The following is a 57,671-nucleotide window of genomic DNA, read 5'->3' as shown; positions in this document are numbered from 1 at the left end:
CCAGTGTGTAGTTGACGATCTGCCCACTCCCGTTCACTTCAATCAACGCGCTGGCCGGGGCTTGCGTGGTTGTACCCGGCAGCACGCAGATTCCTCCTACGAAGTCATATTTGGTGATGTCACAGTAGAAGCCGGCGGGTAAGCTGGTTTGGTAGGTGGTGGTGGCTGCCGTTGTAGTGTTGTTGATTGCGACAAAGCCTTTGTTCCCACGTCCAAACGCGATGTGGTTGCTCGGTGTGCCGCCGATGTTTTGCCAGTTGGAAATCGGCTCACCTGCGGTTGTCTGACGGAATTGCACCATGTTGGCAATCGCCGGGTGGCGATGCTCGCAGACCCACGTGCCGAGGTCGGCGCTTGTTACCGGGTTGGGGTAGTTACCTGAACAGTTGGCTGGGTATGCGCCTGCCACCTGTCCCGGTCCGTAGACCGGGCGAGTGTCGGCTCCGAGTCCCGGCCCCCACGTGATACCGCCGTCGTTACTGCTCGGCGGGCCAAGGCTGTCGCCGGCGTTACTATTGGGGTTGGTTGTCCAGTAGTAGCTCGACATCACCGATGGGTGACCGTAGGGTTGGGCCAAGGTGAAGATGTTGGCCAGCAGGTGAGTGCGGCCATCACGGTGATCAACGACGCATGCGCCGCCGGGGCCGTGACCACGTTGGTTGTCGTGGTTATCAACGAAGATTTGGGCAAAGCGCGATGGCAAGAGGCCACTCGTAAAAGATTGGAGACTGCTGAGTGAGCCGCCGCAGTTGAAGTTGTTACCAATAACGCTGATGCTGTAGGCGAATTCGGTTACGTCGCCGTAAGGGGTGTATTCCCAGTCGCGGATGCGTTCCGCCGGATCCATTCGATCACTTCGCTGAAGATGTAGGGTTGCCCACCGCCGGGTAGGGTGAGGCCGTTGAGGATCGCGCCGACGTCGTGGGCGGCCATGTGCTTGGCAGCATCGATACGGAAGCCGCGCACGCCGGCGTTGAGCAAGGCCTGCAGGTAGTTACGCAGCTTGGTCTGAACTGCCGCTTTGCCGGTGTCAAGATCGGGTAGCCCGGCCAGTTGGCAGCGTTGTACCTGATAGCGGTCTTGATAGTTGGTAATCAGACAATCAGGATGGAAGTCGTCAGGTGTGTATTGGGTGCCGTAGAATCGGTTGGCTGCCGGTTGTGATTTGTATTGAGTGCCTGCCGTGCCGGTTGGTGGGCTATCCACTTCGATGTCGGCCATGTGATTGATCACCGCGTCAACGATCACAGCGACGCCGGCGCTGTTACAGGTGTTCACCATCTGTTGGAACTCGGCCCACGTACCGCTGCGGCTGGTGAAGCGGGTAGTGTCGTGGGTAACCGGCTGGTAGCGTGCCCACCATGGGAAATCGTTGGCCGGGTTACCACCAAGATCGGCGGTGGGCACAATGTGTTCGTTCGGTGGTGAGACCTGTACACCAGTGTAGCCCTTCTGACCGAGGAAAGTGCATTCTTTAGCAACATCAGCCCAGCGCCATTCAAACAAGTGAACGAAGACGCCGCCATTTGGTTCGAGAGCTGGATCGGTAGTTGGGATGATCGTGAGCAGGCCGTCGCCTTGATCGTCATCGGCTGGATTGCCGTTAATGTCGTAGCTGTCGGCTTTCCATTTGCGTCCGGTTTCGACTGTCTTCTTACAATACGCGGTAAAGCCATATGAGCCGGGGGTGAGACTCTCGATCACCGTTTTCGGAATCGTCGCCTTATACTCATCATTATTACCGATGTCAGTATTGTAGGTCATCGGAAGGTCGGTCCACGGTTGCCCGTAACGACCCCAATGCAAGAAACACTCGATTCCGGCACCTTGCCCGGCCCCTGGCGTCACTCCCGCTTCGTAGACTTGCACGAAGACATCAAAGCCGGCGGGTGCAAAGCTGCCCTGGTCAATGGCGTGTGCTACACCGCCGCGCGGGAACATCAGCCCCACCCAGTCAATCGTGCTTGGCGGTTCGAGGGCTTGGGTCGAGACGAAGACCACCGTGGTGCGCGGCGGGATGCTGAAAGTGTCGGTGGCGTCGTTGAAACTGGCCGTCGCGATCACCGGGTCGTCATCCACGCCGTTAGTGTGCAATGGGTGCAGGGTGAAGCCGTTGGCGTTGGGGATAGTGATTGTCTGGGTGATCGTGTTGGCGTTGAAGAAGACGAGAATATTCTCCCAATTCGGGTCGAGATCGGGATCGATCTCGTCCGATAACCGCATGACAATCAGCGCATCGCGGCTGTTGTCGGTGTTGTAGTGGCTAACGCGGGCATTGATCGCCGCTTCGGTAGTGAGACGGAAGAGCGGTGAACTCATGCGCAGGCGTAGCGTCTCACGCATATGAGCTGCGGCGAAGTTCATATCGGCAGGAGCGGGGTCAAGCGCGGTGTTGTTCAGCAACGGCGTCATAATCCCCCAGCGTGAGTTGTTGTCCCACGTTGGCGGCAGGCCGCGGCCAAAGTTGTTGGCGCTGCGATCCCAATAGACCCGGTTGAACCAGTCGCCCGAGTCGTAGCTGTTGCGGTCAAGCGATTTCGAGCGCAAGATATCTTGGCCCATATGGAAGAAGGGAATACCCTGCGCCAGCCCGATCAAGCTCACCCCCATATTTTGGCTGCGTACCCGGTCAGCCATGGTCGTGGTAGCGATGCTGCTGCCGCCGATCCAGCCCGGATTACCGCTGCCGTTACCGTTGGGCAGCTTGAAGACGTTCTGGTCAAAGAGGGTTTCGTTGTCGTGTTTCTCAACGTAATTGATCGACTCTTGCGGGTCATCGGTGAACGGATTACCTTGCCCATTCCAGTCGGTGCCGCTGCCGCGTAACGCCGAGCGCAGCGTGTCCATTACTATGTGTAAATCACTTTGGAAGCGGTTGGGATAGGCATAGCCGTTCCAGTCGTAGCTGAGGCCATTGATGAAACCTTGCCGCCGGATACCAACCGTGTCGGTGCTATAGCCACCGTGGGCCGCGTCACGGATAATATCGTTGAAGACGCCAATCCCACTACCGGTCATATTGTATTTGTGCGCATAGCAGTGCGGACAGACGGTGAGTCCTTTATCTTTGGCCGAGCCGAAATCCCAACCTTCACCGTACAGATAAATCTTGCTACCGTCGACGCCATGAGTTGCTGGGGTGAGCGCCTGCAGCGCCGCCTGCACATTGAGCATATTCTGGCGGGTGTGCAGGTTCATCAGGTCAAAGCGGAAGCCATCGATCTTATACGCCGTCGCGAAGCGCACGACCGTATCGATCATGAGCTTCTCCATCATCGCGTACTCGGTGGCGGTGTCGGCGCAGCACGAGGATTGGTAAAGAGTGCCGGCGGCGTCGTAGCGGTAGTAATAGCCGGGCACAATCCGATCCAGCACCGATTTGTCATCTTGGCCGCTGGCTGCGGTGTGATTGTAGACCACATCCATCACTACGCGCAACCCATTCTGGTTGAGTGCCTGCACCATCTCGCGGAATTCAAGAATGCGGGTAACGCCATCGGGGTTGGTGCTGTACGAGCCTTCCGGCGCGCCGTAGTGGTAGGGATCATATCCCCAGTTGAAGCTGTCGGTCTGGCGAGCCGCGCCGACTGCCGCTTGCGGGCCAATGGCGGCGCGGTCGGTGGCGGGGTTGAACGAGATGGTCGGTTCGGTGCGGTCGGTCGGCTTTTCGATCACGGAAGCTATATCAAACGCGGGCAAGAGGTGGATATGGGTGAGACCAGCTTGCCGCAATTGCAGCAGGTGGTTCATTCCATCAGAAAGTGTTGTGTTAGGATGTGGGCCGCTTCCATCGTAAGTAAAGGCGCGGTAGGTGCCGCGATCCGCTGCCGCAACCGTGCTATCGTTGGCACTGAAGTCGCGGATATGCACCTCGTAGATGACGATGTCTTCTGGATTAACCAGCGCCGGCTTGCTCAGCGTATCCCACCCTGCCGGCTTCAGATCGGCATCGTCCAGATTGACGAACTGGCTGCGCACATCACCGGCGGCGCCGTCTTGCGACAGGCTTACCGCATAAGGGTCGGTGACAAGGTTAGTGACGACTGCATCGAGCGCCGGCACATACACCTCAACCGCAAACAAATAAAATTGGCGATCCCACGATGCATCACCGGTGACGCTCCAAACGCCGCTTGCCGGGTCGAGCGTCATCGGGTGGTCGGTGTAGGAAGTAGCGGTAGAGGTGGCGAAGCGGCGGAGGGTCACCGTTTTCGCCGTCGGCGCCCACAACCGTACCGTCGGTACGCCACCACTGTAGCTGACACCGAGGGTTTGCGTGGTCGCATTCGCCGCATACAGATTATCAAGCACGCCCTGAATCTGGACGCGAGTAGTATCGATGCGGTTGCCGTTACCATCATACGCCGCAACGACCACTTGGCCGCGTAGTAGGTGACCAGCGTTAGCTGCACTCAAGCCGGTGAGCAGTCGGGTGAGGCCGGTCGCGTTCGGATTCTTGACAAAGCCGCTTACCGTACCGCTGATCGTCAACGGCACATAACACGGCGCTGCTGGGCTGGGAAAGTTACAAACCGTCGCCTCGGCAGCGGTGGTCATACCGCCGTCGGGATCGTAGAGCAGGCGGAAGCTCGCCGCCGGGCCGCCATTCCATGCGATGGTGCTCAGATCAAGCCACAGCGCACGGGCTTGGGCAGATGTAATCGCACTCGTACCACTGCTGACGGTATAGCTATAGTTACTGCCACCATTCGTATCCGCGTTGATCGTCATCAGATCGGCATCGTTGCCGTCAATCGAACCCACATTTCCTGAACTAAAGACGTAGTAACTGACGATCGTGCCGGCGGTTTGGGCCGGTATGGTTGCACTAAACGACGTGCCACTGCCGGTCATCTTCACCACCGTGGAGGCTGCCCAATTCCCGTTGACGGCATAACGTAGCCAGAGTGCCTGTGCTGCTGGTGGGGTAACGTTCGTGGTAGCAGTGACCGTCACTGCTTGCCCGGCGGACGGCGCAGCCGGGCTACGATTCACACCGCTAATCGTTGCCGGGGCCGAACTGAATTGGAATACCACACCTCTTGCGGCGCCATCCCACTTAAAAGCGTAGTAGCTGCCGCTGATATGGTTAAAGGACAGGTTCGGTTCACTGCCGTAGGAGCTTAAGCCGGTAAAGATTTGACCAAAGGTGATGGTAGTAGCCGGATTCCTACCAAACCATTGATTCGTCTCTTTGTAGAACTTGAACTCACTTGTCGGGTCGTCTGTTGCGTTAATCTGGCCACTCACGTACACAAATGTACCGCCGAGACTCGCCGACATATTCCACGGCGAACTTGCCCAATTGGTCAATTCGCCACGCACCTGTTCACCGGCAGCAGCTACCGGTCGCGGTACTGCGAGCATGATGAAACCAAAGACCGTCGCAAGGGTGAGGAGTAAGCGTAAGCTACGGTGATGCACAGCACGACCTCGTTTCTCGTGATAGAGCTTTCTACCTTATGTTTACCGAATTATGGGGATGATGGTAGTAGTATACCACAATACTGTTCTTTATGCAACTGTATTGTTAACAACAAAGATACCGCCGTCTTGGTCTTTTAGCCGACTTTGTTTTGGTATAATTATTGCAAAGCATCAAACAAGTTTATAGAGCGCAATATCTATGTTTCATCCCCAAACACCTGATTGGGAACTGCGCGTGCGGCCAGTTTTGCCCGGCAAGGTTTGATGCATGCCCTGAACGCTGCCATTGAGCACATCCGTCCTGGTGAGTTGTCCATCACCATTCCGTTCAATCCGGCCTACGGACAGCAACATGGCTATGTACACGGCGGTGTCATTGCCAGTCTACTCGATAGTGCCTGTGGGTATGCAGCGCTCACATTGATGCCTGCCGATCGCGAAGTTTTGACCGTTGAGTTCAAGGTTAACTTCGTTAGTCCGGCGCAGGGGAGCCGTTTTGTGGCGACGGGACGAGTTATACGTTCTGGACGCACATTTAGCGTCTGTACCGGTGAGGCGGTCGCAATTAATGGTGACCGACGCACAACAATTGCGATTATGCAGGCGACAATGTTTGCCATGCACGTGTCGCAGATGTAGATAGGCCTCCAGTAGCACCGCACTGCCGTGCAGCACTCGGCGTGTACCGCACCGCAGTACGGTTCATACCTCTACGAATTGTTGGTGGTAGGTAACCCAGAGCACGCCGTGGTGTACTCGCTATGGAATGAATAGGGTTGGAGGCGATGTTTCGATGCAACGAGCGGTTTGAGCAAAGGACTGCGGTAGCGACAACGGGCGATAACGTAATCGGTTGTGGCAAAGGTTCGCTTGTACTGCATCACTCCCTCGATGCACTCGTGTTGAGGTCATAGTAGCGGAAGCCACGTGCTGCGGCGTCACGTGCAATCTCGACATCTAGCACGACCATCGCCCGCCGCTTGAGCGCCTCACGAGTTACCGTGCCACGCGGTCACATGCTGGTTCCAATTCCAATAAAACGCGACCGTTCCACCTACCACCACACCGTCGAGTTCTACGACCCAGAGTGCTATCTCGTGTGGGTATTGGCGTTCCAATGCAAACAACCTGCTTAACAACTCCCACGAATAGCCATACGTATGGTCGTACCCCACCGTTGCACGGCATCACGATAGGCAAGATAATAGGCTTCGTAATCGACAGGTGATGTCGCGCGGCGGATACGTACCCCTTCGCGTATATTGCGTCGGTAGTTGGTACGAGCGCTTTTATCAAAGTGGATAAAGATCGTATCAAAATCACCGTCCAAATGGAAAACGTGGGCTATTTCGTCACCAAACCGGTAGGTGGTGTCGATGGTCTCTGGCGGGGCAATCGGATTGGCAAGATAGTAAAAATTGCTAATGTTCCAGCGGTAAACCTGCCGATACAGACGGTCGGCGTCACGTGTATCGACCGGACCATCGGCGATGATACCGCCGTAACAACCTTCAAAGATTGACATCAGGGCAGCAAAAGGGCCATAGCACCGAATTTCGAGTAACGGCAATACTGCGCGCGTACCGTTGGCAAAGATGGCAGCGATGGTACGATCACGTACCGTTTGATTAAGTCGGCAAGCAATCTCTGCCCAGCGTGGGGTATGAAAGAAGGTTGCTTACGGACAAGCGCGGGCTATTTCCCACCAGAGTTGTTGATCGACCGGTTGGATGATTCGCACTTTGTGTTCCCTCTAAAGCAGGTAGTCTCTCTGTTTCGTATTGGTTGTAACATGCGATGCTTTCTCATGCGCAGGGCAATATTTCCTTGTGCTGATGAAAGTGTTGTTATGGTGCGAAAATATCAAACTGCTCTTCCACAATCTGAGGAAGAGCCGTTGAGTAATGATGGCTCAGACAGGTGATTGCTAAATTGTATCGTTTACATACCCCTGTAATTGTGGATAGAGCGACGGATCACGCAGTTTACGCAACGCCTCGCACTCCAACTGGCGCACTCGCTCACGGGTAAGGTGTAATCGCTGACCGATCTGTTCCAGCGTATGTGTTGGCTCACCGTCAAGCCCATACCGCAAACGCAAGATGTTGCGTTCACGCGGCGAGAGCTGGCTGAGGGCGGCTTGTACATCGGCCTGTAACATACTCTCACTGACCTCATCGAACGGCGTTGGTTGCAAAGGATCGGTGAGTATCTCGGACAGCGCGCCGCCACCGTCTTCAGTATGCGCTTCGTCGAGCGAGGTCGGTGCTAGTCCGGCTTGTTCGGCACGCTCAACTTGCTCGACGCTCAGACCGGCGGCGTTCGCTAGCTCTTCCAGCGTCGGTTCGCGGTCGAGTTGTTGGGTCAGCTCTTGGCGTAGGCGCGCAAGACGACTGAGTCGTTCGCCTAAATGTACCGGCAAACGCACGGTACGGCTATGGTCGGCAATCGCTCGTCCAATACTCTGCCGGATCCAATAGGTCGCGTAGGTCGAAAATTTCAGGCCGCGGCTAGCATCAAATTTATCAACCGCTCGCATTAAGCCAACGCTGCCCTCTTGGATCAGATCAAGCAGGGCGAGACCGTGGCCTTGATAGCGACGAGCAATACTTACTACCAAGCGTAAGTTTGAGTTGATCAGTTGCGCGCGCGCTTGATCACCGGCAGCAACTTGTGCGGCGAGCCGCTTTTTTTCGGCGCTGGGCAACGACGGCTCATTGGTCAAGCGTTCGGCGGCACGTCGCCCTTGGGCAATCGTCTGGGCCAACTGCTGCTCTTGCTCGAAGGTTAGTAACGGCTCTGCCCCGATTTCATTCAGATAGAGCACAATCGTATCAGATGCGCTACGACCAATTGTGGTGGGGTTACTCATTGTACCTCCTTGAGTACCGGTGAATGCTCCGGTACCTGTAATGTGAACCGCCGAGGTTATCGATGAGACGCTCGTTCTGACCCCTGCGGTTCCCGACGGCAGTAGGATTCAGCCGCGGAGGATGTGGTTTGTGAGTAGCGGAATCATAGGAGCAAATCCACTACCCGCCGAAACATAGTATCGGCGGGTAGCTTAAAGAGAAGGTTAAAGAAAAATGAGAAGAAGATAAGGATTTTAGCGCTCGCTCATCGCGAGTTCGCGACGCTTCTTCTCACGGCGTCGGTCGTCGGCACTGAGCAACTTCTTCCGAATACGCCAGCCTTTGGGTGTCACCTCAACCAGCTCGTCGTCGCCGATGTACTCAATCGCATCATCGAGCGAGAGCTGGCGCGGTGCGTCGAGCCGTATCGTTTCGGCGCCGCGATTATTGCGCATATTCGTAAGGTGTTTCTCTTTACAGACGTTCACTTCGAGGTCGTTATCGCGGATGTGCTGACCAACCACCATTCCTTCGTAGACCGCTTGGCCGGGAGTGATAAAGAAGACGCCGCGGTCTTGCAAGGCGTGGATGGCGTAGGTTGTCGCAACTCCGCTTTCGGCGGCGATCAGGCTGCCGTTGGTTCGTACCTCGATTTCGCCGACAAACGGCTCGTATCCGAAGAAGATGCTATTCATAATCCCGGTGCCGCGGGTGGCGGTGAGGAAGAGCTGGCGGAAGCCGAGCAGGCCGCGCGTCGGTACGAGATAGACGTAATGCACTGAGCCATCTTCGCTGATGCGCATATCGCGCATCTGACCCTGCCGCTTACCCATCAACTCGACCACAACGCCCTGATACTCGCTCGCCACCTCGATCTCGACCAGCTCCATCGGTTCGAGCCGGGTACCATCGGCTGCTTCCCGGAAAATGACTTCCGGTTTCGAGACCTGAAACTCGTATCCCTCGCGGCGCATCGTCTCAATCAAGATACCGAGATGTAGCTCGCCTCTTCCGGCGACGACAAATACGTCAGGGCTTTCGGTCTCTTCTACCCGCAGCGCTACATCGCGTTCCATCTCTTGGAATAGGCGTTCACGCAGCTTGCGCGAGGTGACGTAGGTGCCTTCGCCTCCAGCAAAGGGGCTGGTATTGACACCGAAGGTCATACGGACCGTTGGCTCTTCGACCTTGATCGGTGGGAGCGCTTCGGGGGCCTGGGCATCGGCAATAGTGTCGCCGATGGCGGCGTCAGGAATGCCGGCAATGGCGATGATGTCACCGGCTTGGGCCTGTTCAACCTCTTGCTGTTCAAGCCCGTTATAGATGAAGATTTGACTTACTTTGGCCGGTGTGATGGTACCATCGCGGGCGATGCGCACCAACGGTTGACCTTTGCGGATGGTGCCCCGCACCAAGCGCCCGGTCAGAATCTTGCCCTTGTACTCGTCGTAGGTACTGGTGGTGACGAGAAACTGTACCGGCCCCTCAACATCAACCGTCGGTGGTGGAATACGGTCGAGAATGCACTCGAAGAGCGGTTCGAGCGAATCGTGTAACTTAAGCGGTGAGCGCCCGGCGTGACCGAGGAGTGCGTTGGTATAGATGGTTGCGAACTCGGCCTGTTCATCGGTAGCACCCAAATCAACAAACAGGTCAAACGTTTCGTTGACGACATGGTTGGGGCGAGCCTGTGGTCGGTCGATCTTGTTGACAACCACGATTGCCTGATGGCCGGCTTGCAATGCTTTACGCAAAACGAATTTAGTTTGTGGCATCGGGCCATCGACGGCATCGACGAGCAACAAGACGCCATCTACCATGTTCATCACCCGTTCGACCTCACCACCGAAGTCGGCGTGACCGGGTGTATCTACGATATTAATCTTGACACCGCGATACGTGACGGCGGTATTTTTGGCGAGAATGGTAATACCTCGCTCACGTTCGAGTGCATTACTGTCGAGCACGCGCTCTTCCACTTGCTGATTTTGGCGGAAGATGCGGCTCTGCTTGAGCATGGCATCAACGAGTGTCGTCTTTCCGTGATCAACGTGAGCGATAATTGCAATATTTCGCAGATCGGTGCGCTGTATCATACCTTGTTCCGTGATGTGGGCCGCCGAGCGGCGTGAAAAACGCTCAGGTTGAACCTGAGCGCAATAGGATTATCTCTATTATAGCACGTTAGGGTGAGGTATGCCTCGCTCTATCACATCAAATACTTGGTATAATACCATCACCATTGCTCTTTCAACCCCAAAGGAGACGAGACCGTGACTACCGGCCGTCGTGCTGTGTTATTTGCAACCTGTATTGTCGATCAACTATACCCGACTGTAGGCCTGGCTGCCGCCGAGTTGCTCGAGCAACACGGGGTCACCGTTGAGGTACCGTCCAATTTGCTGTGTTGTGGTCAAATGGCGTTTAATGCCGGCTTTCGTGATGACGCTTACACCGTGGCCGGTCGCACGCTTGAGGTGCTGCGCGGTAAAGGTGATGTGGTGCTGCCATCAGGTTCATGTGCAGCGATGATTCGTCATCTCTACCACGAGCTGTTTGCGCACACTCCATTTGCCGGAATGGCCGCAGACTTGGCCCATCGCACCTACGAACTCAGTGAGTACCTGGTTGATGTGTTGGGGGTCACCGATACCGGTGCGCGCTTCAACGGTCGCATTACCTACCACGATGCGTGCCATGGGTTGCGCTTCCTCGGTCTTGGTGCGCAGGCACGCACGTTACTCGGTCATGTCCAAGGGGCTGAAGTGGTTCCTCTCCCCGGCTGTGACCAATGTTGTGGGTTTGGCGGTCTGTTTGCCGTTAAGCAGCATAGTATCTCGGCGGCAATGCTCGACCACAAGATCAAGGCGATTGCTGCTACCGAAGCCGATCTGGTCGTGACCGGTGATGTATCGTGTATGACCCAAATTGCCGGTGGTTTATCGCGTCGCAACAGTCCAATCCGCGCTCGTCATTTGGCCGAAGTGTTGGCGAACATGGTAGATGCTCGGTAACCTCGGCGAATTCGTGCCCTCATCGCGAAATGGCCACTCGTTAGTTATTCTGGAATATCGTATCGTCTAGAAGATACCGCTATGCCGCAAACGATAGCCTTTTACGACCGCGTTGATCACGCCCTGCACGATGATTCGTTGCAGACGGCGCTACACCGCGCAACGACACGCTTTATCGGCAACCGAGCCGGCGCGATCGGCGCACTCTGTGATCCTGATCGGTTACGTGATCAGGCGCGCGCTATCCGAGCCTACGCGCTGGCCCATCTCGATGAGTTGTTGCCGCAGTTGGCCGCCAATGTTGAAGCGCGCGGTGGTCATGTGTGTTGGGCGAGTGATGGCGAAGAGGCCCGGCGCTACATCGTTGAACTGGCCCGCGCTCGTGGGGTACGCAGCATTGTGAAATCAAAATCGATGGCCTCCGAAGAGATTCATCTTAACGAGGCCCTCGAACATGCCGGTTTCGAGGTAGTCGAGACCGATCTTGGCGAGTACATTATTCAGCTTGCCGGCGAAACACCATCGCACATCATTGCGCCCGCCATTCACAAAACCCGCGAGCAGGTGAGTGAGCTGTTTCAGCAGCATCTCGGTATGTTGCCGACCAATGAGGTGCCGCCGATGATTCGCACGGCCCGGCAGGCGCTGCGTCAGCGCTTTTTGCAGGCTGATATGGGGATCAGTGGTGTGAATTTTGGCGTAGCCGACAGCGGTGCCATTGTGATAGTTGAAAATGAGGGGAATGCACGCCTCTCAACTACGGTACCACGTATTCATGTAGCGATTATGGGTATCGAGCGGATCGTCGCTCGGCTCGCCGATCTTGGGGTGATGTTGCAAGTGTTGGCTCGCTCGGCTACCGGCCAAAAGCTGAGTGTCTATACTAGCTTGATCAGTGGCCCGGCGCGCCCCGGTGAGGAGGATGGTCCCGAAGAGTTTCATCTTGTCTTACTCGACAATGGTCGGTCGCGGATTTTGGGTGGGCAGTACGCCGAGTCGCTGCTCTGCATTCGCTGTGGGGCTTGTCTGAACGCTTGTCCGGTGTATCAGGCGATTGGTGGTCATGCGTATGGCGGTGTCTATTCCGGCCCGATTGGTGCGATTCTGACTCCATTGTTGCAACCCGATTTACCTGATGCCTATCTGTTGCCGCAGGCTAGCTCGCTGTGCGGGGCGTGTCAGGAAGTCTGTCCGGTGCGGATTGCCATTCCCGATATGTTACTCCGTCATCGTGCTGATGCTGTTAAAGCCGGTAAGTTCAATCCGGTTGAGAAGGCAGCGATTACCGGTTATACCATGACGATGACCCATCCGGCGATCTATGACACTGCCGGTAAGGCGGGTCGCTTCTTTAGCCGTATCCTGGCCCGTAAGGGACGTTTCCGTCGTTTGCCGCCGCCGCTCCATTTGTGGACGAAAGAGCGCGATTTTCCGGCGCTACCGCCTAAGTCGTTCCGTGAGTTGTGGGCCGAGCGGAAGAAACGAGCACGCAACGGATAACGCAAAGGCGCAGAGGGGTAACGCAAAGGCGCAGAGGGGTAACGCAAAGGCGCAGAGGGGGTAACGCAAAGGCGCAGAGGGGGTAACGCAAAGGCGCAGAGGAATGACTATGAGCCGCGAACAGATTCTAGCAAACCTGCGCACCAGTCTCAACGTCAGCCGGCCTTGGCTGTTGGCTGAAGCTGAACGAATGCCGCACGAACCACCACCTTTTGTGTTGCCGGCACAAGATGATCTTGTTGGTCAGTTTATCGATGAACTAACCAAGCTTGAGGGCAAGGCATACCGGGTAGGGAGTGCTGATGCAGCGTTAGCGATTGTTGACCGCTTGATCGAAGAGACGCAGGCGACGAGTGTGATCGGCTGGGATCTCGACCAGATAGGTCTTCCCGGCTTGCTTGAATTGTTGACCGCACGTGGTGTGAAGCCGGCTGTGGCTGATGTGCGTGGTGAAGGGCGCAAGGACCGTTTCCAAGAGCTAGAACCGATCCCAGTCTGTTTGTCGGGAGCGGAGTTAGTGATTGCCGAGAGCGGTACACTGCTCTTGCGTCACGGTCCCGGTAGACCACGTATTGCTTCGTTGTTGGCGCCATGCCATATTGCCGTTGTGTTTCGACACCAAGTGGTGCGCGGTCTTGGTGAGGCGCTAGCCCTGTTGGCGCAACGCTATGGCAGTGATATCTTTGGACCAACGAGTAATCTGACCTTCATCACCGGACCCTCACGCACCGCTGATATCGAGATGACACTCTCGCTCGGTATTCATGGCCCGCCACAGATTCATGTGATTGTGGTGGAGAATTAATGTCACATAGGCAGCGGTAAGCGCTCGTGAAGCGCGATGTGCATGTGGTTATCTTGTATTTGACAATTCAAGACAATGAAGATAAAACCGCCTATCTTTGTCACTCGTCAGTTACCCGATCCGGCGATGGCAATCCTCGCCGAACACTGCACTGTCTCGTGGTGGGACCAAGTTGAGACGCCCATCCCGCGTGACGAGTTGTTGCATAGGGTTGCTGCTGCTGAAGGGCTACTCTGCCTGATCACCGACCGTATCGACGCCGAAGTTATCGCTGCGGCGCCGCGTTTGCGCGCCGTGTCGATCATGGCGGTTGGCTATGACAACATTGACCGCGCAGCGCTGGCGGCGCGTGGGATTACACTTACTCATACGCCTGATGTACTGACCGAAACTACCGCCGATCTGGCGTGGGCGTTGTTGTTAGCTGCGGCCCGTCGCGTCGTGGAGGGCCACAAACTGATCGAGCGCGGTGAGTGGGGTCCTTGGTACCCGCTGCAAATGGTCGGGCAAGATGTCTATGGTCGTACACTCGGTGTGGTCGGTGCGGGCCGTATCGGGCAGGCCGTGCTGCGACGCGGACGTGGCTTTGGTATGCGGTTGATCTACTACAATCGTCGGTCTAACCCTACCCTTGCCGCCGAGTTGGGGGCTGAATATCGTCCACTGAATGATCTCCTAGCCGAGAGTGATGTGGTGGTGGTCACGGCGCCGCTCACCGATGAGACGCGCGGTATGTTTGGGGCCGCTCAGTTTGCGCTGATGAAACCGACCAGCATTTTTGTGAATGTCGCCCGTGGACCGCTTGTGCGCGAAGATGAGCTGGTCGCTGCGCTGCGCGCCGGTCGTCCGTGGGCCGCCGGTCTCGATGTCTTTGAGCGCGAGCCAATCGGACCGGATCACCCGCTGCTTGCCTTGCCGAACGTGGTACTCACTCCCCACATCGGTAGTGCGAGTATCGCGACCCGCGTGCGTATGGCCACCCTCGCCGCCGAGAATCTGGTGACGGTATTGAGTGGGCGTGCTACGCCGCACGTCGTCAGATAGGGAGCGGTAAGTACTCTGGCGATACCTGCTCCCCTGTTAGATCGCGAACGATTTGCTCGTTGGGGCAAGCTGCACGTGCTACTCTTTGTCGGTGTGTAACATTTTGCGCGCTGTTCCATCATCTCCCCAAAGGTGTGTGTGCTGGAGCGGGCTGGTCGGCGCAGTACCGATGCTCATCAGCAGTACATGATGCGTCTCCATATTTCCGGTAAGATAAAAATAACGCAGCAAGTGACACAAATGCAGATCGAACGCTATGCCGCAACTTGATGGCATCCTCGAACGGATCACCTTTCAGAGTGAGAGCGACGGTTACACCGTTGCGCGATTACGCCCAACCGGTAAACGTTGTACTGTCACTATTGTCGGTAAACTGCTTGGTGTTCGACCCGGCGAGCACCTGATCCTCGAAGGTGAGTGGCGTAATCACCCAACCCATGGACGTCAGTTTAGTGTGCAGACCTACCGGAGCCGTCTCCCTGCTACGATTGACGGTATTCGCCGGTATTTGGGGAGTGGGTTGATCAAAGGGGTGGGTCCGGCGATGGCGAAACGCATCACCGAAACATTTGGTAAGTACACACTCGATGTGCTCGACCGCGAACCAGAACGGCTAAGCGAAGTACCGGGTTTGGGGCGTAAGAAGGCAGCATTGATCGCCGAGGCATGGCGAGTGCAACAGCGGATCAAAGACCTGATGCTCCTCTTGCAAGACTTTGGTTTGCCGACCGGGGTCGCGGTACGTATCTACAAGCATTACGGTGATGATGCACTGAGTATTGTCCAACACGAGCCGTATCGGTTGGCAGATGAAGTCGATGGAGTGGGGTTTCGTACCGTCGACACCATCGCCGCCGGCCTCGGCATTGCCCGCGACGACCCACGCCGGATTGCGGCTGGGTTGCGCTATGCTTTGGGTCAAGCTTCCAATGCAGGGCACTGTTATCTGCCCCGGCTAGAACTAATCGAGCGTGCCGCTGCACTCCTGACGGTGTCGCAGGCGCAGGTGGTGACGATGCTTGACACATTGTTGGCGAACAACCTGTTGTGGCGCGATACGGTCGTCACCGCTACCGATCCGGATCTCCAGCCGATTTACCTCCCACCGTTAGCATTTGCCGAAATCGGTGTCGCGAACGCGATCCGTCGTTTCCTGGTACAGCGCACAGCACTGGCTGAACGCTACGCCTCTAGTCGATGGGAAAAAGTCTTTGCCCATCTCGCCGAACGGCGGGGCTTGCAGCTCAGTCCTCTGCAACAGCAAGCGGTGCGCACCGCGTTAACGACACCGGTAATGCTCCTCACCGGCGGACCGGGCACCGGCAAAACCACCAGCTTGCGCGCGCTCGTGATCTTACTTCTCGCCCATGGCTACCGCTCGTTACTGGCCGCACCAACCGGACGGGCTGCCCGTCGGTTGAGTGAAGCCACCGGGATCGAAGCGCGCACCATCCACCGGCTGTTGGAATATGGCGCTGACGGTTCATTTCGTCGGAATGCCGAATACCCGCTCGAATGCGATCTGCTGGTCATTGACGAAGCGAGTATGCTCGACGTAGTACTGGCCAATCAACTGCTAAAAGCGGTACAACCCGACACACACCTTCTCATCGTCGGTGACGCCGACCAACTGCCGAGTGTCGGGCCAGGTCGTGTCCTTGGCGATCTGATTGACAGTGGCATAGTGCCGCGGATCCATCTCGACGCCATCTTCCGCCAAGCTGACGGTAGCGGCATTGCGACCAATGCGCGACGTATCAACGAAGGTCTATTACCGGACTGGAAAGCATACGATGACTTCTATTTCTTCGCTGCCGAGACCCCCGAGCGTTGCGCCAAGCTCACCGTTGAGCTGGTCGTGGAACGCATCCCACGCCGGTTCGGGTATGACCCGCGACGCGACATTCAAGTACTCAGTCCAACCCATAAAGGGGTTGCCGGTGTAGCCGCACTCAATGCCGCGCTGCAAGCCGCGCTCAATCCATCGCGTCCCGGCGTCGCCGAATATCACCGTGGTGATACCGTCTTTCGGGTCGGTGACCGCGTCATTCAACAGCGCAACGACTACGAGCGCGATGTTTACAACGGCGACACCGGCGAAGTGATTGCCATTCATCCTCAAGAACAGATCATCGTCGTGCGGTTTGAAGATGGGCGTATCATCCGCTACAGTGGCATCGATCTCGACGATCTTGCGCTCGCTTACGCGCTCAGCGTTCACAAAAGCCAGGGCAGTGAATATCCGGTGGTGGTAGTACCGTTTTTACTCCAACACTGGCCTCTCCTCCGCCGAAACCTGCTGTATACCGCTGTCACTCGGGCACGACAGTTAGTGGTTATCGTGGGTGAGCAACGTGCCGTCGCAGCCGCCATCGCAGCCGCTGAAGTCGAACGTCGTTACACCGGGTTGAGTGTGCGTTTGCGGATGGGGCCGTAGCGCTCTCAACCTCCGGTCCCTGCTCTCGCACGGCGGGCGCGCTGCACCTTTGCGTTCTTCGCGCCTTTGCGTTTTTTGCGCCTTTGCGTTTTTTGCGCCTTTGCGTGAGCGTTTGTTGCGTTACCTCACCGCTAACAATCCTTCACCGAAGCATGCAATTTATTGATTGACCGATCAATCAACAAGTGCTATACTGCCGACAATCTATTGTAGCCACCGGTCAACGCAAAGACGCCAAGGGGGTAAATAGGCAGTAGCGATGGACGGTTGTCCGTCTGCCGTGACGCCAAGGGAGCAAAGACGCAAAGATAGTACACGCAAAGACGCTAAGGGTGCGAAGGGTCGCAGAGAATATTGGAAATCCCCTGTGCCATCGGCCCTAACCAACATCAACGATATAAACACACAAAACCTATGAACCAACCACTGATCTTGCTCTCATCCGTCACCAAAGCCTATGCCACCGCCGCTGGCGACTATCTGGCCCTGCGCGGGATCGATCTGCGCATCGAGCCGGGTGAGTTTGTCGCGATTGTGGGCAAATCGGGCAGCGGCAAATCAACCTTGCTCAACGTTATCACCGGGATTGACCGGGCCAGCAGCGGCGAGGTGTTGGTGGCCGGGGCCGATTTGATGCGTATGCCCGCCGCGCAGATGGCGGCGTGGCGCGGACGCACGGTCGGAATCGTCTTCCAGTTTTTTCAGCTCTTGCCGACCCTCACCGCGTTGGAAAATGTGATGTTGCCGATGGATTTTGCCCATCTCGGCACACCGCGCGAACGGCGTGCGCGGGCATTAGCATTGCTCGAGCGGGTGGGGCTGGCCGATCAAGCCGAGAAGTTGCCGCAAGCCTTGTCAGGCGGGCAGCAGCAGCGTGTGGCGATTGCGCGCGCATTAGCTAATAACCCGCCGCTGCTGGTGGCCGACGAGCCGACCGGCAATCTCGATTCGCAGACTGCTGAAGCGGTGTTTGAGTTGTTCGTTGAGTTGGCCGGTCTCGGCACGACGATTGTGATGGTGACGCACGATAGCGAGTTGGCCCGGCGGGCTGGGCGGACGGTGCTGGTGGCCGATGGTCAGATTGTGGGTTGAAAGGCGAGCTGATATGCGCAAGCTCATTATTCCTTTGGTTGCCGTCATCTTAATCGCGGGTGGTGCCTATGCGATCTTTGGACCCAACGGGCCGGGAGCGCAGTCTGCTCCACCCCCTATTCCCACCGGCGACACTGTCGTATCGCCGGTCAGTGTTGAAGGGCGTGTTGTACCGCTGCAATACGCATGGTTGCGTTTTGAGCGTAGTGGGATGGTCAGTGCAATTTTTGTTGTTGGTTACGGTTGGCGCGGTTTTGGAACAGTTGCGTTTTGAGCGTAGTGGGATGGTCAGTGCAATCTTGGTAGCCGAAGGCGAGCAGGTGAACGCCGGACAGGTATTGGTCCAGCTCGATGATCGGGCGCAACGGTTGGCCGTGCAGCAAGCCGAAGCCAATCTCGCCCGCGCGCAGGCCCGCTATGCCCAACTTCTGGCCGGTGCTGCGCCGGAAACACGGGCAGTCGCTGAAGCTACCGTACAAGTCGCTGCCGCTCAAGCGACGCAGGTGGCGCTGTCAGTTGCTGCGCCTGATGAGAAGGCCGTGTTAGCCCAATTGGCCGAAGCCAAGGCCGCTCGCGCCGAACTGCTGGCCGGCGCCGATCCGGAAGTAGTCGCTCAGGCCCAAGCAGCGCGTGATCAGGCAGCCGCCAATCTTGCCGCTCAACGCAGCGCGCTAGCCGCAGCGAAAGTCAATGCTCAATTAGCGGTGGAACAAGCGGCCAACGTATTGCGCGATCGTCAAGCTGATTACAGTCGCATCCATTGGGAAAACGAAGAGCTGAAGCAACGTTTAGGTGAAGATGAGCTATCACAGGCACGCATTGACGCCGAAGCTGCTGCGCTGCACGCAATGCAGAACGCTGAGGTCGCGTTGGCGCAAGCCCGGATCAATGCCGAGCAGGCAGCACAAGCCGAGATCGAGGGCATAGCTGCTGCCGAAGCGCGCTTACGTGAAGCCGAAGCGCGGTTGGCTGCGTTACTATCACCACCGGCCGCCGATAAACTGACTGCGATTGATACCCGCATTGCCGCCGCTGAAGCGACGCTAGCCCGTTTGCGCGGCGATCCGCGCCAAGCACAACTGGCCGTCGCCGCTGCACAACTTGCTTTGGCGCAAGCCCAAGCGACGCAGGTCAATGCTGCCCCACGGGAAGAAGAGGTAGCTTTAGCTCAAGCCGAAGTAGCCGCTGCTGAAGCGGCACTTGCCCAAGCTCGCCTCGAACTCGACAAACTGACCTTGCGCGCACCATTTGCCGGCACCGTTGCTCGTCTCGAACTGCGTCTTGGCGAACTAGCGACACCTACTGCGCTGGCACTGCTGCTCGGCGATCTCAGTGCATGGCGCATTGAAACCATCGATCTCAACGAAATCGATGCGATGCGCATAGCACCGGGCACAATGGTAAAGATAACATTCGATGCCTTGCCCGGCGTCACATTGCCGGGCCGTGTGCTCGCCATCGAACCCTACGGCGCCGAACGGCTGGGTGAGGTAGTATATGCAGCAACAATAGAATTGACACAGACCAATCCACGCCTGCACTGGAACATGACTGCGGTGATAACCTTCAATGGACCATAATTTGTACAGCCGCACGGCAGCACGGCCGTGCGGGGCTACGGGGATGCCGTGCGGGGCTACGAGGGGAATCAATATGCCACGTGATGAAACCGAACAACGCCGCCAACAAATCATCGATGGCGCACTCGATGCCTTTGCCCGTCTTGGCTTCGATCGCGCCACCAACCGCGATATTGCTCGCGCCGCCGGTATCGCTTCTCCTGGCCTGATCTATCACTACTTTAAAGATAAGACCGACCTACTCTATCAGGTGATTCGAGAGCGGATGCCGCTAGTCCCGATTGTTGATGCGGTTGAGCAGTTGGGTGATGAACCGCCCGATGTAGTGCTACCGCGACTGGGGGAACGGTTGGCGCAGGCGATTGATCAGCCGCTAACAGTAGCTATCGGCAAGATTGTGATCGGTGAGGTGTTACGCCACCCGCAATTAGCACGGGTTATCAATGAGATTGGACCAGGGCGGGCAATGAATGCGTTGGCTACCTATCTTGCACGTCAGATGGAATTAGGACGGTTGCGCCGTACCGACCCGCAGATTGCCGCTCGTCTCTTAATCGGACCGATGATGGCCTATTTTTTCTCGCGTGAGGTGCTCGATCAACCAGAAGCGCACGCTATCGCTGCGCGCGCAATGGTGGCTGAAGCGATTGCTCATTTCTTACGCAGTATGGTGCCCAATGGCTAGTAGAGACGAACATCCGTCCGTCTCCCCAACCCCATAACGCCCCAATATGTGTAGAGACGGACATCCGTCCGTCTCCCTATCAAAAACCCTCTCCGTCCTCTGTGTTCTTCGCGCCTCAGCGTTTAACCCTGTCGCGTTTTCGGTGTTCTTCGCGCCTCAGCGTTTAACCCTTTCGCGTCCTCTGTGTTCTTCGCGCCTCAGCGTTTAACCCTTTCGCGGCTTTGCATTTCACGATTTGCCCGGCACGAACTCATTGGTATAGGCCTTCTCCACCTCCACTGACCCAGCCAGCAAACCTGCCTCGCGCATAAACTGCTCGGTGCGCACCCACAGTTGGCCGTCGGTGTAACCCAACCCGTGTTGCGCCGTCAGCTCATTCTGCCAGAAGGGCAAGCTCTCTTCCAACACTTTCCGCTGCAAGTCGAGATTGCCGAGCTGCGCTTCGGGGATGAATTGCAGGCTCAGATCGAACGCCTCAGCCGGATTAGCCAGCGTATCGGCCAACCCGCGCAAACTGGCCCGCACAAACTTCCGCACCAGTTCCGGCTCTTGCGCAATCAGCACCTCGCTGACGGCGATTCCATTAGCAGCGAGATTAAAGACGTCGGCGGCCAGCAACACATTCACCTCCACCCCTTGCTCGCGCAATTGCACTGGCTCGTTCATCGCGTAGCCAATCGCCACCGGCACCTTGTCCTCCATCACCGCCGCCGCCTGCGTAAACCCGATCTCTTGCACCGTCACATCAGCTTCGGTCATACCGCCGGCATAGAGCGCCGCCAACAGCGCATAGAAACTCTCGCCGAAGCGACCGGGGATGCCGATGGTTTGCCCACGCAGGTCGTTGACGCTCGCCAGCGGCACGTTTGCCTTAGCAAAAAACGCGATTGGGAAGCGCTGGTAGAGCGTCATCACTGTCTTGACCGGCAACCCCTGCTGGCGAGCGAGCAATACCGAAGTACCGCTGGTCGTAGCAAAAGCAACACCACTGGTCGGCCACGTCGCTGCTCGCTGGAGCACGTCATTCTCGAAGTTGTAGTCGAAATTGACCTCAATCCCTTCCGCGGCGTAATAGCCCTTCGCCGCCGCGACATAGTAAGGCGCAAACTGAATGTTCGGAATGTACGACATCGCCAGCGTCACTGTGCGCAACGCCGGTTGTGGGTTGGCCGCCGGCGCGCTTGTCGGGGCCGCCGTCGGCGCCGGAGTCGGTGCGCTACACGCCGTGATGATGAAGATCAGGGTAATGAATAGCATGAAACGCAGCTTCATATTCGTTCCCTCGTTAGGATAGTATCTTCTGTTCGGGTGCCAGATATACGAGAGTAATGCAACTTAGGAAAGTTGTATCTAATCCTCCCACCACACTAGTAGCCGTTCGAGCAGGCCGGCTAGCACGTAGAGGGTCAGCGTAATGAGCGCGAGTGTCGTCAGTGCTACGAAGATCAGCGGTGTATCGAAGAGACCACGTGCAATGTTAATCAACGCCCCCAAACCGGTGCGTCCGGCCACAAACTCACCGACCACAGCACCGGTGGTAGCCAGTGCCAAGCCGGTGCGCACGCCGCCAAACAGCACCGGCAGCGCCAGCGGCGCTTCGACGTAGCGCAGCAGTTGCCAACGGTTCGCTCCGCTAATATGTGCCATCTCGATTAGCTCACGTGGGATGCTGCGAATAGCGACAATGGTGTTGATCAAGATCGGTAAGAAAGTAATTAAAGCAGCGACCATTATCTTCGAGGTCAGGCCAGCGCCAAACCAGAGAATGATCAGTGGTGCGACGGCAACGACCGGGATCGCTTGACTGGCCGCCAACACCGGCGCCAACGCCTGTTCGAGCCAGCGGATTTGAGCCAGGATATACCCTAGCACAAGCGCGACCAGTAACGCCAACGCGAACCCGCCCAGGGCTGCACTCAGAGTGGCTGCCGTGTGCTGCCAGAGCAGCCCGCTGCTCAACGCCTGCCCAAACCGGCTGGCAACCAGCGCCGGCGAGGGCAGAATGAAAGCTGGATAGCCGCTGACGTTCACCACCGTCTGCCAGAGTGCCAGCAATGCCAGCAACGTCACCGGCAAGCCGAGCGCCGGCCATTCAAAGCGCCGCCACGGTTTGGCTCGCGGCGCGGGAGTGGGCATTGGCAAAGTTTGCTGCATCGTCACCATCTCCTTTCTGGCGGGGAATCAAAAACCCCCGCCGAGCGAACGCTCTTCGGGGGACAGATACGGCAACAGCGCAGGTGATGAACCCACCTGTAACAGCAACGGAGCAAAGGCGCGCACTTCGCACGTCGCCTGCGATTGCCCATATCTGGATCTTCTTTACATCCGGACTATAACCGTCGGCCCCGGAGTTTCACCGGATCCTGCGTGCCTCTCAACACGCTCGTGGGCTATACCACCGATCGGGAATTTCACCCTGCCCCGAAGATCGTTTGTCACTGGTGATAATAGCATCAATAGCGCGTTAGTGTCAAGGTAAGAAATCTGAACCCTGACCAGCGTCATTCCGCGCGAGCAACTGGGGTGAGGGCTAACGTCAAGGCGCCGTCGAGCCGGACGGCTGTTCGGCTCCGCAAAGGGCGCAGAGGTTTTAACGCAAAGGCGCAAAGAACGCAAAGGGGCTTTGGATGCTCTCATCTTCAACTACCGCAGTATCCCGCGTGGTCATTTTATCCAGGCGCAAAGGGCGCAAAGGGGTTTTGGGTGCTCTCATCCCTAGCCTCGCACCCGCTGGGGGATAAAGCCCCCTTAGCCCCTCTCCGGTTGGGGATATACGGTCTCCCCTCAGCCCGGTTAGAGGGCGTGGGCCGCCGGTGCGCAGTCTCCAGCGCTTTCAGCCTGACATGGCGAGCCGCTCCTTGCCTCGTGTATAAATCATAGCAAAGACGTGCAGCACTACCCTACCAGCGAGTGTAACCTCAGATGACTGTCCGCTGGGTTTGATTGCTACTAAAACGGCATGTACAATAGAGCTTACGAGGTTTACCAACCCATCCCCCCAAGGAGAGCGCATGCGCAAGCGATTCTTCACTCACTGGATCAGCCTGTTTGTGCTGGGCTGCCTCACTATCGCGCCGGTTCTGGCGTTCGATCCTACCACCCAAACTCCAAGTCTGCTCCTCGATGAAGCACACGCCGTCTACTACGGGAACGTAGCCCGACTGAGACAAGCCGGTCAACCACCGTTGCGTTGGAATCGCCAGTTAACCCATGCTGCCCGTTGGTTTGCGTGGGATTCAGTTGAGAACCGGCCAACACCCTACTGTGGTCATCAAGATACCAATGGTGAGTGGCCTGATGCACGAGCATTGCGTTTTGGATATCGTGGCTCAAGTGGAGCCGAAAATGCGTATTGTGGCTATATGCAGCCGCAAGCCGCGATTAATGGCTGGCTTAACAGCCCTGGTCATCGGGCTAATCTACTCAGTCCCGGCCATCGCGAGATTGGTTTGGGCTATTACCGCCGCACCAGCGACGGGCGCGGCTACATTGCCCAGATGTTTGGCAACGATGCTGCATATGCGCCGGTGATCGTCGAGTACGAAGCAGTCGCAACTCTCAACCCTGATGTGTCGCTTTACATATACCAAGTGGCTGAAACTGGTGGTTTTATCGGTCGTCGTCCCGCCACTGCAATGATGATCGCCGATAACCCCTGTTTTGTGAACGCCAACTGGCAACCGTTCACCAACGAAACTCGCTTCCGTTTGGCCGATGGCGAGGGCTGGCGTACCGTCTACGTAAAAACTCGTGATGCCTACGGTGCAACTGCTGTTGTGAGCGATACGATCTATCTTGGTGCGAATGTGCCGGTGAATGAACTTGCAGCGACAATGAGTGATCGCCAAGAGACAGTCACTCTGACCGGGTTCTACCATCCTACGTTACCGCAAATGCAGTTTAGCTTCGGTTGGTTGGTAGACGAGAACTATTCGACGTTTCAGTTGTTATGGGGTGCAGGGGAACGAGTCACTGATCCTGCAGCTTGGGATGGCGGTGCGTTTCGTTTGCAGTCGGCAAGTTTGGAATCTTCGGCTTGGGTATACGATTATGATCCGGTCGTATTTAAAGATATTCCACTCGTCGCGTATGTGCGTCTGAAAGTTGCCAGTAATAGCTCACCGAATGAAGTAGCCCGCTTTAGCATTAACGGCGGTGGTGTGGTGTATGGTCCCTTGCAGCTACGTGGGGTTGATTTTGCCGCCGCAAACCAATATCAGGAGTTTGCACTGCCGTTTACCTATCACGGCAATGAGCCTTTCTTGATCTTTCAGTTTTGGCGTAGTGGCTCTACCGATGTCTTTATTGATGCCGTGACCATCTTTACCGCACCACAGCCGATTGTCAATCCGGTAACGTTGGCGGTTCCCGGTGGTAACTATCGCGGACAGGGCGTGTGGGTACGTTATACTGATGGAACTATCTTTACGCCATTTCGGGAAGTGATGAACATACCGGTACAGCCTGCCAGTATCGTTGCATTGGCACAAGTGGCTGCTATGCCACCGATGCCGTTGATAGTCACTTCGCCTTGTGTTCGTGCTAATTGGCAGGTCTTGCAGACTGAGCCGTGGCTGGGCGGTGTTGCCGACGATGGTATAATGAGATTGAGTATCAATCATAATGGCCTTACCGCCGGCACCTACAACGGTGCAATCACGTTTGTCACCCCAAATGAGATGCAGGTGACAATCCCGGTAACACTCCATGTAGTGGAGCAGTTATTTGTCACGTATACGCCGTTGGTTCTGCGGTAGCAGGTCTCTGCTCTCACAGACAGTTAACGCAAAGGCGCGAAGGGTGGAACAGGACAAGGTTACTGTTTCCGCCCGTTGTGGCACGGCGGGCCGCGCCCGGCCGATATGCGGTTCGTCTTGGTAGTCTTGGTAGGGGACGCGGTGGGCCGCGCCTGGCCGACTAGAAGGTTTGACAAAGCCATGCACCGTTTCATACTACTCCTACTTGTGCTGCTCGGCGCCTGTGCCGTTACCGGCCAATCATCAACAACAACTCCAACCAAAATCGATCCACCCATAGTGCTGAGTGACTTTACCTTGCCGGCCAGCACCGGTGGCGAGCTGAGCCTAAGTGATCTGCGTGGGCAGCCGGTGCTCCTCTACTTTGGCTACACCCGCTGTCCTGACTACTGCCCGATCACACTGGGCGAATTCCGCCGTATCCGTGACGAACTCGGCCCTGATGGTATGCGTGTGCATTTCGTTTTAATCAGCGTCGATCCCGCAAACGATACGCCTGATGTACTGGCTGCCTACCTGCGCGGTTTCGGCGAAGGCTTCATCGGCCTGCAAGGCGACGATGCTACCCTGCGCCGAATTAGTAAGGAATACGGACTGACATATCGTCACGGTGGTGGTCATCACGGCAATAGTGGCGTTGACCATAGCACAGCGAGTTATCTGATCGATCAGAAAGGGCAGTTGCGGGTCGTTTATCAATATGGAACCGCAGCCAGCGTGTATGTGCAAGACATTCGCGCTCTTCTGGACGAAACACCATGACAATTCGCTTCACTCGTCGATCGGTGCTGCTTCTTGGCTTAACTGCACTGAGTAGCTCGTTAGTACGAGCACAAGAACCTTCTACTCAGAATCTCTATCTGCCGTTTGTTGCACGCTCGTTGCCACTTGGTGCCTTGCTCGGCCCACCAACCGGTACCGTCGAAGTGGCCATTGCGTGGTTGTCGCCACGTAGCACAGCCTACACCCCCTACGATGTCAGTGTGATCGTCAATGGCTACGCTGAGATCGGTGCCGCCGCCGAACTTGATTGGTTCCTTGCTATTGCTCAGTGTGCTCACGAGACCGGCAACCTGACCTCATGGTGGTGCCAGCGTCCACGTCGGAATCCGGCGGGGATCGGTGTTACCGGTGCAATGGTAGAAGCGCCGCCCGATCAGTCCCCCGGCCCCGATTGGGCATGGGACGAACGTATTCAGCGATGGCGGGCCGGGTTGAGTTTTGCATCGTGGCTCGATGAGTCCATCCCTGCTCATCTTGGTCGGTTGCTTGCCTATGCCTTGCCGGTTGGTGCCGGTACACCGTACCAGCAACAACTGATTACCTATGCACTTTTTCGTCGGCCCTTGCCTGACCATTTGCGTGGTGTGGCGTTAACCATTACCGATCTCAATGGGCGCTGGGCGTATCCCGGTACCGAGTACGGCCAACGCATTCTCGACCTCGCCGAGCGTATGCGCAATGCCGGTTAGCGAATGCTAACAATTATCGATCACCGTAGAGAGTCGTTATATCGCGTCAGGATGCGTATAAACGGGAAGATGGATTGCGTATTTCATGCTTGACGGGAGATGATGGCGGGCCGTATAATAAGACTGTGTTAAGAGCGGTGCAACTCCCGTTAATGAGGCCCGGCGATGAAAACATGTGTCACAATGTGGTTGAGGGTTGGATAGGGCGGTACAGACCGATGTCTGTAGCCGCCCTTGATGTTTTCCGGGCAGAGACGAAGGAGGTCTCCCTATGCACTCGGATATGATCGGTAAGATCGAGAAAGCCCGGCGCTATGCCGCCGAACCAGAGCGGATTAAGTTCAGTGATCTACGGGCAACATTTCATGGCGGTAATAGTGATCACGTCATTTCGCTTCATGATGGGCATTGGTCATGTGATTGCTCCTTCTTCAAGATGTGGTCTACCTGCGCGCATGTGATGGCAATGCAGCGTATCTTGCATCCGATGTTGACTGAAGAGGCTCGGTATGCCGATATGGCTGTACCGCAGCCTGATCTTAGCTCGTAGCAGAGGACGATACATGTTTTCGAGTTGACGCAGTCGTATGGCGCGGTGATACTAGTAGCGGAGCGAACGGTGCTCCGCTACTAGTGTTTTAGCGTGAGGAGAAGATGGCGCCTCTGATCATTGCTCATCGTGGTGCATCAGCCGATGCACCCGAAAATACGCTCGTAGCCTTTGAGTTGGCGCGTCACCAACGGGCTGACATGATCGAACTTGATCTGCAACCAACCGTTGATGGTGAGATTGTGGTCTTTCACGATGACGATACGGCACGCTGGAATGGACGTGCTGATGTGGTCGCCCGTATGACGCTGGTTGAGATGCGCCGACTCGATGTTGGTGGCGAACAGGTGCCAACACTGGCCGAGACACTCGATTGGGCACGGAGTGTAGGCATGCCGCTCAATCTCGAATTGAAAAAACCCGGAATGGCCGTGCGCTGTGTCCAGTTGTTGCGTGAATTTAGAATGGCTGATCAGGTGATCGTTTCGTCATTCTTCCCACAGGCCTTGCACGAACTGCGCACGGTCGATCCGGCGATTCCTCGTGGCTATCTGATGGGTATTCGCACCTACCGGCCCGATGTGCGTCTGCGTGAGTTTTGGCCCTTTGGTGCGCTGCGTCGGATTGGAGCCACCGCGTGGCACCCCTATCATGGCTTGCCCGGTCTCGATTGGGTGCTGCCCAAAGTGCGGCGGGCCGGGTACCAGGTCAATGTGTGGACGGTTGACGATCCGGTACGTATCCGATCGTTGGCTACGCTGGGGGCGAGCGGGATTATTACTAATACCCCCGCAGCAGCGCGGGCTGCGCTGGCGTTGGAAACGCAAGAGCGATAAACGCTAAGACGCGATAAGCGCTGCAATAAAGGAATACCTTGTGAAGCGGCGAATCTGGCTGGTAGTGCGCGGGTGGGTACCACTGCTAGTAGTACTGGCGGCGCTGATCGGCGGGCCGGCATTACTAGCATGGCTGATTCTCGGCGGTTCCTTTGGTTGGCTGCATGTGCTGATCGGGGTTGGTGTGGCTGCCGGCCTTCTCCTCATAGGCGGGTTGATCCTGGGGTGGGCTTTGGGTAAGCGTCTCAAAGGGGATTAGGCCCGTCAAGGTTGCGTTCAAACGCGATCAGGTGCGGCACCACCGTCCGGCGCAGCTCGACGTATTGGTTGGAAAGCCATTGCCCCGCCCCGCGCACATGTGGCACTGGCGCTTTGCGCAGCCAGCGCAAGACAAGGCGAGCGATTAGGTGCAACCGGCGCAGTAGCCGGTCGCGCCGCCCCAAGAAGATGATAGCCATTAACAAACCAGGCCAACCGGGAATAATCGGAAACAATGAACCAATGATACCGATGATAAGAAAGGTGAGACCAAGGATACGACGTACCGAAGGATTGCTGCGTAAGAATCGGATGACAGCCAGCATAGTGTGCTCTACTGCGAAAGATTATGTAGAATGATCCGCTAATATGTATTGTAGCTGAGATTAAGCATCGGAATGTAGCAAAAAAGTAACAATCGCCTGAATCTTTGCTGATATACTGTCATCTTGGCTAGAGAAAAAATCCACCTGTGACGGAGGTGAATGATCATGAGTGGGCAATCGTGGTGGCAACGGTTCACTGCCTTGATCGAACGCGAGTATGAGCGACGCATCCGACGAGCAAGTCTCTTGGGCGAGTTTAAGCCGGCCGACGATGACCATCACCACGGTCATCCTACCGAGCCGGCTTATACCGAACAGACTGCGGAAGACGAGGCGATCATCGTTAACGTACCGCGTGGGACGCGGATCAACCGATCATAGCCGAGCACCATCGGGACATCGTGCCACGATGTCCCGATGGTGGTTGGGGTAGCTCTTACAAGTTTCCGCGTTTGGCTTGTTCACGCTCAATCGCCTCAAATAATGCCTTGAAATTACCTTTGCCGAAACCGCGGCTCCCTTTACGCTGGATGATCTCAATAAAGAGGGTTGGCCGATCTTGCAACGGCTGGCTAAAGATTTGTAACAGGTATCCCTCTTCATCACGATCCACCAAAATGCCCCGCTCTTGCAGTGCCTGTCGACTCTCGTCGATCTTGCCGACCCGTTGCTCAAGATCATCGTAGTATGTGTCGGGTACGTGGATAAACGGAATCCCGGCAGCACGTAAGGCATCAACCGTCGCACAGATGTCACCGGTGGCGAGCGCAATGTGCTGTACACCCGGACCACCGTAGTACTCCAAAAACTCCTCGATTTGGCTCTTGCGCCGCCCTTCTGCCGGCTCATTGATCGGGAACTTGATCCGACCACTGCCGTTCTGCATCACCTTTGACATCAAGGCACTATATTCGGTGCTGATGTCGTGATCGTCGAAGTGAACCAACTGGCTGAAGCCGAGTACGTCGCGGTAGTACTTCACCCACTGATTCATTGCCCCCAGCTCAACATTGCCGACAATATGATCAATCGCTGCAATGCCGGTTTCTGGAACGGGAACGTGCTCGTTTATCGGCTGGAAGCCGGGCATAAACACACCTCGGTACTCTTCCCGTTCGATGAAGGAGTGTACTGTATCACCATACGTGGCAATGGTGGCCTTCACTACTCGGCCATGCTCATCAACGTAATCGGTTGGTGGTTGCACCGGAATACCGCCACGAGCCACGGCGGTCTCGTAAGCGGCTGCGGCGTCGCGTACCCGCAACGCAATGTCTTTGACCCCGTCACCGTGGTGGGCGATATGACGAGCAATCGGGTGGTCGGGGAGCAACGGTGCCGTTAATACGAACCGTACCTTGCGCCGTTCGAGCACATAACTGGCTCGATCCCGCACACCCGTTTCTAACCCGGCATACGCTACCGGACGTAGCCCAAGCGTCGTGCGGTAAAAATGGGCTGCTTGTCGAGCATTGCTGACATAAAATTCTACATAATCAATGCCAAGCAGATCAAGGGGGTCGTCCAAACTCATAACTCACCTCCACGAGCCGGGTGATGCGTCCACCCGGTAGTTGGGCTACGTAAACGCTTCGCCAGACACGGACGCATCGCGTCGGGCTGTTGTGAGCTTAGTCGAGCACCAACGTCTCGGCATCAGCCCATAATTGCTCAAATGCCCCTTGCAAGAAGGCGCCGAAGTTGGGATGAGTGACACAAAGGGCCGTTAAACTGAGCGCACCGGTAATCGGATCTTGCAGCGAGAGGAGGGCCACGCGCCGGTCGTATAGATTGACTTTAAGCGGTAGGTTGGTGACAATGCGCGCCTGCTGACCCCACGTGACAAATTGCGTGATCCATGCCCGTAATTCAGGATCGGTCAGCGCTGAGCGTTCGTAGATAGTGCGATAGCGCACACCGCGTCGCAGTGGTTCGGCGACCTCGGCAAAGTTCGCTGCTCGATCGCCAAGCAATGGCAGTTTGAAGCAGACACAAATCTCTCGTTCGGTCTGTTGGGCAAGGGTGATGGCCCGTTCCACCACCAATCTCCGGTCAAGTAACACATCTACGTAGTCAAGCGGATCGATCTGATCGTGGCCGGCAGCAAAGATGGGTGATAGCGTGGCGAGTAACGATTGCATACTCTGGGCGAGAGCTGCCTGCTCTTGTTCGAAGGTGCGTTGACGTTCGGAAAGGAGTGCCGGTAAAGCCACGGCCGGATCGATAGCAAAGTAGCGGCGTTGACCATCGCTGTGCCGCTCGATGGCTAATCCGCGCGCGCAAAGTGTAGCCAGGATGTCGTAGATGCGCTGGCGTGGAACGCTCGCCCGTACCGCTGCTTGGGCTGGGGTGAAACCTCGATGTTCGAGCAATGCCAAATAGGTGGCCGCTTCGTAACGGTTGAGGCCGAGCGCCATAAGTTGCTCTTGGAGACGATCGTTCATTGATCTGGTTCTTATCATTACCACTTATCAGTGGTGGCTATTATACTCGGTTTCATCGTGGTCATCAAGTCATGTTATGCTAAGTCAATGACTGTTGCCGTTTTTTATGGCGTAAGATAGCTCATCACACCGGCTATGTGGTATTTCACCCCCTACATCCTTTTACCGCTGACCGCCGCAGGTTTGACGATTGTGGTGATTTGGCAAGCGTGGTCTTACCGGCAGTTGCCGGTTACTCGTATTTTTATTGGTCTGATGCTGGCTACGCTCTGGTGGTCATTGTGCAATGCGCTTGAATTGGCTCATGCTACGGTCAGTGGTAAGGTGCTGTTAACCAGTATCCAGTACGTTAGTGTCGTGAGCGTACCGGTGTTATGGTTACTGTTTGCACTGTTCTATACCAACCGCGAATCACGAGTGCGTCGATGGGTCTTGGTCGCTCTTTTCATTGTGCAAGGTGGGGTCTTACTAGGCGCATGGACAAACCATTGGCACCGGTTGATGTGGCCTGCGGTTGAACTTGTATATACCGCTCAAGGTTTGTGGGTACTGACCGGTCCCAATGGACCGTTGTGGTACGTTGGTTTGGTGAACGGGTATGGGATGATACTCGTTGGTACTGTGCTGATGCTTAATCAAGCGCGTCGTAGTCGTGCGTTGTATCGCGCCCAAGCATTAAGTCTGCTCGTTGGTGCGCTCTTGCCATGGGTCACCAGTATCTTGTTTGTGACCGGTCGTAGTCCGATTCCCTATATTGACACAACCCCGGTCGCTTTTGCACTTAGTGGTCTGGCATTTAATGTCGCAATGTGGCGTTTCCGTGCGCTTGATCTGCTTCCCGCAGCACGCGAGGCGATTGTTGATCAGATTTCCGATGCGATTATCGTGGTCGATCGGCACAATCGGGTGCTTGATTTCAATCCGGCGGCACAGGTCTTTTTCGCCGATCAGTCTGTGGTGATCGGTCAACCTCTTGTCGTTGTCGCTCCGACATGGCTGTACGAACAGGTACGTGATCGCTACGAGGGTCAATTTGAACTGAACCAACCTACCCCTGAGGGGATGCTGACCTACGATTTGCGTTGTACAACTCTGCGTGATCGACGCGGTGTGTCAATGGGTCGGATCTTTGTATTGCGCGACATTACCCTCTTGAAACAAGCTGCACTGGCGTTGCAAGAGGCAAAAGAGGCGGCTGAAGCGGCAAACCAAGCGAAGAGTACGTTTTTAGCGACGATGAGCCACGAGTTACGGACACCGCTCACGGCCATCTTGGGTTATAGCGAGGTTATTCGTGATGATTTGCAGATTCGTGGGCAAAACGACTTGATTGCCGATCTTGATCGGGTAGTGCTGGCCGGACGTTACCTGCTTAACCTGATCAACGATGTTCTCGAGTTGGCCCGACTTGAGGCCAATTCGTTACACGTTTATCCTGAACCGCTCCAATTGTCGGAGATTGTCAATGAAGTTGTGAATACCTCTCAGGGGTTAGCCCAACGGAATCAAAATATGCTGATGGTAACGATAGCGCCAGATCTTCCGCCGGTTAAGGCCGATGCAACCCGCTTACGACAAGTGTTGCTCAACCTGGTCGGGAATGCATGTAAGTTTACCGAACAAGGCCAGATTTACATCCGCTGCTACAGTCCGCAACCCGGTATCGTCCAGATCGATGTCAGTGATACCGGGATCGGAATTCCTCCCGAAAAACTGGCGTTGTTGTTTCAACCGTTTACCCAGGTTGATAGTGGTATAACCCGGCGCTACGGTGGTGCGGGGTTGGGGTTGGCGATTAGTCAACGCTTGTGTCAAGCAATGGGTGGGGAGATCGTTGTGGAGAGTGAACCGCAACGTGGCTCGACATTTAGTGTTCGCTTACCGGTTGCCGATACCGTTATGGCGCCCTCGTATTCGGACAACTAGGGATTATGGTACAATGAAGTTGTTGTAAGGAGTGTGCGTAGGTCAATTGTATGGGGCCTACGCCTTATCTATTCGCAGGAGCGTGTGTGGAATATCAGCCTGACGTTAAGCGGATTACCGGTGAAGGCGGTGTGATCGCGCATGTCGCCGACCAGAGTATCGCTGCGCAGATCGGCTTGCGGCCCGGTGATACGTTGGTTGCGATCGATGGTCAGCAGTTGCGTGATGTGATCGATTATCGGTTTGCGATGGCTGAAACGCGGGTAACGCTCCTCGTGCGGACGGCTGATGGTCGCGAACGCACGGTGACCATCGACAAAGACCCTGATGAAGACCTCGGCATTGAGTTTACCGAGCCGCTGTTCGAACGACTGCGAACGTGCAATAATAAATGCCCGTTCTGTTTCCTGACCCAGATGCCGAAGGGCTTTCGCAAGACCCTCTACCTGAAAGATGACGATTACCGGCTGTCGTTTCTCTACGCCAATTTCGTCACTTTTACCAATCTGACTGAAGCCGATTGGGTGAGGATCGAGCAGCAGCGCTTGTCGCCGTTGTACATCAGTGTCCATGCCACCGATCCCTTCTGGCGGGCAATTATGCTTGGGAAGCGTGATGTTCCCGATGTGCGAGAACAGATTAAGCGGCTGGGTCGCGCCGGAATCCGCGTTCATACCCAAATTGTCGCTTGCCCACAGGTGAATGATGGCGAAGTGCTGCGTCAGAGTATCGAAGATTTGATCGCACTACATCCGACTGTTGAGTCGATTTCGGTCGTGCCGGTTGGCTTGACCAAGTTTCGGTTTGAGGGTAAAGCTCCAAAGACGATCCGGGCCGCAATACAGGTGCATGAAACGCCAGAGTGGATCGATACAAACTGGGAACGACAACCGTTGTGGGAAGACCCGACCACGATCCCGTTGTCGAACGATAATCGGTCACTGCACGATCCAGCGTTGGGCTTTTGTTCACGTCTTGGCACGGTGAGCGATGTGCCGCTACGTTGTTATACATCGGCCGAAGCAGCCGCTGTGATCGATCTGATCGAACTGTTCCAAGCCCGCTGTTACGCACAATTCGGCTTGCATCTCGTCTACGCTTCCGACGAGTTCTATCTGCTGGCCGGTCGTCCCATCCCACCGGCAGAACGCTACGACGATATGCCGCAGTACAGCAATGGCGTGGGTATGGTGCGTGATTTTCTTGATAATTGGGCGCGCGTCCGTCGCCGCCTACCATCCCGGCTTTCGCGGCCAACTACACTGGCGATTGTGTGTGGTACGCTCGTCGCACCGATCATGCATCAAGTGGCAGCACGCCTCAATCGGATCGAGAATCTGTCGGTATCGGTTGTGGCTGTGGTTAATCAGTTTTTTGGTGAAACGGTCACGGTCAGCGGTTTATTAACAGCGCAAGATGTCATTCCGGCGTTACGCGCGGCTGGCTGTGAACGGGCGTTACTGCCCCGCGTTATGTTCGACTATACCGGTGAGCGTACTATTGATGATTATTCACCGACTCGGATTGGGGCTGAAGCCGGGATACCGGTGGCAGTAGCCGGCGAACCAGACGAGATTGTTCGCTATGTGCAGGCGCTGTCGCAACGTGAGTAGGAGGTATACCATGACCGGCCAAGACTCGCGGTTCCATCGGTATTTGGCAATTGTGCAGCGGGCAAATCAGATTGCTATAAGTACAGAACTTGACGAACTGCTCGACCGTTTGCTCGACTTGATTATCGAGATTACCGCATCGGAAGCCGGAACGTTATACCTCTACGATGCGACAACCCACGAACTCATTTTTAAAGTGGTCAAAGGTAGTCCGGCCGGTCAGGCCTTGATCGGTCGTCGGCTACCGGTAGATACCGGTATCGTCGGTTATACGTTGCAGCAACGTCAGCCGCTCTTCGTACATGATGTTGCGAACGATCCGCGTTGGAATCGGTCGTTTGGCGAAATGGGTGTGTTGACGTTGCGTACCATGTTCTGTGTTCCCCTGCTGCTGCGCGGCGAACCGGTTGGGGTGGTACAGGTCTTTAATTTACCGCCTGAGGCAGTGGATGACGACGAAGAGATGGCCTTGATTGAGCTATTGACTTCACGGTTAGTGACCGAGGTCGAAAAAGCGCGTCTGTTGGAAGATTCGTGGCGACGTGAGCGCCGACAGCAAGCGTTAGTCGAGATTGTATCGCAGTTGACAGCTACCCTCGATCGCGATGAGCTGTTGCGCCGGATTATGAACTATGCGTGCGATTTACTTGACGTTGAAGCGGCATCGATCTGGCTGATCGACCGTGAACGCAACGATCTGGTCTTACATGTTGCCGGCGGTAGACATAGTGAGCGGGTGGAATCGTTACGGGTTCCGCAGGGGCAAGGGATTATTGGCCACGTCATCGAAACCGGCGTGACGGTTGTGGTGAACGATGTACGTCACGATCACCGGTTTTATCAAGGGCTGGATCAGCGTAGTGGGTTTCAAACTCGTGCAATTCTCTGTGTTCCCCTCCGTTCACCCCGGATTGTGCTCGGTGGCGAGCGTGGTGAAATAGAGGGAATGATTATCGGTGGCGCTCAAGCCCTCAATCCACGTGATAACCGGCCCTTCGTTGCTGAAGATATTACACTGTTTCAGATGTTGGCGTCGCAAGCAGCAACGGTGATCCGACTGGCCGAACTCTACCGTGAAACCGATAACCTGTTTACCCGGATTATTGATGCGATTACCGGTGCTATCGATCTAAAAGATCCGTATACCCGTGGCCATAGCCAGCGGGTGAGCGATTTTTCGGTGGCGATTGCTCAAGAGTTGGGTCTGCCACGCGATCAGATTTATCAATTGCGTGTGGCGAGTAAACTCCACGATGTCGGTAAGATTCGGGTGCCCGATCATATTCTCAAAAAACCGGGTCGTCTCGAAGAAGCAGAATTTGCCGAGATGCGCCGGCATCCGCTGTATGGAATGGAGTTCTTGCGTGATAATGGCCTACTCGAACTGGAACTACTGCGCAATTCTTGGTCGGCACTCGCTCATCATCACGAGCGTCTCGATGGGCGCGGGTATCCACAGGGGTTGAGCGGTGAAGCGATCGGGTTGTTTGGCCGAATCGTGGCCGTCGCCGATGTGTTTGATGCGCTGACCAGCCATCGCCCGTACCGTCCACCGATGGCGGTTGATGAGGTTTTAGCGCTGTTGCGCCGTGGGGCCGGGAGTGAGTTTGATCCTGCATGCGTCGAGGCGTTGATCCGGGCTCGTGAAAAAGGGCTTATTTTGACGCAGGATGAACGCGATCGAGCTGGGGCATCGGCAAAGGAGCATTCCTATGAACGTTTTGTTAATCGATAACTACGATTCGTTTACCTATAACCTCTATCAGTATCTGTGTGAATTGGGTGCGACGGTTGATGTCGTTCGGAATGATCAAATCACAGTTGCCGAGGTGGCGGCGCGTCAGCCTGACCGGATCGTGATTAGTCCCGGACCATGTACGCCTGCTGAGGCAGGGATCAGCGTTGATGTGATCCGCGAATTGGGTAGCTCCATTCCGATCTTAGGTGTTTGTCTGGGCCATCAAGCGATTGGTGCTGCGTATGGTGGTGTAGTCGTGCGCGCGCCATTCGTGATGCACGGGAAGCTGTCGCCCATTTATCATAACGGGCAAGGTGTCTTTGCCGGCTTGCCGTCGCCGTTTATGGCGACCCGCTATCACTCACTGATTGTCCGTCGTGAGGATCTTCCCGCTGAACTGGAAATTACGGCCTGGACGGAGGATGGGCTGATTATGGGTATGCGCCATCGTTCGTTTCCGGTTGAGGGTGTGCAGTTCCATCCTGAATCGATTATGACCGAGGGTGGTAAACAGATGCTGGCCAATTTCTTGTCCAGTGTGCCGGTGAGTGCAGGGAGTGGTGAGGATTAGGACACGGATTCACACGGATGTAACGGATCTGCACGGTTTTCGCGATCCGTGGTCATCTGTCAAACTCGTGTTTATCCGTGTTCTAATTCTTTTGGGCAGGTTACGCCATCGGCGGGTGGGCCGGCTAGCGCAATGCGATCAAGCTCAGCGTACCCGGCCAACGCCTCGGCCCGCGATAGGCCGGCGGCGGCGAGCTCGGCATCGCTGCGGGCCAGCAGCCGTTGATAGAATGATTGTGCCGTTGCCAGCCAGTGCAGCGGCTCACGCGTCAACAATTCATGCACAAGGTCTTCACTGCGCGCGAGATCACCTTGCCGCTCGCACAAAGTGAGGAGTGCAGCTAGCGTGGGAGCGGGCACGACGTAATCGCGCAGCAATCCCAATAGGTCGGTATAGGTTGGAGCGTATTCCGGCAATGGCTCCGGCGCTGCCAGCGCGCATTCAATCACCACTTGCAACGCCAGCAAGGCGCGCGTGGCGGCGGCGTCTTCCTCCCCATCATCGCTGAGCAGGCGTGCTTCGATGGTGAGCAGCGCAGCGAGGTATGCACCCTCGCTCCACCAATCCTCATTCTGGTTGTGAAACCGCAGTAATGCCAGCAATTGCCGATCGCTTAACGAGGCTACGTGATCGCTCCCAATACCTAATCGATCACGGTAGGCGTTGTCAATCGCAATCCGCACGAACGGCGATTTGCCGTCGCGGTAGAGGCCGAGAATGTGGCGGATAATCGCGCCGAATTGGGCGATCATGCGCAAGATGTAATCGTCGCGGTACATAGGGGTAATGTACCTAAACAATGGTCGGTTGTCAAACGTACTTGGCTGCGAGTGAGGTTGAGAGTTCGCAATGGGTTTGATCTGGTCGCACCGCATAACCGCGCGGTCGTAGCTTATGGTATGATACATCTCGCAGAGATTGGCTAGAGGAGGATACGATGGAGTTACCCTTCATTGGGAAAGTCGCGTTGGTGACAGGCGCGGCAAGTGGGATTGGGCGCGCTTCGGCGTTGGCCTTTGCGCGCGAGGGGGCAAAGGTGGTTGTGGCCGATGTGAATGTCGCCGGCGGTGAAGAGACGGTTGCGCTATGCCGCGCTGCAAATACCGATGCCATCTTTGTACGCTGCGATGTCTCACAGAGTAATGAGGTTGAGCAGTTGATTGCGCAAGCGGTTGATACCTTTGGGCGGATCGATTTCGCTCACAATAATGCCGGTATCGAAGGTGTACAGGCTATGTTGGTCGATTATCCCGAAGAGGTGTGGGATCGTGTGATCGATATTAACCTCAAGGGTGTCTGGCTCTGTATGAAATACGAGATCCGACAGATGCTGCAACAGGGTGGTGGAGCAATCGTGAATACATCATCGGTTGCCGGCTTGTCCGGTTCACGCGGTGTATCCGCTTACGTTGCCAGTAAACACGGGATCGTCGGGATTACCAAAGCTGCGGCGCTTGAGTATGCCCGCAGTGGCATTCGGGTCAACGCGATTTGTCCTGGTACCATCCATACCGCGATGATCGACCGCTTTACCCAAGGTGATCCTGAAGTGTTGGCCCAATTCGCCGAAGGTGAGCCGATTGGCCGGCTTGGTTCACCGGAAGAGGTCGCGAACGCGGTAGTCTGGCTCTGCTCTGAGCAGGCGTCATTTATTACCGGCGCGACGCTGCCGGTTGACGGTGGCCGTTTAGCGTAAGTGTCGTGGTGGGTAGCCTTTGGTACCCACCATCATCTTCGATCATGACCGATCCGGAATCATCTTACGCTGCGATTTATGCTGTGGTACAGCGCATTCCACCGGGGCGCGTTTGCACTTATGGCCGGGTTGCCGCACTGGCCGGTTTGCCCGGTCAGGCGCGTCTGGTTGGCTATGCCCTGCATGCCCTGCTTCGACAGAGTGTCGTGCCGTGGTGGCGTGTGATTAATCGCAGCGGACGGATTAGCAATGTGTACGCTGCTGATGAGCAGCGGGCGCGTCTGCTTGCCGAGGGTGTTGATGTCGATGAATCGTATCTTGTTGATCTCGACCGGTTTTTGTGGACGAGCGACGATGTGGAGTAGCAGGCGATGACCATCGCAACCGCTGCGGCTACTCGCCGTTGGCTAATCCCGTTGTACATCGCCGGTGTGATCGTCTTCTCCGACATGTACCTGACGCAGCCTATCTTGCCCCAATTGTCGGCTGAATACGGTATTGCACCGGCCACCGCCGGCCTCAGTGTATCGGTGGTGGTGGTGATGATTGCACTTGGGTCGTTGGCCGTCGGTCCGCTGAGTGATCGCTGGGGACGCTGGCCGGTGATGGTTGGGAGTGTGCTCGTGCTTAGCCTCCCGACATTGCTCTGTGCATTAGCACCATCGTTTGGGATGTTGCTGGTGGGGCGTGCCCTCCAAGGTGTATGCATTCCTGGTTTGACGGCAGTAGCAGTGGCCTACCTTGGTGATCGCTTACCTGCCGCTGAGTTAGGTCGTGCGGTTGGGAGTTGGATTGCGGCGAATGTGGCCGGCGGATTGAGTGGTCGGGTTGTGGGCGGTCTGATCAGCGATAGTTGGGGGTGGCGGGCCAGTTTTATCGTCTTTGCCGGGCTAACGTTGGCGGGTGGGTTCAGTCTCTGGCTAAGTTTACCGCGTGATCGCCCTGTGGCCGGTGGTGGTTGCGGGCAAGCCTATCGGGCAGTGGTGACGCATCTCGCCGATCGTCATCTGCGCAGTGCGTATCTGATCGCCGGATCACTATTTTTTGGCTTTCTCGGCATCTTCACCTATCTGCCGTACTACCTCAGCGCACCACCCTTTACCCTCCCACCGGCTATTGTTGCGCTGGCCTACGTAAGTTATTTGGCCGGAGTGATCGTCTCACCATGGGCGGGGGGACTCTCGGCGCGTTATGCCCGCTCGCGTCTAATCACCATCGGGTTGCTCATCGCTATGGGTGGCATTGGATTAACCCTTTTCCCTCACCTGCCGTTAATTGCGATTGGCTTATGGACGTTGTGTAGCGGGATGTTTATTGCCCAAGGTGTGGCTCCGGCCCTGGTGAATCAATTAGCCCAACACGCGAAAGGCGCGGCGAGTGCGCTGTACTTGGTTGCCTATTATCTTGGTGGAACCCTCGGTGGCGTAATTCCCGGTCTTGGCTGGCAGATCGCCGGTTGGCCGGGAGTCACAATTATCTGCCTGAGCACCTTGGCACTCGCTTTGGTGGCGACACGCCGGTTGGCGATGTTTGAATTGCACCGACATCATCGTTCAGCGGCATAATCGCCTTGTTGCCGACGAACTCACTTCTCCTGGAGAAACGCTAGCACCAACTGATGGAAATGATCGATAGCTTCAATCATTGGGAAATGACCACAGTTGGGAATTATCTCGAGCCGTGCATGCGGCAAGACACGCTTTGCTTCATACGCACACTTAACCGGGAAGAGGCGATCTTCCTTGCCCCAAATGATGAGCGTCGGTTGACGAATCTCGGCAAGACGCGGCCATAACCCACTTCCATGCAGATCGTTCGCATCGTAGAAGCGACTCAACGAGACCATCGTATTGCGAATGGCCGGGTCACTCAACGTTTTGTGCCCACGCGCCACCAACTCAGGAGTAATATAGCGGTCGGGTTGGGCAAAAGCAGCACGCAACTGCATGTTAACCACGAATGGGACGGAAGAAAGCGCTGCTATCGCTTCACCAAGGAACGGCAACGAACCGCCTTTACGCATAAAGAGTGGTAATCGCATAAAGCCTTCACTATCGACAATCACCAGTCGCTCGACCCGGTGTGGGTGGAGGATCGTTGTCGCCAGTGCGTGTTTGCCACCCATTGAGTGTCCAATCACGGCTGTGTGTTCAACGCCAAAGGCTGTCAGCACGCCAGCATTCAGGTCGGCGTAGCGACGTAGCGTATAGACTGCTCCCCCTGGTTTATCCGATGCACCGAAGCCGAGCGCATCGGGTGCGATAGCGCAATATCCGGCAGTTGCCAATGTCTGTATCGTTGGAATCCAATCGTCGGCGCTGACAACAAAGCCGTGCAATAACAAAACCACCGGTCCCTGGCCGGCGGTCAAGACTCGTAAGCGAAAACCATCAACCGTGACGAACCGCTCATCGATTGCCGCCGTTGCCGTTGTTTGCATATGTTCACTCCTCAATGTCCATAGGAATGCGATGTGGGCTGCATCGTATGTACTCTTGCCACTTTAGCAAAGATATGCCAATGTGTCACGGTGAAACCCGGCAACAATTGGTGAAGATATTGTGGTACAATGCAGCCGCGCGGTAGATGACTACCGGCAACAATACCATACGACAGTTGATCGCATGATTTCACGCCCGTTTGCATTCGGCGCCATCATCTTCTCGTTCATTATTGGTGCAGTTGGTGTCTTCCTCTTCATCAGTCAGCGGCTCGACCGTTGTACTGCACTACCATTGTTCGATCCCAATCTGTTACCAAATGCGCAGTTTGCCGTTCCCGGCGAGGTAAGTGGCCTCCCTGCCGGCTGGAGTCGTGGCGCCGGCGGGGTTGAAGTGCATGGCCCGGCGGTTGATGGACAGGGCTTTGATCTTGATGGCGATGGGCGTGGTCTGCAATTGATCGGTATTGCCAACTACGCGCAAACACCGCCGATAACGGTAGAACCGGGTGTAACCTACTGTTTCACCGTCGCTGCGCTCACCGATTCGATGTTGCGTTCGGCTACACGTGCGCGGCTCGTATTTGAGTGGTATGACCAGCGCGGGGAGCTGTTCCGGCAGGCAGTGACTGCGTGGCAACCCGTTGTTCTGTGGACACCCGACCGACCACCGGCGAGTTGGTCGACGATCGGGGGGGCTGTCCGGGCGCCGGAACCGGCCCGTGTCCTGCGAGTGCGGATCGAGCCGTCGTCCGACGATCGCATCTACCTCGATATGCCACGTCTACAACGTGGTGGGGCATCATTGCCAATCGCCGAATCGTCCGAACCGACATCACTGCTCCAGATTGCGCTCTGGCCGGAAGGGTATCAGGCTGCCGTGGCCTTCACCTTCGATTGGGAGACGGCAATGGGTGGGCTGGTCCATTCGCGGTCGGTTGATGATCCGCGCGCCGATGAAGACCCGGTGATGCGGGGGATGCGCATGCGTACCGGCGTAGAAACCAGCATGGCTATCTTTGCCCGTCATAACGTGCGCGCGACGTACTATGCAACCGGGTACAATTTTCTGATGGGGAACCGGGAACAACGTCGGTTTATGGGCGATCCGGTGTTTCCATGGGCATCGGTGGCTAACGGTTGGCGGAGCGACCGCTGGGTGACGCATCGGTGGTTTGGCGATGACCCTTACGGCACCGTTGCTACCGACCCGGCGTGGTATTTTGGCGATCAGATTGAGCCGTTGTTGGCTGCCGGGCACGAAATTCAGAGTCATACCTTCAGCCACTTATACGGTGGTTATGCTGATGCCGCCACGTGGCGGGCCGATCTCGAAGCGTGGAATACGGTTGCTGCCGAACGCGGTGTTGGCAATGCGCGCTCGTTGGCCTTCCCGTGGAGTAGTAGTGCTGGGATGAGTGATGCAAATTGGGATGTCATCGAGCAACTCGGGATTCGCTCGGTAACCCGCCTCAGCGACTATGGTCCTTACAACCTCTTTCCTACCGATGAACAGGGTCTGGTTCGTAATCCACAGTGCCGCTGGTTGCCGGGACGTGAAGGCCGCATTCTTGCATGTCCTGACTTTTATCTCACGCCGGATCGGGCTGAGATGGCGATTGTCCAGATTGAGCGGGCAGTTGCTGTCGGCGGTATGATCGATATCTGGGCACATACCGAGGAAGTGACGAGCGTCGCTCAACAAACCGCGTGGGAAGATGTGGTATCCTATACCGTCAGGCGTGGCGATGTCTGGGTCGCACCGCTGAGTGAGATCGCTCATTGGCAGATCGCGCGAATGTCGCTGTCGATTACTCCGGTAACCACTACGTCTGCAGATAGCTTCGGGTATGGCAATGGTGAGCCGGCGCAGCGGTATCACCTATCGAATCTATCCCCCTACGATCTGGTAGGACTGATGATCAATCTGCCTTCAGATACTGCTGCGGTAGCCATCGATCACAACATCATATCGCGTACACAGTGGGAAGCACGAGGTTGGTTACGGATCGATCTGGCAGCCGGTCAGACCATAGAGGTGACAATGTGGCCAACACGATCAAACAGCCGCTAAAGCAGGCAACGGGCTGGAGTGCCGTCGGTGCGGCATTAACGGCGCGGCGTGGTGCATTGGCGTTATATCAGTGGTTATGGCTCATCCTTTGCATCGCCGGTGCGTTAAGTATGGCCGTTCCGCCGATTTTAGCCCGCCCGATTCTCTATTATGCCGATGCCACTGTACAGTTCGATCTAGCGCGCTATGGCCCCATCTACCAGCCGGTTGCCCCAAATCTGACAGGGATTGATATTGCGATTACCGATGCTACCGAAGCGCTACGCCTCGATGCGTTGGCCCGCGCTGATGTACGTCTTGGCCGACCTGATTTTCGGGTAGAGTATCTACCCCAAACTCCCGGTGAGGTGATAGTGCGCGGTATCGCCGGTAATGCCGTTGAAGCAAAGGCACTGGCCGATGCCGGTGCGGCCGAGCTGGTGCGTCAGATTAGGGCTGCCGGTGGCCGCGAAATCTTGCGCAATATGTTGGGCTGGCAATTGTGGCAAGCGCTTAACGGCCAAATACCGGCCCCCAATGATCGCTTTGCATGGTTGTTGCGCGATATTTTGCGTCTCGAAGCTTTGCCACTCTCTCGCCCGATTGAACCGTTCAGTACACCGCGCACTTTGGCCGAACTCTCCGGTGAAGAAATGAGTGATGTGACGCGGGCTCTTGAGTCGCGTTACGATCTCTGGCGGTTTGCGATTAATACCCGCAACGCAACGCTCGATGCGCTCTGCGCGAGTACGGGGTTGACCGATACAGCGACTCGTGAAGCAGCATTACAGACATGCGCCGCTGATAATCCGGCGGCCGCTGCTGAACTTGCCGCGCGTGATCGGACGATTGCTCAACTCCGCACGATTGAGGCGGCCATTCAATTCCTGATTCGTGATGCCGGCGCCCGCTTTGATGCCGATCAGGTGAGTGCGGCCTTCCGCGTGCCGGCAGCTTTGCCAACTGCGCCCGAACCGCGCTATGAGTGGCCACTGATCGCACTGGCAGCGCTTGTCGGTACGATGTTGGGTGTTGGTGGGATTGCCTTCGACCGGAGCGCCGGGGTGTTGCCGAAGTTGCAAGAGCTGTGGCAATACCGCGAATTGATCCGCAATCTGGTGCTTCGTGACCTACGCGCTCGTTACAAAGGTAGTACTCTCGGTTATCTGTGGACGCAGCTTGCGCCGTTGGGCATGATGATGGTGTACGTCATCGTCTTTAGTTTTCTGCTGCCTAACGGCATTGCGATGTTTCCGGTGTTTGTGATTGTTGGCTTGCTGCCGTGGAACTATACTGCTGAAGCAGTTCTTAGCGGTACACGCAGCATCATCGACAATGCGGCACTGGTCAAGAAGGTCTACTTTCCGCGCGAAGTGCTACCACTCGTGGCAGTCGGTTCAAGTTTGCTGAACTTCATCCTCTCGCTCCCGATGATGTTTCTGGTGATCTTGGTTGTTCAGCTCACCACGCTTGGCCGGCTCAACCTGAGTTGGAGCATTGTCTATCTGCCGGTCATCATGGCATTGCAGACGATTTTTCTCGCCGGATTAGCCCTTCTGCTCGGCGCCGGTGCCGTCTTCTTTCGCGATGTGGTACATCTCATCGGTATTGTGATCAACATCTGGTTCTTCCTTACCCCGATCATTTATCCGCTCAGTACGATTAGCGAAGGGGTTGCGGCGCGGGTGATTCGCTGGCTCAACCCATTAGCCTCGATTATCGAGTTCTACCGCGAAATCATTTACGGTAATACCGTGCCGGTCGGTCTGATCCCGACGCCGGGAGTGCCGGCGCTCGGTGCTCTGCTGCGCGTTGGCGTCACTGCGCTGATTGTGTTGGCAGTGGGGTACTGGGTTTTCCAGCGCACCAGTCGCCATTTTGGTGAAGAGTTATGAGTATCGTGATCGAGTTTGATAGGGTCTCGCGTCAGTTTGTACGGCGCCAACAGGCTTCAACCATTCAAGAGCGGTTCGTGGGACTGATCCGTGGTCTTCCGCCGGCAGAGGTGTTTTGGGCAGTGCGTGACGTGAGCTTTGCCGTCGAAGAAGGCCAAAGTGTTGGTTTGGTTGGTCACAATGGCGCCGGCAAAAGCACGATCCTCAAATTGATGACCCGTGTGCTTGAACCGACGAGTGGCCGAGTGACAACCAGTGGACGAATCGCAGCATTGCTTGAGCTTGGGAGCGGTTTTCACCCCGAACTGAGTGGGCGGGAAAACGTCTTTCTCTACGGCTCCCTGATGGGCTTCAGCCGTAAGGAAATGATGCGCAAGCTCCCGGAAATTATCGAGTTCTCGGAAATCGGCCCCTTTCTCGATACGGAAGTCAAACACTACTCATCGGGTATGTATACCCGGCTCGCGTTTGCTGTGGCGACGGCGGTTGATCCCGACATCCTGATCACCGATGAAGTATTGGCCGTTGGTGATGAGGCATTCCAGCGCAAGTGTATCGACCGCATTTACGGTTTTCGGCGCGCCGGGAAGACGATTGTCTTCGTGTCACATGCGCTCGGTGTGGTACGCTCGCTCTGCGATGTCGCTGTTTGGCTCGATCACGGCGAGATGAAAGCCTTTGGTCCGGCGCACGAAGTGGTTGATGCCTACCTTGCCGATGTGAATGAGCGGGAGCGAGCTGAGTTTGAGCAGCAAGAACGCGAACTCCCCGATGATGTACGTGAACGGATGCGGCGTGGCACACGCGAAGTAGAGATTACGCGCGTGCAGTTACTCGACCGGAATGGTCAAGAGCGGATTACGTTTCGTACTCACGAACCGCTGACGATACGTATTCACTACGTTGCCCACGAACGGATTGAGTATCCGGTATTTGGAGTCGGGATTAATCACGAGAGTGGCCCGTGGTTAACCGGACCCAACACCGGTTTCGACCGATACCACATACCTTTCATTGATGGACCTGGTCAGATCGATTACCATATTCCACGTTTACCATTGTTGGGCGGTAGATATTTAGTGAGTGCTTCGGCCACCGACTGCACGCAGTTACACGAGTTTGATGTTCACGACCGTATGTACCCGCTCGTTGTACACAGTGATGGGGTTAGCCAGCGTTACGGCATGCTCTTCATCGATGGAAGTTGGAGCTGGCATGGATGAGCACACTGTTGATCATCGCTCATGATGTGATCGGTCGGCGGATGGCCGGGCCGGGGATTCGGATGTGGGAACTGGCGCGAGTCCTGGCGCATACGCTACCGGTGACCTTGATCGCACCACATCCGATTGACTTACCACCAACCGCGGGTGTAACATATGGTCATTATCGGTGGGGAGAAGCCGCGAGTCTTGTCCCCTACCTCGCGACCGCTTCCATCGCACTTATCAATGGTTTTGTCGCTGCCGCTCACCCGGAAGTATTGACGTATGCGGGACAGCTAATCATCGATCTCTATGATCCGGTAGCGTTCGAGAATCTGGAATTGTTTCGCCGCCATCCGATGGCTGAGCGTCGGTACATAGCCGAACGCGATGTCGCACTCTTGCGTGACTTATTACGGCGCGGCGATCATTTTCTCTGTGCTACCGAGCGTCAGCGAGATTTGTATATCGGTGGCTTGTTGGCATTGGGCCGCTTGACGCCGGAGCTTGTTGATACCGATCCCCTGCTGCGCCGTCTGATCGACGTTGTGCCCTTCGGCGTGAGTGATGATCCACCGCAGGCGAGTGGTCAACCGGCGTTGCGTGGTGTACTCGACGATCTTGGCCCCGACCACGAGATTATTCTGTGGAGCAGTGGGTTGTGGGACTGGCTCGATCCGCAGACGGTGGTGCGGGCAATGCTACAAGTGTTGGCAACAGTCCCTAACGCACGACTGGTGTTTCTTGCCGGGCAGCACCCCGGTTTGGGCTATGAGATGCATACTCCTCAACAGACACGTCAGCTCGCCGCTGAACTCGGTTTGCTGGGCAAAGGCGTCCACTTCTACGAGGAATGGATCCCTTACGAGCGACGGGCGGATTTTCTGCTCGAAGCGACGGTTATGGTATCATTACACCGCGAGCATCTGGAGACACGCTACGCTGCCGTGCGGTCGCGGGTGCTCGATCATTTATGGGTCGGTCGTCCGAGTATTCTGAGTGCCGGAGATGCCGCAGCCGAGTTGATCGCCGAGCATCATGCCGGAGAAGTTGTTCCGGTCGGTGATAGTGATGCGGTAGCCGCTGCGCTCATTTGTTTGTTAACCGATCCGCAGCGTCGGATGGTGCAGGGCACTAATGCGGCTACATTGGGTCAACAATTGCGTTGGTCAAAGGTTGCACTGCCGGTGTTGCGGATCGTGCGACATGCAGTTGAGCAAGCCGGTCTCCAGCAATCGATGCCGTCAGTGGTAGCAGTAAGTAGGGTCGAGCCGCTCCAGAAAAATCAGCAACACTACGGGCAAGCAATGGAAGACAATCTTAACCGCATTCTTCATGAGCGAAACGAGCTCATCAAGGCGTTGGAGTCGCTGTGGAGCGTCAATCTGCCGATGGCTACACCAACGCCGTTGGCAACTATCCGGCAACAAATACAGCGTCGATTAGATGGTTCGCTTGAGCAGCGAATTGCGACACTGGCAGCGCAGCAGCGTGATTTCAACGGAACAGTCGTGAATGTGTTGTATCGGTTTGCCAGTGCATTAGATGTGTACATGAGTCGTGCAAATGAGCAGTATGCTGCATTAATGAACCAGCAGCAGATTCACAATCAGAATGTTGCAACTCATTTAGCATCGTTAACGCAGCAGCTTGTTGAATTGAGACCGCTCGTCCAAGCGATGCAACAAGCCTTGCAAACCCTGCAGTTCAATCTACAAATCCTCCATGAGGACAGTGAACGATTACGGGATACATTGCCGCCGTTGCATCAACACGTCATCGATCTTGAACAGCGTATACTTGATCTTGACGAGATGCAGTCGCAGATAATCGAGCAAATAAGCCGTATACTCGATATTGTATGAATACCAAGATTGTTATTCCGTTATTTCAAGGTGCTGCGTATATTCACAATTGTTTGCAATCTCTGCAAGAACAGATCAATCTCACTAATGTGATCGTTGTGAATAACGGTAGTACTGACGCCGGCCCGACAATTGTACGAGAGACCTTCCCGAAAGTAACGTTGATCGACGTTCCAAAACAGCTTGGCTTTGCCGGAGCTGTCAATATCGGTATCCGTGCGGCATTAGCCGAGGAACAGCGACCGGAAGTGGTGATTGCCTTAAATCAAGACACGATGGCCGATCCCCACTGGCTAGAGGGGATGTTGGTACCCTTTGACGATCCGACGATTGGTTTGGTCGGTAGCCTTGCTCGTTTTCCCGACGGTCACATTCAACATGCCGGTGGTACCTTGATCGAACCGTTGTGGTATGGGCGCAATCGCCAAGCACTCACTGAAGATACGCCACTCGATTATCTGGCTGGTTTGGCTTTGGGCATGCGAGTAGCGATGCTCGAACAGATCGGGTTGTTCGATGAAGCATTCTTTCCGGCTTATTTTGAGGATGTCGATCTGTGTTTACGGGCCAAGACTGCCGGATGGCGTATCGAATTGGCTGACTCGGCGACATTGGTTCATCACGAGGGAGCCTTGACACAACAAGGTCGACGACACACACATATTATCGAAAGGCAACGTTGGCGTCTATTGTTGAAACATCGTTCACCTGATGAACTTCATCAGCTAGTTTTTCCGGCCGAGCAAGTGCAGCTCCATGAACGAGCTTCGTTAGGAATGAGTGATGTTCTACGCTCGGCATATGCTCATGCATTGCTGATGTTGCCGATGATTGCTCGCCAAAGGGGGTGGAGTACGACCGATACCGAATTGATTCGGACGAAGTTGGTCGCATTGCGCACCGATGCAATAACGATTGAGCGCAAGACACGTATTGCCGGTTTGCAGGCTGCGCTGCAAACGCATCTGGTTCCGGTAAGGGATTTATCTTCGGCTGCGGAACAGGTCAGTTCATCGGCTACCGTTGATAACAGCCATCATCTCGGTACCGATATGCAACTCAATTCCCATCCAGCAACGCAAGCCGAGCCGCCGACTACTCAAGAAGTATCCGTTCCTCAGGGCAAATCGTTTACTCCCGGCAAACGTCCGCCAGTTGCGATTGTTGTGTTAACGTGGAATGGTTTGGCGGTTACCCAGCGCTGTTTTGCGAGTTTACGGGCCAAGACGCGCCACGTTCCCTATCGTCTGATTGTGGTTGATAACGGTAGTACCGATGGGACGGTTGAGTGGCTGCGTGACCAACCGGATGTGACGCTGATCGCTAATTCCGAAAATCGAGGGTTTGCTGCCGGCGTGAATCAAGGGATAGCAGCAGCGCCGCCCGATCATGATGTGCTCCTATTGAACAACGATACTGAGATTATCGAGGAGACATGGCTCGACCATCTCCGCACTGTTGCTAATGATCATCCTGACTACGGTATTGTAGGCTGTTTACTCCTCTTCCCAAATGGATTGTTGCAGCATGCCGGTACATATATGCCCCAACATAATTTCTGGGGGTATCAAATTGGGGGTGGCGAACCTTTTATCGGCCAGTATCCGGGGATACGTGAGGTTGAGGGGGTAACCGGTGCTTGCATGTACATCCGTCGTGATGTGATCGAGACGATCGGTGGGCTGGATGAGACCTATTTTTCATACTACGAAGACACCGATTACTGTCTACGAGCGATGCAAGCCGGTTTCAAGGTTGTCTGTACTGGTGGTGCAAAGGTTATTCACCACGAGAACTCGAGCACGCGGCTTAACAATGCTGATTGGTGGCGCATGTTTAGCCACGGTCAGCGAGTGTTTTTGAATAAATGGCGTAACTATTTTCAACGCCAGCGTTATCAGCGTGGTTTGCTCTGGCATTCCCTGATTGCCCACGCTACCGGGTATGCGACCTCATCACGGGAATTTGTACGCGAACTTGACCGGCGCGGGGTTGATGTGCGTTTAGCCTGTATTTTCGGTACCGATTACACCGAACCGCCAACCCGTGATCCACGGCTCGATCAGTTGCGGAATCGTCCAAAAGATACTTCGTTGCCGCAGGTAGTCTATAGCCAAGGTGATGCATTTATTAAAAACAGTGGACGTTATCGGATTGGATTTACAATGCTTGAGTCTGACACCCTACCGGCGGATTGGGTCTATCAGGCTAACCAAATGGATGAAGTGTGGGTACCGAGTCATTTTACGCGCGATGTGTTTATGGCTTCGGGTGTGCGCCGGCCAATCCACGTGATCCCACTGGGGTTTAACCCAAATTATTTTCATCCTCATATCCAAGAGAACAAGCCGGCAAACGTGTTTGTGTTTCTATCGATCTTTGAATGGATTGAGCGTAAAGCTCCCGAACTCTTGTTACAAGCCTACGTGAGTGAATTTACGCGCAGTGATGATGTTGTCCTCGTACTCAAGGTGTTTAATCACGATCCACACTTTAATGTGCAGCAGCGGATCCATGAATTGACGAATCGTTCTCATGCACCTCGTATCGTCGTTCTCTTGAATCAAGAGATTGCCGAGCATCAAATGGGCGGTCTCTATCGGAGTGCTGATTGCTTTGTGTTGCCGACACGTGGTGAAGGGTGGGGGATGCCTATCTTGGAAGCAATGGCGTGTGGGTTGCCGGTTATTGCGACTGATTGGGGAGCACAGCGCGAATTTTTTAATGACCAATTAGGGTATCCGTTGCGTGTTCGCCAGTTAATTCCGGCCGTTGCCCGTTCCCCCTACTATGCCGGTTCGCGCTGGGCCGATCCCGATATCGATCATCTTCGGTATCTGATGCGCTACATCTATGAGCATCCGGCAGAGGCGCAAGCAATCGGGTTACGTGCAGCATCAGTCGTTCATCAGCAGTGGACGTGGGGACATGCCGTTGATCGCATTATGGAACGCTTGGAAACGATTGATCCATAAAGGAGGTGGGTCTAATGAGTGTCTATTGGGTTCGCTTCCAAGGTGATAGCGTGGCAGGTGCGATGAAAGCAATCGCTGATGCTCTGCAACAAGATAATCGCGAGACCGCCCCTGAAGCAGATGCGGTTGCGAGTTCGGTCTCTGCACCACCGTCTATCGATGGCGATGAATATCTCCAGACGAATCTGCACATGATGCAACAGTTGTGGTCGGTCGATCCGTTACGTGTTGAACTCCCGTCTGATCAACGGTTGTTGACCCGGCTACGGGTACATCTTCAGCATTTCATTCGACGTGTAACGCGCTGGTATGTGATATTTCCGTGGTTACAAGCAAATGAGTTCCACGGTGCAACGACCCGCGTGGTGGAATCGTTGCTGGTTCGCCAACAGACGTTACAGCAAGAACTCAATGAATATCGTTATCGTCTACAAGCGATTGAACAACAGGTTCATCTTTTACGCAATGAACTGGCAATGTCACGGCAACACCTGATGGAAGTTCGACAGCAGTTGGCCATATACCAATCTAAATCGGAATAACAGAGCAAGCATTCATGAATCTGCGCGTTATTTGGCAGTCACGTTGGGGATTGCCAATTGGCTATTCTGTAAGTTCTGAAGAGATTGCGCTTCAACTCGATCGGTTAGGAGTCGAGTTGTTCCATCGTCCGACCCCGTGGCATATGCCGTCCGAAATTACTCATCCGCGATTGCAGGCGATTGCGAGCCGTCCGTTGCCGACACATATTCCACAAGTGAGTTACGATCAGGCCGATCTATTCTATACCGAGCATCGCGGCTACCGGATCGGTTATACCATGCTCGAGGTAAATGGCTTACCGTCCGATTGGGTAGCGGCATGTAATCGAATGGATGAAGTGTGGACACCGAGTCACTGGGGTGCCGAGGTGTTTGCCGCTGCCGGTGTGTTTCGTCCGATCTACGTAATGCCGCTCGGCTACGATCCCGATCATTTTAATCCTCACATTCCTAGATATCCGATTGATAACCGCTTCACCTTTCTCTCTATCTTTGAATGGGGTGAGCGCAAGGCGCCAGAACTGTTGCTACGCGCCTATTGTAGTGCCTTTACGTGTCATGATGATGTTCTGCTCGTTTTGCGGATCAATAACTTTGACTCTTCGGTGAGTGTTGCAAAACAGATCACCGAATTACAATTGCCGCCCAATGGGCCGCCGATTGCGATTTTGTATAATCAGTATTTGTCGCGATCACAATTGGGTGCGCTTTACCGTAGTGCCGACTGTTTTGTCCTTACGAGTCGGGGCGAAGGATGGGGATTGCCGATCCTTGAAGCGATGGCGTGTGGTTTACCGGTGATTGCTACTAATTGGAGCGCTCAAACGGAATTCTTGCATGCGGGGGTCGGGTATCCGTTACAGGTGCGCTCGTTGATCCCGGCCGAAGCTAAATGCCCATACTACATTGGTTGGTCTTGGGCCGAGCCAGATTTTGATCACCTCGTTTATCTCATGCGGTACGTCTACGAACATCGCGTTGAAGCCCAGGCAGTAGGTGCAGTAGCAGCGGCTGAGGTTGCCCAGCGGTGGACGTGGCGGCACGCTGCGGAGCGGATCGTGCAGCGTTTGCGGGTGCTGGCCCGGTGATCCTGTTGTCGTGCTTGGGGATGGTAAGGCGTTCATAGTTATCATTCGACAGCTTTCCTAAGTTGGGATAGGACTTATGTAATATAGTAGGCGGCCCAAAGACATGCTTTCATGAAGATCAGAAACTTTTAAGGTTTGTCAATGGGAGGGTATATGATACGGCGCCGCCTTCGCATTATTTTGATCAGCCTATTAGTGTTAAGTGTAGTCCCCGCCGTTACTTTGGCTTATTATCAAAATGCGGTTAATTCGCAACCTGGTTTTACTCATCCTACCAAGCTGCAAGATGATGATACTCTTGCCGGTAAGCCACTTGACGGTGTTCGGATCATTCGTAGCTCACCGGTGGTTGGTAATCTCGATGGTAATCTGAGCAACGGCTTGGAAATTGTGATCGGTGATCGGAGTGGGAAGTTATTTGCCCTTGACAAGAACGGTCAAGTTAAGTGGACGGTACAGGTTGCTACGTGTGCTAATCTCGGAACCGATGACAGTCTCTTGAACGGAGCGCCGACATTGTTTGATATTGATCCGACTCGTCCAGGATTAGAGGTAATCGTTGGGTATGGTACAATTAATCCGCTAAATTGTCCTGGCGGAGTTCGGGCTTACTCCGCGACAGGTCAGGAATTGTGGAATTATCCTATTAACCGGAGCTCCATTAGCAATCATAACGCTGTTATCAATACGCCCTCTGTCACCGATGTTAATGGCAACGGTGATATTATCATTGTTGCTGGTGCTGCCGATTTGTATTTGCACGTGCTGAACAAAGACGGGACGTTGCGCTGGAAATACTTTGCGATGGATACGATTTGGTCATCGCCAGCTTTTGCCGATGTGAACAACGATGGCCGTAAAGAGATTATCGTCGGCACCGACTTCACGCCGGGTCAAGTCTGTAATCCGCACAGCATTACTCCCTTCCCTGAGACAAACTCGTACTACGAAAGCGCACGCGGCTTTCTGTACGCATTTCCGTCCGATCCAACCTTTGTGGCTGACCCAATCTATTGTGCGAAGGATGGTGGAAAAGTGATTGGGTTTGGTAAAGGATTCTTATGGGCAGTGCGCTTCGATCAGCTCATCCTTTCATCACCGGCGATCACTGATTTTGAAAATGACGGTATGTTCGAAGTGGTTGTAGGTAGTGGTTGTTTGTATGGCGGTAATCCCAAACCGGGCAAATGGGTGAAGATCTTTAACGCTGCAAACGGTGTTGAAAAAATGACGCTCAATGCACCGGAATGCGTGGCTTCCTCGCCGGCAATCGGTGATATTGACGGTGATGGGCGGTTGGAGATTGTCGCGTCAGTGGCTTCTGGTGGGTCGAATAACCCACCTGTGCCTACACCACCAACCGGTGGCCGATTGGTTGCGTGGCGGTATGACAATCCGAACCCGATTTGGAATATTGAGGTGCGTGGTGCGACGCAAGAAGGGGCGGATATGTCTGAGCCCTTTAACAATCCACTTATTGCCGACATTGATGGGAATGGCTCGCATGAGGTGCTTATCGTCGTACAAAATTCGGTGATGATTTACAATGGCGCCGGTCAAGAATTGACGGCAAGTTGTCCGACCGGTGGGCAGATAGCGCAAGACTGCAAACTCAGCGGCAAGAAATCGATGTTTATGTGGATGCCGATCCGTAATACACCGGCAATTGCCGATATTGATAATGACGGTAAGCTCGAGATAGTGGTGGGTGGCTCGCATACGAGCTCTGCCGTGTTGAGTATGCAGAATAAAGCCTTCGTGTACGTCTGGCGTGATCTCGAGCAGGTAATCTCGAGTAGCCCCGGCCCGTATCAGCCGTATAGCGCACCTTGGCCCCAATTCCAACGAGATCCGGCCCATAATGGTCTCTTCCGCGCTCGTGGTCTACGGCTTGGGGTTACTTCCCTGAACCTCCTGACCGATGGGTCACAGCCGTCTACCTATACGCTCAGTGTCGGTTCAAACGACGGGACCCCGATCAATGTGACCATTGCCGAGAATGATCCACACAATATCCTTCAGCTGAGCCACACGAACGTTTCGTTGAGCGACGCAACGGCTGGTGTGCCCCTGCACATTACGGTCAATGTGGCCGGGAAGCCTGTTGGTACGTACACTGCCCACATCACGTTCAGTGGTAGTGGCTTCCCCTCAGTAACATTACCAGTAACTGTGCGGGTAGTTAATGAAGTATTTACCACATTTATCCCGATCACTACACGCTAGGTCTGTTTGAGTGGTGTGAGCGGTTGTTCGGTTTTGTTGCCGGACAACCGCTCGTATTGTTATAATGAAGTGGTGACGTTCGCTAGAGACAACCTATGATACCGCGCTCTCTTCATCTCATCACCGGCGGCGCCGGGTTTATCGGTTGTAATCTGGCCGATTATTTGCTGCGCCAAGGCGAAACTGTGACGATTGTTGATAACCTCAGTCGTCCACGCACGCCGCTCAATCTGGCCTGGCTGCAAGAGCGGTATAGCGACCGGCTACGCTTTGTGCATGCCGATATTCGTGATGCGTCGACAATGCAGGCGGTCGTTCCCGGTCACCGAGTGGTATACCATCTTGCCGGCCAAGTCGCAGTGACGACATCAGTGCAAGATCCGCGTAGCGATTTCGAGATCAATGCGCTCGGTACACTGAATATTCTCGAAGCGGCCCGCCTTGCCCCTGAACCGCCGATTGTCTTCTTTGCCTCGACGAACAAAGTTTACGGAGGAATGGAGACGGTTGACGTGGTTGAAGAGGCGACGCGGTATCGCTATCGTGATTTGCCTAACGGCGTACCTGAGTATCAGTTGCTCGATTTCCATTCGCCGTATGGCTGTAGCAAAGGCGCTGCCGATCAGTATGTGCGCGATTACGCCCGCATCTACGGCCTCAAAACGGTGGTCTTCCGCCAGTCATGCATTTATGGTCCGCGCCAGTTTGGGGTTGAGGATCAAGGCTGGGCGGCGCACTTTGCGATCGCGGCCCTGCTCGAACGTCCAATTACGATCTATGGTGACGGCAAGCAGGTGCGCGATATGCTTTACGTTGATGATCTGATCGCGGCGTATATGGCGGCTCTCGAACGGATCGATCGTGTGAGTGGGCGGATTTACAATATTGGTGGCGGACCGCAGAATGCTTTGTCGATTTGGGCTGAATTTGGCCCGCTCCTGAGCCGGTTGGTTGGGCGTGCGATTGAGGTGCGCTACGGCGATTGGCGGCCCGGTGATCAACCGGTCTATATCAGTGATATTACACTTGCTGAGCAAGAATTGGGCTGGAGGCCACAGGTCTCGGTCTACGAAGGGGTCGAGCGGATGGTGAGTTGGATTCGCGATCATCTGCACTTGTTCCGCTGATGCGCGCGTGGTATACATGGAGCATACGGCACTCGAACTGTTGCATGCCGGAGATTATATGACCGCTCAAGGCCCACACCTTGTTCATCCGCATGATGAGGAACCGCTTGCGGCAGCGATTGCGCGCGCCTTGCATAGCTCTGCGGTTGATTATCGTCAGTTTACCGACCTGAGTGAGTTGTTGGCGCGTGACACCTATCTTGCCGAACAGGTACAGGAATTACGGCAGGCATGGGCGATTACGCCACCACCGGCAATATCGGTGATGGCTCGCTTTCGCCGCCGATTGGCGTGGTGGTTGTTTGGCCCGGAACTTGCTCAGATCAATGCGACTCACGCGACTCTCACCCGGATTATCGAGAGCTTGATTGCCCATCTCGATGCCGAACGGACGCTTCGGCAGACCCTGAGCGAACGCGTGGCCGCTCTCGAACAGGGTCACGCTTCGTCTCAACACCACCCATGACACACCTCGTCTGGCATTCGACCTTCGCTTCTCCAACCGGTTATAGCAGCTCGTCACGAGCGATTGTGGCGGCACTCAACGAGATTGGCTTGGCGGTACGCCCGTTGTATCTGTTCGATGCAGATTATGCCGAGCAGGTGTACGGCTCGATCCCGCCGTTGATCCGCTCGCTGCAACAATTACCTATCCGGCTCGACGTGCCACAAGTGGTGTATGGTCGCGGTGAATTGTTTTGTAAAAATAGCGGTGTTTACCGGATCGGCTTCACGATGCTTGAGACTGATCGGTTGCCGGCTCATTGGGTTGAGCAGGCTAACCTAATGGACGAAGTCTGGACACCAACCGCCTGGGGGCGCGAGGTGTTTATCGCTAGCGGCATCACACGACCGGTCTACGTTGTACCATTGGGTGTAGATTCGGCAGTCTTTGCACCCGGCCCGCCACGTCGCGATTTAGGTGATCGGACGGTTTTTCTTTCGGTCTTTGAGTGGGGTAAACGCAAAGGCTGGGATGTGCTGCTGGCGGCCTATCGGGCTGCATTCAGGCCAAGCGATCCGGTTGTGTTGGTGTTGAAGATCGATCATCGTGCTCCTGGTAATCCGCTGCGTGAGCTGGCAGCGGTGCTTGGCGATCACGCACCACCGGTGACCGTCTTCTACAACCAGACCTTCGGTCCGGCACGGATGGCCGAACTTTACCGCAGTGCGGATTGTTTTGTCTTGCCGAGCCGTGGCGAAGGGTGGGGGATGCCGGTGCTTGAGGCGATGGCGTGCGGGGTACCGGTGATTGCGACTGCGTGGAGTGGTCCGACCGAATTCCTTGATGAAACATGTGGTTACCCCTTGCCGATCCGTGGCTTAGTCCCAACCGGTGCAGCGAGTGGTCCTTATGTTGGTGCACGGTGGGCTGAGCCAGACGTTGATGCGCTGATAGAGTTGTTGCGCCGCGTGTATCATTATCGCGACGAAGCCCGTATGCGTGGCGCGCAAGCGGTGATCCGTGCGCGTGAGTGGCCGTGGCAGCGGAGTGCACAGACCATCCTCGACCGGTTGCACGCCATCGGATAGAAGAAAAGGCGCAGAGGAAGCAAAGGCGCAAGGGACGATAAACGCAAAGGTGCGAAGAACGCAAAGGACGCTAAGGTTTTTTGGAAAATGGCAAAAGCG

47 protein-coding genes and 1 riboswitch (1 of these 48 running past the window's edge) are annotated in these 57,671 nt (G+C 55.4%); of the genes, 35 read left to right on the top strand and 12 right to left on the bottom strand.

Annotated features, from left to right (window positions below; translation table 11 throughout):
• Together AC01ZF_RS00710 and pulA are read right to left on the bottom strand one after the other, a co-directional pair.
• A protein-coding gene (locus AC01ZF_RS00710) for an InlB B-repeat-containing protein (protein ID WP_476575031.1) crosses the window boundary here: on the bottom strand, positions 1-847 show its 5' portion. Its footprint begins 683 nt before the window's first position; 847 of the gene's 1,530 nt are visible here — the first part of the coding sequence; its start codon is at positions 845-847; its stop codon lies beyond the left edge, outside the window.
• On the bottom strand, positions 793-5,424 hold the full coding sequence (gene pulA / locus AC01ZF_RS00705; protein ID WP_476575030.1) for a pullulanase-type alpha-1,6-glucosidase: 4,632 nt from the start codon (positions 5,422-5,424) through the stop codon (positions 793-795). The genes AC01ZF_RS00710 and pulA overlap by 55 nt, the downstream gene beginning before the upstream one ends.
• A gap of 267 nt (positions 5,425-5,691) precedes the next feature.
• Here pulA and AC01ZF_RS00700 point away from each other — a divergent pair, with 267 nt between their 5' ends.
• Positions 5,692-6,066: a PaaI family thioesterase gene (locus AC01ZF_RS00700; protein ID WP_428111062.1), complete on the top strand. Its 375-nt coding sequence runs from the start codon at positions 5,692-5,694 to the stop codon at positions 6,064-6,066.
• 493 nt (positions 6,067-6,559) lie between these two features.
• Here AC01ZF_RS00700 and AC01ZF_RS00695 read toward each other — a convergent pair whose 3' ends face one another.
• From AC01ZF_RS00695 to typA, 3 genes are all read right to left on the bottom strand, one after another.
• Positions 6,560-6,952 carry a hypothetical protein gene (locus tag AC01ZF_RS00695; RefSeq protein WP_428131721.1) on the bottom strand — a complete coding sequence of 131 codons (393 nt, stop codon included), beginning with the start codon at positions 6,950-6,952 and terminating at the stop codon, positions 6,560-6,562.
• A 402-nt stretch (positions 6,953-7,354) separates the two neighbouring features.
• On the bottom strand, positions 7,355-8,299 hold the full coding sequence (locus tag AC01ZF_RS00690) for a sigma-70 family RNA polymerase sigma factor (protein WP_424676504.1): 945 nt from the start codon (positions 8,297-8,299) through the stop codon (positions 7,355-7,357).
• Between the two features lie 234 nt (positions 8,300-8,533).
• Positions 8,534-10,375 carry a translational GTPase TypA gene (gene typA, locus AC01ZF_RS00685; protein ID WP_424676503.1) on the bottom strand — a complete coding sequence of 614 codons (1,842 nt, stop codon included), beginning with the start codon at positions 10,373-10,375 and terminating at the stop codon, positions 8,534-8,536.
• 177 nt (positions 10,376-10,552) lie between these two features.
• On the opposite strand from typA, the gene AC01ZF_RS00680 reads away from it, so the two are divergent.
• From AC01ZF_RS00680 to AC01ZF_RS00640, 9 genes are all read left to right on the top strand, one after another.
• The gene (locus tag AC01ZF_RS00680) at positions 10,553-11,293 is read left to right on the top strand and encodes a (Fe-S)-binding protein (RefSeq protein WP_424676502.1); all 741 of its coding nucleotides are present in this window, start codon (positions 10,553-10,555) and stop codon (positions 11,291-11,293) included.
• Between the two features lie 81 nt (positions 11,294-11,374).
• Complete coding sequence (locus tag AC01ZF_RS00675; RefSeq protein ID WP_424676501.1) at positions 11,375-12,793, top strand: LutB/LldF family L-lactate oxidation iron-sulfur protein; 1,419 nt, start codon at positions 11,375-11,377, stop codon at positions 12,791-12,793.
• A gap of 109 nt (positions 12,794-12,902) precedes the next feature.
• Positions 12,903-13,598 carry a LutC/YkgG family protein gene (locus AC01ZF_RS00670; protein ID WP_424677509.1) on the top strand — a complete coding sequence of 232 codons (696 nt, stop codon included), beginning with the start codon at positions 12,903-12,905 and terminating at the stop codon, positions 13,596-13,598.
• Between the two features lie 75 nt (positions 13,599-13,673).
• Positions 13,674-14,642: a 2-hydroxyacid dehydrogenase gene (locus tag AC01ZF_RS00665; RefSeq protein WP_424677508.1), complete on the top strand. Its 969-nt coding sequence runs from the start codon at positions 13,674-13,676 to the stop codon at positions 14,640-14,642.
• A 256-nt stretch (positions 14,643-14,898) separates the two neighbouring features.
• Positions 14,899-17,079, top strand: coding sequence for an SF1B family DNA helicase RecD2 (gene recD2, locus AC01ZF_RS00660; protein WP_476575029.1), 2,181 nt, complete (start codon positions 14,899-14,901; stop codon positions 17,077-17,079).
• 414 nt (positions 17,080-17,493) lie between these two features.
• Positions 17,494-18,171, top strand: coding sequence for an ABC transporter ATP-binding protein (locus AC01ZF_RS00655; RefSeq protein ID WP_476575028.1), 678 nt, complete (start codon positions 17,494-17,496; stop codon positions 18,169-18,171).
• 13 nt (positions 18,172-18,184) lie between these two features.
• A complete protein-coding gene (locus AC01ZF_RS00650; RefSeq protein ID WP_476575027.1) occupies positions 18,185-18,445 on the top strand; it encodes a hypothetical protein in 261 nt (86 codons plus the stop codon).
• The gene (locus AC01ZF_RS00645; RefSeq protein WP_476575026.1) at positions 18,426-19,751 is read left to right on the top strand and encodes an HlyD family secretion protein; all 1,326 of its coding nucleotides are present in this window, start codon (positions 18,426-18,428) and stop codon (positions 19,749-19,751) included. The genes AC01ZF_RS00650 and AC01ZF_RS00645 overlap by 20 nt, the downstream gene beginning before the upstream one ends.
• Before the next feature lie 73 nt (positions 19,752-19,824).
• Positions 19,825-20,436, top strand: a complete 612-nt coding sequence (locus AC01ZF_RS00640; protein ID WP_424677504.1) for a TetR/AcrR family transcriptional regulator — start codon at positions 19,825-19,827, stop codon at positions 20,434-20,436.
• Positions 20,437-20,664: 228 nt separating this feature from the next.
• Here the strand turns inward: AC01ZF_RS00640 and AC01ZF_RS00635 are convergent, their stop codons facing one another.
• The gene (locus tag AC01ZF_RS00635; protein ID WP_424674957.1) at positions 20,665-21,708 is read right to left on the bottom strand and encodes an ABC transporter substrate-binding protein; all 1,044 of its coding nucleotides are present in this window, start codon (positions 21,706-21,708) and stop codon (positions 20,665-20,667) included.
• Positions 21,709-21,786: 78 nt separating this feature from the next.
• Positions 21,787-22,590, bottom strand: coding sequence for an ABC transporter permease (locus AC01ZF_RS00630; protein ID WP_424674958.1), 804 nt, complete (start codon positions 22,588-22,590; stop codon positions 21,787-21,789).
• A gap of 154 nt (positions 22,591-22,744) precedes the next feature.
• Positions 22,745-22,869: riboswitch (FMN riboswitch) on the bottom strand.
• A 578-nt stretch (positions 22,870-23,447) separates the two neighbouring features.
• Here AC01ZF_RS00630 and AC01ZF_RS00625 point away from each other — a divergent pair.
• The 6 genes from AC01ZF_RS00625 (at position 23,448) to AC01ZF_RS00600 (ending at position 28,310) form a co-directional block, all read left to right on the top strand.
• Positions 23,448-25,193 carry a CAP domain-containing protein gene (locus AC01ZF_RS00625; protein WP_428111073.1) on the top strand — a complete coding sequence of 582 codons (1,746 nt, stop codon included), beginning with the start codon at positions 23,448-23,450 and terminating at the stop codon, positions 25,191-25,193.
• A gap of 180 nt (positions 25,194-25,373) precedes the next feature.
• A complete protein-coding gene (locus AC01ZF_RS00620; RefSeq protein WP_424674960.1) occupies positions 25,374-25,955 on the top strand; it encodes an SCO family protein in 582 nt (193 codons plus the stop codon).
• Positions 25,952-26,665: a glucosaminidase domain-containing protein gene (locus AC01ZF_RS00615; protein WP_428111075.1), complete on the top strand. Its 714-nt coding sequence runs from the start codon at positions 25,952-25,954 to the stop codon at positions 26,663-26,665. The genes AC01ZF_RS00620 and AC01ZF_RS00615 overlap by 4 nt, the downstream gene beginning before the upstream one ends.
• 271 nt (positions 26,666-26,936) lie before the next feature.
• Entirely contained in the window at positions 26,937-27,215 is a 279-nt protein-coding gene (locus AC01ZF_RS00610; protein WP_287905279.1) for a hypothetical protein, read from the top strand.
• Positions 27,216-27,319: 104 nt separating this feature from the next.
• A complete protein-coding gene (locus AC01ZF_RS00605) occupies positions 27,320-28,051 on the top strand; it encodes a glycerophosphodiester phosphodiesterase (RefSeq protein ID WP_424674962.1) in 732 nt (243 codons plus the stop codon).
• A 40-nt stretch (positions 28,052-28,091) separates the two neighbouring features.
• A complete protein-coding gene (locus AC01ZF_RS00600) occupies positions 28,092-28,310 on the top strand; it encodes a hypothetical protein (protein WP_424674963.1) in 219 nt (72 codons plus the stop codon).
• On the opposite strand, the gene AC01ZF_RS00595 is transcribed toward AC01ZF_RS00600, so the two are convergent.
• Positions 28,297-28,635, bottom strand: a complete 339-nt coding sequence (locus tag AC01ZF_RS00595) for a hypothetical protein (protein ID WP_424674964.1) — start codon at positions 28,633-28,635, stop codon at positions 28,297-28,299. The genes AC01ZF_RS00600 and AC01ZF_RS00595 overlap by 14 nt on opposite strands.
• 165 nt (positions 28,636-28,800) lie before the next feature.
• Here AC01ZF_RS00595 and AC01ZF_RS00590 point away from each other — a divergent pair, with 165 nt between their 5' ends.
• Positions 28,801-29,016: a hypothetical protein gene (locus tag AC01ZF_RS00590; RefSeq protein ID WP_428111078.1), complete on the top strand. Its 216-nt coding sequence runs from the start codon at positions 28,801-28,803 to the stop codon at positions 29,014-29,016.
• Positions 29,017-29,071: 55 nt separating this feature from the next.
• Here AC01ZF_RS00590 and hppD read toward each other — a convergent pair whose 3' ends face one another.
• Positions 29,072-30,169 carry a 4-hydroxyphenylpyruvate dioxygenase gene (gene hppD / locus AC01ZF_RS00585; protein ID WP_424674966.1) on the bottom strand — a complete coding sequence of 366 codons (1,098 nt, stop codon included), beginning with the start codon at positions 30,167-30,169 and terminating at the stop codon, positions 29,072-29,074.
• Positions 30,170-30,266: 97 nt separating this feature from the next.
• Positions 30,267-31,079 (bottom strand): TrmB family transcriptional regulator, encoded by an 813-nt coding sequence (locus AC01ZF_RS00580; RefSeq protein ID WP_424674967.1) that lies wholly within the window; start codon positions 31,077-31,079, stop codon positions 30,267-30,269.
• A 135-nt stretch (positions 31,080-31,214) separates the two neighbouring features.
• On the opposite strand from AC01ZF_RS00580, the gene AC01ZF_RS00575 reads away from it, so the two are divergent.
• The 4 genes from AC01ZF_RS00575 (at position 31,215) to AC01ZF_RS00560 (ending at position 36,927) form a co-directional block, all read left to right on the top strand.
• Positions 31,215-33,005 (top strand): histidine kinase N-terminal 7TM domain-containing protein, encoded by a 1,791-nt coding sequence (locus tag AC01ZF_RS00575; protein WP_476575025.1) that lies wholly within the window; start codon positions 31,215-31,217, stop codon positions 33,003-33,005.
• Positions 33,006-33,091: 86 nt separating this feature from the next.
• Positions 33,092-34,618, top strand: coding sequence for a DUF512 domain-containing protein (locus tag AC01ZF_RS00570; protein WP_428111082.1), 1,527 nt, complete (start codon positions 33,092-33,094; stop codon positions 34,616-34,618).
• Between the two features lie 10 nt (positions 34,619-34,628).
• Entirely contained in the window at positions 34,629-36,353 is a 1,725-nt protein-coding gene (locus tag AC01ZF_RS00565) for a GAF domain-containing protein (RefSeq protein ID WP_476575024.1), read from the top strand.
• On the top strand, positions 36,331-36,927 hold the full coding sequence (locus AC01ZF_RS00560) for an anthranilate synthase component II (RefSeq protein WP_424674971.1): 597 nt from the start codon (positions 36,331-36,333) through the stop codon (positions 36,925-36,927). Before AC01ZF_RS00565 ends, AC01ZF_RS00560 begins: the two co-directional genes overlap by 23 nt.
• A 71-nt stretch (positions 36,928-36,998) precedes the next feature.
• On the opposite strand, the gene AC01ZF_RS00555 is transcribed toward AC01ZF_RS00560, so the two are convergent.
• On the bottom strand, positions 36,999-37,706 hold the full coding sequence (locus tag AC01ZF_RS00555; RefSeq protein WP_424674972.1) for a DUF6483 family protein: 708 nt from the start codon (positions 37,704-37,706) through the stop codon (positions 36,999-37,001).
• A 158-nt stretch (positions 37,707-37,864) separates the two neighbouring features.
• Between AC01ZF_RS00555 and AC01ZF_RS00550 the strand changes: the two genes are divergently transcribed.
• From AC01ZF_RS00550 to AC01ZF_RS00540, 3 genes are read left to right on the top strand one after another with little or no spacing between them, the layout of a single operon-like run.
• Positions 37,865-38,623, top strand: coding sequence for an SDR family oxidoreductase (locus AC01ZF_RS00550; protein ID WP_424674973.1), 759 nt, complete (start codon positions 37,865-37,867; stop codon positions 38,621-38,623).
• Between the two features lie 44 nt (positions 38,624-38,667).
• A complete protein-coding gene (locus AC01ZF_RS00545; RefSeq protein ID WP_476575023.1) occupies positions 38,668-38,988 on the top strand; it encodes an MGMT family protein in 321 nt (106 codons plus the stop codon).
• A gap of 6 nt (positions 38,989-38,994) precedes the next feature.
• Positions 38,995-40,188 carry an MFS transporter gene (locus AC01ZF_RS00540; RefSeq protein WP_424674975.1) on the top strand — a complete coding sequence of 398 codons (1,194 nt, stop codon included), beginning with the start codon at positions 38,995-38,997 and terminating at the stop codon, positions 40,186-40,188.
• A 20-nt stretch (positions 40,189-40,208) separates the two neighbouring features.
• On the opposite strand, the gene AC01ZF_RS00535 is transcribed toward AC01ZF_RS00540, so the two are convergent.
• Positions 40,209-41,063, bottom strand: a complete 855-nt coding sequence (locus AC01ZF_RS00535) for an alpha/beta fold hydrolase (protein WP_424674976.1) — start codon at positions 41,061-41,063, stop codon at positions 40,209-40,211.
• 184 nt (positions 41,064-41,247) lie between these two features.
• Here AC01ZF_RS00535 and AC01ZF_RS00530 point away from each other — a divergent pair, with 184 nt between their 5' ends.
• The 11 genes from AC01ZF_RS00530 to AC01ZF_RS00480 all read left to right on the top strand — a co-directional run bounded on the left by AC01ZF_RS00530 (position 41,248) and on the right by AC01ZF_RS00480 (position 57,572).
• A complete protein-coding gene (locus AC01ZF_RS00530) occupies positions 41,248-43,137 on the top strand; it encodes a polysaccharide deacetylase family protein (RefSeq protein WP_428111090.1) in 1,890 nt (629 codons plus the stop codon).
• On the top strand, positions 43,110-45,011 hold the full coding sequence (locus AC01ZF_RS00525; protein ID WP_424674978.1) for an ABC transporter permease: 1,902 nt from the start codon (positions 43,110-43,112) through the stop codon (positions 45,009-45,011). The genes AC01ZF_RS00530 and AC01ZF_RS00525 overlap by 28 nt, the downstream gene beginning before the upstream one ends.
• Positions 45,008-46,234 (top strand): ABC transporter ATP-binding protein, encoded by a 1,227-nt coding sequence (locus AC01ZF_RS00520; protein ID WP_424674979.1) that lies wholly within the window; start codon positions 45,008-45,010, stop codon positions 46,232-46,234. Before AC01ZF_RS00525 ends, AC01ZF_RS00520 begins: the two co-directional genes overlap by 4 nt.
• The gene (locus tag AC01ZF_RS00515) at positions 46,231-48,081 is read left to right on the top strand and encodes a glycosyltransferase (protein ID WP_424674980.1); all 1,851 of its coding nucleotides are present in this window, start codon (positions 46,231-46,233) and stop codon (positions 48,079-48,081) included. The genes AC01ZF_RS00520 and AC01ZF_RS00515 overlap by 4 nt, the downstream gene beginning before the upstream one ends.
• Positions 48,078-51,056, top strand: coding sequence for a glycosyltransferase (locus AC01ZF_RS00510; protein ID WP_428111096.1), 2,979 nt, complete (start codon positions 48,078-48,080; stop codon positions 51,054-51,056). The genes AC01ZF_RS00515 and AC01ZF_RS00510 overlap by 4 nt, the downstream gene beginning before the upstream one ends.
• Positions 51,057-51,070: 14 nt before the next feature.
• Positions 51,071-51,598, top strand: coding sequence for a hypothetical protein (locus tag AC01ZF_RS00505; RefSeq protein ID WP_476575022.1), 528 nt, complete (start codon positions 51,071-51,073; stop codon positions 51,596-51,598).
• A 14-nt stretch (positions 51,599-51,612) separates the two neighbouring features.
• Positions 51,613-52,686, top strand: coding sequence for a glycosyltransferase (locus tag AC01ZF_RS00500; protein ID WP_424674983.1), 1,074 nt, complete (start codon positions 51,613-51,615; stop codon positions 52,684-52,686).
• 153 nt (positions 52,687-52,839) lie between these two features.
• On the top strand, positions 52,840-54,912 hold the full coding sequence (locus tag AC01ZF_RS00495; protein ID WP_476575021.1) for an FG-GAP-like repeat-containing protein: 2,073 nt from the start codon (positions 52,840-52,842) through the stop codon (positions 54,910-54,912).
• A gap of 95 nt (positions 54,913-55,007) precedes the next feature.
• The gene (locus tag AC01ZF_RS00490; protein ID WP_424674985.1) at positions 55,008-56,039 is read left to right on the top strand and encodes a GDP-mannose 4,6-dehydratase; all 1,032 of its coding nucleotides are present in this window, start codon (positions 55,008-55,010) and stop codon (positions 56,037-56,039) included.
• Between the two features lie 58 nt (positions 56,040-56,097).
• A complete protein-coding gene (locus AC01ZF_RS00485) occupies positions 56,098-56,505 on the top strand; it encodes a hypothetical protein (RefSeq protein WP_424674986.1) in 408 nt (135 codons plus the stop codon).
• The gene (locus tag AC01ZF_RS00480) at positions 56,502-57,572 is read left to right on the top strand and encodes a glycosyltransferase (protein WP_424674987.1); all 1,071 of its coding nucleotides are present in this window, start codon (positions 56,502-56,504) and stop codon (positions 57,570-57,572) included. The genes AC01ZF_RS00485 and AC01ZF_RS00480 overlap by 4 nt, the downstream gene beginning before the upstream one ends.
• Positions 57,573-57,671: the final 99 nt, after the last annotated feature.

This window comes from Chloroflexus sp. (assembly GCF_056331925.1).
The sequence above is the reverse complement of the archived record's forward strand: the minus strand, read 5'-3'. Positions and strand labels throughout refer to the sequence as shown.

Coding starts and splice junctions, on each gene's coding strand:
- AC01ZF_RS00495 (WP_476575021.1), top strand. CDS start 52,840: ATGATACGGCGCCGCCTTCGCATTATTTTGATCAGCCTATTAGTGTTA.
- AC01ZF_RS00485 (WP_424674986.1), top strand. CDS start 56,098: ATGACCGCTCAAGGCCCACACCTTGTTCATCCGCATGATGAGGAACCG.
- AC01ZF_RS00605 (WP_424674962.1), top strand. CDS start 27,320: ATGGCGCCTCTGATCATTGCTCATCGTGGTGCATCAGCCGATGCACCC.
- AC01ZF_RS00520 (WP_424674979.1), top strand. CDS start 45,008: ATGAGTATCGTGATCGAGTTTGATAGGGTCTCGCGTCAGTTTGTACGG.
- AC01ZF_RS00635 (WP_424674957.1), bottom strand. CDS start 21,708: ATGAAGCTGCGTTTCATGCTATTCATTACCCTGATCTTCATCATCACG.
- AC01ZF_RS00665 (WP_424677508.1), top strand. CDS start 13,674: ATGAAGATAAAACCGCCTATCTTTGTCACTCGTCAGTTACCCGATCCG.
- AC01ZF_RS00480 (WP_424674987.1), top strand. CDS start 56,502: ATGACACACCTCGTCTGGCATTCGACCTTCGCTTCTCCAACCGGTTAT.
- AC01ZF_RS00490 (WP_424674985.1), top strand. CDS start 55,008: ATGATACCGCGCTCTCTTCATCTCATCACCGGCGGCGCCGGGTTTATC.
- AC01ZF_RS00510 (WP_428111096.1), top strand. CDS start 48,078: ATGAATACCAAGATTGTTATTCCGTTATTTCAAGGTGCTGCGTATATT.
- AC01ZF_RS00580 (WP_424674967.1), bottom strand. CDS start 31,079: ATGAACGATCGTCTCCAAGAGCAACTTATGGCGCTCGGCCTCAACCGT.
- AC01ZF_RS00555 (WP_424674972.1), bottom strand. CDS start 37,706: ATGTACCGCGACGATTACATCTTGCGCATGATCGCCCAATTCGGCGCG.
- AC01ZF_RS00655 (WP_476575028.1), top strand. CDS start 17,494: ATGAACCAACCACTGATCTTGCTCTCATCCGTCACCAAAGCCTATGCC.
- AC01ZF_RS00675 (WP_424676501.1), top strand. CDS start 11,375: ATGCCGCAAACGATAGCCTTTTACGACCGCGTTGATCACGCCCTGCAC.
- AC01ZF_RS00690 (WP_424676504.1), bottom strand. CDS start 8,299: ATGAGTAACCCCACCACAATTGGTCGTAGCGCATCTGATACGATTGTG.
- AC01ZF_RS00545 (WP_476575023.1), top strand. CDS start 38,668: ATGACCGATCCGGAATCATCTTACGCTGCGATTTATGCTGTGGTACAG.
- AC01ZF_RS00630 (WP_424674958.1), bottom strand. CDS start 22,590: ATGCAGCAAACTTTGCCAATGCCCACTCCCGCGCCGCGAGCCAAACCG.
- AC01ZF_RS00560 (WP_424674971.1), top strand. CDS start 36,331: ATGAACGTTTTGTTAATCGATAACTACGATTCGTTTACCTATAACCTC.
- AC01ZF_RS00540 (WP_424674975.1), top strand. CDS start 38,995: ATGACCATCGCAACCGCTGCGGCTACTCGCCGTTGGCTAATCCCGTTG.
- AC01ZF_RS00620 (WP_424674960.1), top strand. CDS start 25,374: ATGCACCGTTTCATACTACTCCTACTTGTGCTGCTCGGCGCCTGTGCC.
- AC01ZF_RS00535 (WP_424674976.1), bottom strand. CDS start 41,063: ATGCAAACAACGGCAACGGCGGCAATCGATGAGCGGTTCGTCACGGTT.
- typA (WP_424676503.1), bottom strand. CDS start 10,375: ATGATACAGCGCACCGATCTGCGAAATATTGCAATTATCGCTCACGTT.
- AC01ZF_RS00575 (WP_476575025.1), top strand. CDS start 31,215: ATGTGGTATTTCACCCCCTACATCCTTTTACCGCTGACCGCCGCAGGT.
- AC01ZF_RS00505 (WP_476575022.1), top strand. CDS start 51,071: ATGAGTGTCTATTGGGTTCGCTTCCAAGGTGATAGCGTGGCAGGTGCG.
- AC01ZF_RS00515 (WP_424674980.1), top strand. CDS start 46,231: ATGAGCACACTGTTGATCATCGCTCATGATGTGATCGGTCGGCGGATG.
- AC01ZF_RS00640 (WP_424677504.1), top strand. CDS start 19,825: ATGCCACGTGATGAAACCGAACAACGCCGCCAACAAATCATCGATGGC.
- AC01ZF_RS00670 (WP_424677509.1), top strand. CDS start 12,903: ATGAGCCGCGAACAGATTCTAGCAAACCTGCGCACCAGTCTCAACGTC.
- recD2 (WP_476575029.1), top strand. CDS start 14,899: ATGCCGCAACTTGATGGCATCCTCGAACGGATCACCTTTCAGAGTGAG.
- hppD (WP_424674966.1), bottom strand. CDS start 30,169: ATGAGTTTGGACGACCCCCTTGATCTGCTTGGCATTGATTATGTAGAA.
- AC01ZF_RS00565 (WP_476575024.1), top strand. CDS start 34,629: ATGACCGGCCAAGACTCGCGGTTCCATCGGTATTTGGCAATTGTGCAG.
- AC01ZF_RS00550 (WP_424674973.1), top strand. CDS start 37,865: ATGGAGTTACCCTTCATTGGGAAAGTCGCGTTGGTGACAGGCGCGGCA.
- AC01ZF_RS00700 (WP_428111062.1), top strand. CDS start 5,692: ATGCATGCCCTGAACGCTGCCATTGAGCACATCCGTCCTGGTGAGTTG.
- AC01ZF_RS00615 (WP_428111075.1), top strand. CDS start 25,952: ATGACAATTCGCTTCACTCGTCGATCGGTGCTGCTTCTTGGCTTAACT.
- AC01ZF_RS00625 (WP_428111073.1), top strand. CDS start 23,448: ATGCGCAAGCGATTCTTCACTCACTGGATCAGCCTGTTTGTGCTGGGC.
- AC01ZF_RS00530 (WP_428111090.1), top strand. CDS start 41,248: ATGATTTCACGCCCGTTTGCATTCGGCGCCATCATCTTCTCGTTCATT.
- AC01ZF_RS00500 (WP_424674983.1), top strand. CDS start 51,613: ATGAATCTGCGCGTTATTTGGCAGTCACGTTGGGGATTGCCAATTGGC.
- AC01ZF_RS00650 (WP_476575027.1), top strand. CDS start 18,185: ATGCGCAAGCTCATTATTCCTTTGGTTGCCGTCATCTTAATCGCGGGT.
- AC01ZF_RS00590 (WP_428111078.1), top strand. CDS start 28,801: ATGAGTGGGCAATCGTGGTGGCAACGGTTCACTGCCTTGATCGAACGC.
- AC01ZF_RS00595 (WP_424674964.1), bottom strand. CDS start 28,635: ATGCTGGCTGTCATCCGATTCTTACGCAGCAATCCTTCGGTACGTCGT.
- AC01ZF_RS00695 (WP_428131721.1), bottom strand. CDS start 6,952: ATGTCAATCTTTGAAGGTTGTTACGGCGGTATCATCGCCGATGGTCCG.
- AC01ZF_RS00610 (WP_287905279.1), top strand. CDS start 26,937: ATGCACTCGGATATGATCGGTAAGATCGAGAAAGCCCGGCGCTATGCC.